The sequence below is a fragment of the Solimonas variicoloris DSM 15731 genome (assembly GCF_000382285.1).
Classification (GTDB): Bacteria; Pseudomonadota; Gammaproteobacteria; order Nevskiales; family Nevskiaceae; genus Solimonas; species Solimonas variicoloris.
Genome location: NZ_KB907931.1, coordinates 113,521 through 170,436, shown reverse-complemented (window position 1 = coordinate 170,436; position 56,916 = coordinate 113,521). Strand labels below are relative to the sequence as shown.

The 56,916-nt window shown below is 70.0% G+C and carries 50 protein-coding genes and 1 tRNA gene (2 of these 51 cut by a window edge); 25 read left to right on the top strand and 26 right to left on the bottom strand.

All coding sequences use genetic code 11. The annotated features are described in order from the left end of the window. The 9 genes from H149_RS0110630 to H149_RS0110590 form a co-directional block, all read right to left on the bottom strand. Positions 1 to 363, bottom strand: partial view of a sensor histidine kinase gene (locus H149_RS0110630; protein ID WP_026353077.1) — the start only. It extends 942 nt beyond the left edge of the window; 363 of the gene's 1,305 nt are visible here — the first part of the coding sequence; its start codon is at positions 361 to 363; its stop codon lies off the left edge, out of view. 42 nt (positions 364 to 405) lie between these two features. Next, on the bottom strand, positions 406 to 1,746 hold the full coding sequence (locus H149_RS0110625; protein ID WP_020649736.1) for a sigma-54-dependent transcriptional regulator: 1,341 nt from the start codon (positions 1,744 to 1,746) through the stop codon (positions 406 to 408). 190 nt (positions 1,747 to 1,936) lie between these two features. Beyond that, the gene (locus tag H149_RS0110620) at positions 1,937 to 3,157 is read right to left on the bottom strand and encodes an ABC transporter permease (protein ID WP_020649735.1); all 1,221 of its coding nucleotides are present in this window, start codon (positions 3,155 to 3,157) and stop codon (positions 1,937 to 1,939) included. 10 nt (positions 3,158 to 3,167) lie between these two features. Continuing rightward, the gene (locus H149_RS0110615; protein WP_020649734.1) at positions 3,168 to 4,469 is read right to left on the bottom strand and encodes an ABC transporter permease; all 1,302 of its coding nucleotides are present in this window, start codon (positions 4,467 to 4,469) and stop codon (positions 3,168 to 3,170) included. 11 nt (positions 4,470 to 4,480) lie between these two features. Continuing rightward, on the bottom strand, positions 4,481 to 5,191 hold the full coding sequence (locus H149_RS0110610) for an ABC transporter ATP-binding protein (RefSeq protein ID WP_020649733.1): 711 nt from the start codon (positions 5,189 to 5,191) through the stop codon (positions 4,481 to 4,483). 28 nt (positions 5,192 to 5,219) lie between these two features. Then, entirely contained in the window at positions 5,220 to 6,491 is a 1,272-nt protein-coding gene (locus H149_RS0110605) for an efflux RND transporter periplasmic adaptor subunit (protein ID WP_026353076.1), read from the bottom strand. A gap of 179 nt (positions 6,492 to 6,670) precedes the next feature. After that, positions 6,671 to 8,014, bottom strand: coding sequence for a TolC family outer membrane protein (locus tag H149_RS0110600; protein WP_020649731.1), 1,344 nt, complete (start codon positions 8,012 to 8,014; stop codon positions 6,671 to 6,673). 426 nt (positions 8,015 to 8,440) lie between these two features. Then, complete coding sequence (locus H149_RS0110595; protein ID WP_245540501.1) at positions 8,441 to 10,459, bottom strand: alpha/beta hydrolase family protein; 2,019 nt, start codon at positions 10,457 to 10,459, stop codon at positions 8,441 to 8,443. A 132-nt stretch (positions 10,460 to 10,591) separates the two neighbouring features. After that, positions 10,592 to 11,425, bottom strand: a complete 834-nt coding sequence (locus H149_RS0110590; protein ID WP_020649729.1) for a transporter substrate-binding domain-containing protein — start codon at positions 11,423 to 11,425, stop codon at positions 10,592 to 10,594. Between the two features lie 72 nt (positions 11,426 to 11,497). Between H149_RS0110590 and H149_RS0110585 the strand changes: the two genes are divergently transcribed. The 12 genes from H149_RS0110585 to H149_RS20610 all read left to right on the top strand — a co-directional run bounded on the left by H149_RS0110585 (position 11,498) and on the right by H149_RS20610 (position 27,543). Continuing rightward, complete coding sequence (locus tag H149_RS0110585; protein ID WP_020649728.1) at positions 11,498 to 12,706, top strand: hydrolase; 1,209 nt, start codon at positions 11,498 to 11,500, stop codon at positions 12,704 to 12,706. Further along, positions 12,703 to 13,728 carry an arginine N-succinyltransferase gene (gene astA, locus H149_RS0110580; RefSeq protein WP_245540500.1) on the top strand — a complete coding sequence of 342 codons (1,026 nt, stop codon included), beginning with the start codon at positions 12,703 to 12,705 and terminating at the stop codon, positions 13,726 to 13,728. The genes H149_RS0110585 and astA overlap by 4 nt, the downstream gene beginning before the upstream one ends. Before the next feature lie 18 nt (positions 13,729 to 13,746). After that, positions 13,747 to 15,216 (top strand): succinylglutamate-semialdehyde dehydrogenase, encoded by a 1,470-nt coding sequence (gene astD / locus H149_RS0110575; RefSeq protein WP_020649726.1) that lies wholly within the window; start codon positions 13,747 to 13,749, stop codon positions 15,214 to 15,216. Between the two features lie 48 nt (positions 15,217 to 15,264). Next, on the top strand, positions 15,265 to 16,098 hold the full coding sequence (locus H149_RS0110570; protein ID WP_039748686.1) for a DNA ligase: 834 nt from the start codon (positions 15,265 to 15,267) through the stop codon (positions 16,096 to 16,098). 136 nt (positions 16,099 to 16,234) lie between these two features. After that, positions 16,235 to 16,885, top strand: a complete 651-nt coding sequence (locus H149_RS0110565) for a response regulator transcription factor (RefSeq protein WP_020649724.1) — start codon at positions 16,235 to 16,237, stop codon at positions 16,883 to 16,885. A gap of 39 nt (positions 16,886 to 16,924) precedes the next feature. Further along, a complete protein-coding gene (locus H149_RS0110560) occupies positions 16,925 to 19,315 on the top strand; it encodes a serine/threonine-protein kinase (protein WP_020649723.1) in 2,391 nt (796 codons plus the stop codon). Position 19,316: 1 nt separating this feature from the next. After that, positions 19,317 to 20,018, top strand: a complete 702-nt coding sequence (locus H149_RS0110555; RefSeq protein WP_020649722.1) for a sensor histidine kinase — start codon at positions 19,317 to 19,319, stop codon at positions 20,016 to 20,018. Positions 20,019 to 20,098: 80 nt separating this feature from the next. Further along, entirely contained in the window at positions 20,099 to 21,472 is a 1,374-nt protein-coding gene (gene astB, locus H149_RS0110550; protein ID WP_020649721.1) for an N-succinylarginine dihydrolase, read from the top strand. Between the two features lie 46 nt (positions 21,473 to 21,518). Continuing rightward, positions 21,519 to 21,983, top strand: coding sequence for a GNAT family N-acetyltransferase (locus H149_RS0110545; protein ID WP_020649720.1), 465 nt, complete (start codon positions 21,519 to 21,521; stop codon positions 21,981 to 21,983). Positions 21,984 to 22,051: 68 nt separating this feature from the next. Continuing rightward, positions 22,052 to 23,731 (top strand): ExeA family protein, encoded by a 1,680-nt coding sequence (locus H149_RS0110540; protein ID WP_020649719.1) that lies wholly within the window; start codon positions 22,052 to 22,054, stop codon positions 23,729 to 23,731. Next, entirely contained in the window at positions 23,728 to 24,483 is a 756-nt protein-coding gene (locus tag H149_RS22170; RefSeq protein WP_020649718.1) for a general secretion pathway protein GspB, read from the top strand. The genes H149_RS0110540 and H149_RS22170 overlap by 4 nt, the downstream gene beginning before the upstream one ends. Positions 24,484 to 24,693: 210 nt before the next feature. Then, entirely contained in the window at positions 24,694 to 27,543 is a 2,850-nt protein-coding gene (locus tag H149_RS20610) for an Ig-like domain-containing protein (RefSeq protein ID WP_020649717.1), read from the top strand. Positions 27,544 to 27,680: 137 nt separating this feature from the next. Here the strand turns inward: H149_RS20610 and H149_RS0110520 are convergent, their stop codons facing one another. Then, positions 27,681 to 28,910: an aspartate aminotransferase family protein gene (locus H149_RS0110520; protein ID WP_020649716.1), complete on the bottom strand. Its 1,230-nt coding sequence runs from the start codon at positions 28,908 to 28,910 to the stop codon at positions 27,681 to 27,683. Positions 28,911 to 29,147: 237 nt separating this feature from the next. Between H149_RS0110520 and H149_RS0110515 the strand changes: the two genes are divergently transcribed. Next, positions 29,148 to 29,840, top strand: a complete 693-nt coding sequence (locus H149_RS0110515) for an SDR family oxidoreductase (RefSeq protein ID WP_020649715.1) — start codon at positions 29,148 to 29,150, stop codon at positions 29,838 to 29,840. An 83-nt stretch (positions 29,841 to 29,923) separates the two neighbouring features. Here the strand turns inward: H149_RS0110515 and H149_RS0110510 are convergent, their stop codons facing one another. Both H149_RS0110510 and H149_RS0110505 read right to left on the bottom strand, forming a co-directional pair. Continuing rightward, positions 29,924 to 31,135 carry a hypothetical protein gene (locus H149_RS0110510; RefSeq protein WP_245540499.1) on the bottom strand — a complete coding sequence of 404 codons (1,212 nt, stop codon included), beginning with the start codon at positions 31,133 to 31,135 and terminating at the stop codon, positions 29,924 to 29,926. A 150-nt stretch (positions 31,136 to 31,285) separates the two neighbouring features. Further along, positions 31,286 to 32,524, bottom strand: a complete 1,239-nt coding sequence (locus tag H149_RS0110505; protein ID WP_020649713.1) for an NAD(P)/FAD-dependent oxidoreductase — start codon at positions 32,522 to 32,524, stop codon at positions 31,286 to 31,288. Between the two features lie 262 nt (positions 32,525 to 32,786). On the opposite strand from H149_RS0110505, the gene H149_RS22165 reads away from it, so the two are divergent. After that, on the top strand, positions 32,787 to 33,566 hold the full coding sequence (locus H149_RS22165) for an energy transducer TonB (RefSeq protein WP_020649712.1): 780 nt from the start codon (positions 32,787 to 32,789) through the stop codon (positions 33,564 to 33,566). A gap of 20 nt (positions 33,567 to 33,586) precedes the next feature. Here H149_RS22165 and H149_RS0110495 read toward each other — a convergent pair whose 3' ends face one another. From H149_RS0110495 to H149_RS0110470, 6 genes are all read right to left on the bottom strand, one after another. Next, positions 33,587 to 34,402: a crotonase/enoyl-CoA hydratase family protein gene (locus tag H149_RS0110495; protein ID WP_020649711.1), complete on the bottom strand. Its 816-nt coding sequence runs from the start codon at positions 34,400 to 34,402 to the stop codon at positions 33,587 to 33,589. A 142-nt stretch (positions 34,403 to 34,544) separates the two neighbouring features. Then, positions 34,545 to 35,750, bottom strand: a complete 1,206-nt coding sequence (locus H149_RS0110490) for an acyl-CoA dehydrogenase family protein (RefSeq protein ID WP_020649710.1) — start codon at positions 35,748 to 35,750, stop codon at positions 34,545 to 34,547. Between the two features lie 10 nt (positions 35,751 to 35,760). Then, positions 35,761 to 37,059: an acyl-CoA dehydrogenase family protein gene (locus H149_RS0110485; protein ID WP_026353071.1), complete on the bottom strand. Its 1,299-nt coding sequence runs from the start codon at positions 37,057 to 37,059 to the stop codon at positions 35,761 to 35,763. 92 nt (positions 37,060 to 37,151) lie between these two features. Further along, positions 37,152 to 37,631: an SRPBCC family protein gene (locus H149_RS0110480; RefSeq protein ID WP_020649708.1), complete on the bottom strand. Its 480-nt coding sequence runs from the start codon at positions 37,629 to 37,631 to the stop codon at positions 37,152 to 37,154. A gap of 163 nt (positions 37,632 to 37,794) precedes the next feature. Further along, complete coding sequence (locus H149_RS0110475; protein ID WP_020649707.1) at positions 37,795 to 39,594, bottom strand: long-chain-acyl-CoA synthetase; 1,800 nt, start codon at positions 39,592 to 39,594, stop codon at positions 37,795 to 37,797. A gap of 82 nt (positions 39,595 to 39,676) precedes the next feature. Then, positions 39,677 to 41,449 carry a bifunctional lysophospholipid acyltransferase family protein/GNAT family N-acetyltransferase gene (locus tag H149_RS0110470; protein WP_020649706.1) on the bottom strand — a complete coding sequence of 591 codons (1,773 nt, stop codon included), beginning with the start codon at positions 41,447 to 41,449 and terminating at the stop codon, positions 39,677 to 39,679. Positions 41,450 to 41,611: 162 nt separating this feature from the next. On the opposite strand from H149_RS0110470, the gene H149_RS22740 reads away from it, so the two are divergent. The 6 genes from H149_RS22740 (at position 41,612) to H149_RS0110440 (ending at position 45,731) form a co-directional block, all read left to right on the top strand. After that, on the top strand, positions 41,612 to 42,484 hold the full coding sequence (locus tag H149_RS22740) for an AraC family transcriptional regulator (RefSeq protein WP_169518338.1): 873 nt from the start codon (positions 41,612 to 41,614) through the stop codon (positions 42,482 to 42,484). 147 nt (positions 42,485 to 42,631) lie between these two features. Continuing rightward, the gene (locus tag H149_RS20600; RefSeq protein ID WP_020649704.1) at positions 42,632 to 43,084 is read left to right on the top strand and encodes a hypothetical protein; all 453 of its coding nucleotides are present in this window, start codon (positions 42,632 to 42,634) and stop codon (positions 43,082 to 43,084) included. After that, positions 43,059 to 43,577, top strand: coding sequence for a hypothetical protein (locus H149_RS0110455; RefSeq protein ID WP_020649703.1), 519 nt, complete (start codon positions 43,059 to 43,061; stop codon positions 43,575 to 43,577). The genes H149_RS20600 and H149_RS0110455 overlap by 26 nt, the downstream gene beginning before the upstream one ends. Further along, positions 43,574 to 44,668, top strand: a complete 1,095-nt coding sequence (locus H149_RS0110450) for a hypothetical protein (protein ID WP_020649702.1) — start codon at positions 43,574 to 43,576, stop codon at positions 44,666 to 44,668. Before H149_RS0110455 ends, H149_RS0110450 begins: the two co-directional genes overlap by 4 nt. A gap of 105 nt (positions 44,669 to 44,773) precedes the next feature. After that, positions 44,774 to 45,232, top strand: a complete 459-nt coding sequence (locus H149_RS0110445) for a YHS domain-containing (seleno)protein (protein ID WP_020649701.1) — start codon at positions 44,774 to 44,776, stop codon at positions 45,230 to 45,232. Between the two features lie 13 nt (positions 45,233 to 45,245). Next, on the top strand, positions 45,246 to 45,731 hold the full coding sequence (locus tag H149_RS0110440) for a hypothetical protein (protein WP_020649700.1): 486 nt from the start codon (positions 45,246 to 45,248) through the stop codon (positions 45,729 to 45,731). Between the two features lie 328 nt (positions 45,732 to 46,059). Here H149_RS0110440 and H149_RS0110435 read toward each other — a convergent pair. The 6 genes from H149_RS0110435 to H149_RS0110410 form a co-directional block, all read right to left on the bottom strand. After that, positions 46,060 to 46,133: transfer RNA gene (locus tag H149_RS0110435), tRNA-Gln, on the bottom strand. 75 nt (positions 46,134 to 46,208) lie between these two features. Then, the gene (gene rpsI, locus H149_RS0110430; protein ID WP_020649699.1) at positions 46,209 to 46,607 is read right to left on the bottom strand and encodes a 30S ribosomal protein S9; all 399 of its coding nucleotides are present in this window, start codon (positions 46,605 to 46,607) and stop codon (positions 46,209 to 46,211) included. A 14-nt stretch (positions 46,608 to 46,621) separates the two neighbouring features. Continuing rightward, positions 46,622 to 47,050, bottom strand: a complete 429-nt coding sequence (gene rplM / locus H149_RS0110425; RefSeq protein ID WP_020649698.1) for a 50S ribosomal protein L13 — start codon at positions 47,048 to 47,050, stop codon at positions 46,622 to 46,624. Positions 47,051 to 47,250: 200 nt separating this feature from the next. Beyond that, complete coding sequence (locus H149_RS0110420) at positions 47,251 to 48,312, bottom strand: PilT/PilU family type 4a pilus ATPase (protein WP_020649697.1); 1,062 nt, start codon at positions 48,310 to 48,312, stop codon at positions 47,251 to 47,253. A 48-nt stretch (positions 48,313 to 48,360) separates the two neighbouring features. Beyond that, on the bottom strand, positions 48,361 to 49,527 hold the full coding sequence (locus H149_RS0110415; protein WP_020649696.1) for a PilT/PilU family type 4a pilus ATPase: 1,167 nt from the start codon (positions 49,525 to 49,527) through the stop codon (positions 48,361 to 48,363). A 22-nt stretch (positions 49,528 to 49,549) separates the two neighbouring features. After that, entirely contained in the window at positions 49,550 to 50,593 is a 1,044-nt protein-coding gene (locus H149_RS0110410; protein ID WP_020649695.1) for a type IV pilus twitching motility protein PilT, read from the bottom strand. Positions 50,594 to 50,725: 132 nt separating this feature from the next. On the opposite strand from H149_RS0110410, the gene H149_RS0110405 reads away from it, so the two are divergent. Further along, a complete protein-coding gene (locus tag H149_RS0110405) occupies positions 50,726 to 51,439 on the top strand; it encodes a YggS family pyridoxal phosphate-dependent enzyme (protein ID WP_020649694.1) in 714 nt (237 codons plus the stop codon). An 86-nt stretch (positions 51,440 to 51,525) separates the two neighbouring features. After that, positions 51,526 to 52,191: a ribose-5-phosphate isomerase RpiA gene (gene rpiA, locus H149_RS0110400; protein WP_026353069.1), complete on the top strand. Its 666-nt coding sequence runs from the start codon at positions 51,526 to 51,528 to the stop codon at positions 52,189 to 52,191. A 143-nt stretch (positions 52,192 to 52,334) separates the two neighbouring features. Here the strand turns inward: rpiA and H149_RS23175 are convergent, their stop codons facing one another. Continuing rightward, the gene (locus H149_RS23175) at positions 52,335 to 52,496 is read right to left on the bottom strand and encodes a hypothetical protein (protein WP_020649692.1); all 162 of its coding nucleotides are present in this window, start codon (positions 52,494 to 52,496) and stop codon (positions 52,335 to 52,337) included. Between the two features lie 3 nt (positions 52,497 to 52,499). Beyond that, complete coding sequence (locus tag H149_RS20595; RefSeq protein WP_051101840.1) at positions 52,500 to 53,924, bottom strand: DEAD/DEAH box helicase; 1,425 nt, start codon at positions 53,922 to 53,924, stop codon at positions 52,500 to 52,502. Between the two features lie 279 nt (positions 53,925 to 54,203). Here H149_RS20595 and H149_RS0110385 point away from each other — a divergent pair, with 279 nt between their 5' ends. The 3 genes in view from H149_RS0110385 to H149_RS0110375 are tightly spaced (at most 54 nt apart) and all read left to right on the top strand, a layout consistent with a single transcriptional unit that may run on beyond the window. Continuing rightward, a complete protein-coding gene (locus tag H149_RS0110385) occupies positions 54,204 to 54,689 on the top strand; it encodes a DUF4399 domain-containing protein (RefSeq protein WP_020649690.1) in 486 nt (161 codons plus the stop codon). A 54-nt stretch (positions 54,690 to 54,743) separates the two neighbouring features. Then, positions 54,744 to 55,514, top strand: a complete 771-nt coding sequence (locus H149_RS0110380; protein ID WP_020649689.1) for an SDR family NAD(P)-dependent oxidoreductase — start codon at positions 54,744 to 54,746, stop codon at positions 55,512 to 55,514. A gap of 34 nt (positions 55,515 to 55,548) precedes the next feature. Then, a protein-coding gene (locus H149_RS0110375; protein ID WP_020649688.1) for an RNA polymerase factor sigma-54 crosses the window boundary here: on the top strand, positions 55,549 to 56,916 show its 5' portion. It continues 120 nt past the right edge of the window; 1,368 of the gene's 1,488 nt are visible here — the first part of the coding sequence; it begins with the start codon at positions 55,549 to 55,551; its stop codon lies beyond the right edge, outside the window.

The window sequence follows — 56,916 nt, the reverse complement described above, 5'->3', positions numbered from 1 at the left end:
ATCGAGCAGCAGCTCGCGCTGCGCGAGGTTCTGGCGCTGCTCGCGCAGCGTCTGGCCGAGTTCATTGTGCAGGCGCGCGAGCGGACCGAGCACGTCGTCGTCGGCGCCGGCGATCGAAAAGCTGAAGTCGCCGTCGCGGAAGCTGGCGACCGCGCCCTCCAGCGCCCGCAGCAGCTGGCGCAGCGGCTGCAGCACACGCGGCGCGGCGAAGATCGCGGCGAGCAGGCCGGCCGCCGTCGCCGCAAGCGCCGCCAGGGTGACGGAAGCGCCGACCGACAGGACCGCGATCGCGGCGCCGGCCGCGGCGGCGGCAACCAGCAGCAAGGCAACAGCAAAGCGGGCTTCGAGCGAGGGTCGGCGCATGGCAAGGCGGCGTGGAACTGCCGCGCAGCGTAGCAGCGTCGTTCAGCCGACGGCAGTTTCGAAGCCGTAGCGCTCCATGCGCCGGTACAGCGCCTGCCGCGACAGGCCGAGCGCCTGCGCGGTACGGCTGATGTTGCCGCCGGAGGCCTTGAGCGCGGCGGCGATCGCGTCGCGATCCGGCTCGTCGCCGCCGCGTGCCGGCGCCTTGCGCTGCGGCAGGCTGAGGTCGGCGGCACGGATCACGCCGCCGCGGCACAGCAGGCGCGCGCGCTCGACGGCATTGCGCAGCTCGCGCACGTTGCCGGGCCACGCATAATCGAGCAGCGCGTCGCGCGCCTCGTCGGCGAACTGCGCCTGGCCGTCGAGGAAGAATTCGGCGAGCGGGACGATGTCGTCCGGCCGCTCCGCCAGCGGCGGCAGCGCGATCTCGATCAGATTGAGCCGGTAGTAGAGATCCTGGCGGAAGCCGCCGTCGGCGATCATCTTCGGCAGCTCGGCATTGGTCGCGCTGAGCACGCGCACCTTGACCTGGCGCGTGCGCGAGGAACCGAGCCGCTCGAACTGGCCGGTCTCCAGCACGCGCAGCAGCTTGATCTGGCCCGACAGCGGCAGGTTGCCGATCTCGTCGAGGAACAGCGTGCCGCCGTTGGCGCTCTCGAAACGTCCTTCGCGGGCGCGATTGGCGCCGGTATAGGCACCGGCCTCGGCGCCGAACAGCTCGGCCTCGATCAGCTCGCTCGGCAGGGCGCCGCAATTGATGGCGATGAACGGCCCGTCCTTGACCGCCGAGTTGGCATGCACGATCTGCGCGATGCGTTCCTTGCCGGCGCCGTTGGGGCCGGTGATCAGCACCGGCACGTCGGCGCGCGCGACTTGGCAGGCCAGTTCGACGACACGCTCCATCGCCTCGGAACCGTAGACCAGCCCGCGCAAATCGTAGCGCCGCGCCAGTTCCTCGCGACGGCGGCGACGCTCGCGGCGCAGATGCGACATCGCCCGGCTCGCCTCCGACAGCTCGAGCAGGTTCTCGACCGTCGTCAGCAGCTTGTGATCGTCCCAGGGTTTGGCGAGATAGTCGGCGGCGCCGGCCTTGACCAGCTCGACCGCCGTCTCCAGATGGGTCCAGGCCGTCAGCAGCATCACCGGCAGATCCGGATAGCGCTCGCGGATCGCACGGAACAGCGCCACGCCTTCCTCGCCGGAGGTGGTGTCGGCGCGGAAATTCATGTCGGCGATGACCAGGTCGATGCGCTCGGCGAGCAGCATCGCCAGGCCTTCCTCGGGCGTCGCCGCCGTGCGCGTGCGGATGTCGCGCAGCGACAGCAGCAGCCCGAGCGCCTCGCGCACGCCGGCATTGTCGTCAATGATCAGGACGGTGGACATGTCAGCTCTTCGGCGCATGCGTCATAGACGCGGCGCCCACGCGGAAGGTTGGAATCGAGCAATCCTGCCCGGCGCGCCGGGCGGCGGGGGCGATCATAGCCTGTGCCGCGCGCGCCCTGCCCCAGCGCCGAAAAAAGAGCGCGCCGACGAGCGGCGCGCAATCCTGGGAGTGAACCGTCGAGGCCGCGCTTCAGGCCGGCCGCGTCGCCGTCGCCGGCGGCACTGACGCGGCGCGCAAGGCCGGGGCCAGCACCGCGATCTGCCCGAGCAGCCAGAGCGCGACCGCGCCGACCGGCAGGTAGTAGAGCGGCAGGCGCGGCAGTTCGTAGTGATGCATCAGCCAGCCGCTGATGCCGAATGCCGCCGCCATGCCAACCGCGATGCCGACCGTGACGATCAGGAAGTTCTCGGTCTGGAAGTAGCGCAGGATCTGCCCGCGTGTCGCCCCGAGCGCACGGCGGATGCCGATCTGGCGGCGCCGGCGCTGCACCCAGAAGCTGGCCAGACCGACGATGCCGAGCGCCGTGACCACCAGCAGCGAGACGACGACGGCGATCAGCAGGCCGGCCATCACGCGGTCCTGCTTGAAATTCTCGTCGCGCAGTTCGTCGAAGCCCTTGGTGTCCAGGACGATCCGGTTCGGCATCGCTTCGGCCAGTTTCTTCTTGGCGGCGGCGATCACGGCGTCGCGATCCTGCGGGCGCGTGCGCAGCACATACTGCGCGCCGTAGCCGGCGCCCATGCGCACCGGGAACACCAGGCTGCAGTCGGCCGTCGCATCGTCGAAGATCGACGGCCGCACGAGGTGCTCGAGCACGCCGATCACGCGCACCGGGACATCGCCGAAAGCGAATTCGCGGCCCAACGGATTTTCGTTGCCGAACAGCTTCTGACCCAGCTGGCGCGTGATGATGACGATCTTCGGCTGCTCGCCGTCGGGCGCCCCGAGCAGGGTCGCAAAGTCGCCGAACTCGCTTTCCTCGAACCAGCGTCCGGCGACCAGCTTGGCGCCGAGCGTCGACAGCATCGCGGCATCGCCGTAATAGATCGTGGCATTGACGATGGTGTTCTTGTCTTCCGGCTTCAGGCGCAGGCCCGAGTTCCACGACGAGCGTCCGAACGGCACCTGGTTGATCAGCGTGGCGCCTTGCACGCCGGGGATCTCGCGCAGCGACTGCAGCGCGGCCCGCGCGCGCGCATCGACATCCGGATCCTCGGCGACGCTCGTGGTCTGGATCCGCACCAGCTCGTTCTCCGGCACCCCGCTCGGAATGCTGCTGCGTTCGAGGCGATGGATGATCAGGAACAGGGCGTTGCAAATGATGGCGCAGCACAGCGCGATCTCGATCGCGATCAGGGCGGCGGCGGTCTTCTGCCGCTTGAGCGCGGCGATGATGGGCATGAAGTCCATGGCGGATTCCTCAATCGCTTTTCAGTTGCAGGGCGGGCGCGACCTGGCACGCACGCCAGGCGGGCAGCAGGCCGGAGACCAGGCTCGTCAGCAGCGCCAGCGCGAGCGTCGCCAGCAGCATCGGCAGATCGATATGCGCCAGGCTGGCATAGTCGCCGGGCTGCTGGCGGACCGCCCACAGGCCGAGCAGGGCCAGCAACAGCCCGAGCCCCGCACCGGCCACGCCCACCGCGCCGGCCTCGACGAGGAACTGCGCGAAGACCTCGCGCCGCGATGCACCGATCGCGCGGCGCACGGCGACCTCGCCCGAGCGCCGCAGGAACTTGGCCAGCATCAGGCCAACCGTGTTCACCAGGCAGACCACGAGGAAGCCGAGCGCCAGCCAGACCTGAAGGCGCACGTCGGACGGCACGACCTTCTGGTAGTCGAGCCATTCCATCACGCTGCGCAGCTTGACGCTGTTGGGCCGCGGGAAGCGTCCCAGCGCGCGCTGCTCGTTGACGTAGTTGTTGAGAAAGGTCATGTAGGCGGCGCGCTTTTCGGGCGTGCCCAGCTCGACCCAGAGCTGCATGTAGACGCAGTCCGGCGAATGTTCCGGATCGGCGCCACCGCCGCTGCCCCAGCAGTTCATCGTGCCGTTGCGGCCGAGCTTGAGGTCCAGCCCGACGTCGAGCGGCACGAAGACGTCCTCGACTTCGGCGTAGTTGCCGGTCACCAGATCGTAGAAGTGCGGCGTCGGCCGCCAGTGGTCGACGACGCCGACGATCTGGAAATCGTTGCCGCGGATCCGCAGCGTGCGGCCGACGCTGTTGGCGCCGCCATAGAGCTTGTCGTTGAGGCTGCGGGTAATGACGGCGACGCGCGCGCGCCGCTCGTCGTCCTCGGCGGTCCAGCCGCGTCCGTACAGCATCGGCACGTCGAATATCGGAAAGAAGTCGGCGGTCGTGAAGCGCGCCTCGGTCCGGAACGGGTCGAGCGCGCTGCCTTCCGGCTGGATCACCGCATTGCCGCCCGTCAGCAGGACCTGACGATCGGCCTTGCCCGCCTTCAGCAGGTTCATGCCGTCGACGTAACCGATCAGGTCCGGCGGCTCCTCACCCTCGTGCCAGTCGTCGATGTCGGCGGGATCGATCTGCGGATGGAACAGCACGGCGCTCTTCTGCGGGATCGGATCGCCCGACAGCACGCGCAGCACCGTCAGCGTGGTGATGCTGGCGCCGATGCCGAGTCCGATCGCGATCACCATCAGCGCGGTCAGCGCCGGATTCTTCCGGAGGCTGCGGCCGGCCAGCCATGCGTAGTAGCGGAACATGCGCGGCTCCTTCAGGCGCTGATGCGCGAGACGTTCATGTGCAGCTTCGGGTCTTCGCCGAGATCGACGACCTGGCCGTCGATCACGTGCACGTTGCGCTGCGCGCGCGCGGCGAGTTCCGGATCGTGGGTGACCATGACGATGGTCGCGCCGTCGCGATGGATATCCTCGAGCAGCTGCATCACGGCACGCGCCATCTGCGTGTCGAGATTGCCGGTCGGCTCGTCGGCGAGCAGCAGCTTGGGGCTGCCGGCCAGCGCGCGGGCGATCGCCACGCGCTGTTGCTGGCCGCCCGACAGCTCGGCCGGATAGTGGCGCATGCGCGCCGACAAGCCGACGCGCTCGAGCGCCTCGGTGATGCGCTTCTTGCGTTCGGCCGACGACATCTTGCGATAGCGCAGCGGCACGTCGACGTTGTCGTAGATGTTGAGATCGGGGATCAGATTGAAGGCCTGGAAGATGAAGCCGATCTTCTGGTTGCGGATATGCGAACGCGCGTCGTCGCCGAGCGCGCCGACGTCCTGCCCGTCCAGTTCGTAGGTGCCGCCGGTCGGCGTTTCGAGCAGGCCGGCGATGTTGAGGAAGGTCGTCTTGCCGGAGCCGGACGGGCCGGTGACGGCGACGAACTCGCCCTCGCGGACGTGAATCGAGAAATCGCGCAGGGCGTAGGTTTCGACGACTTCCGTGCGGAAGGCCTTCGACAGATGCGTCATCTTCAGCATGGGAAATTCCTTTCTTCGAGCAGTGGATTCAGCGACTGAGGGCGACGCGCTCGGCGTCGTTGAAGCTATCGGTTCCGGACACGACGATCTGCTCGCCGGGCTGCAGACCTTCGAGAATCTCGACCTTGTCGACCGAGGCGGTGCCGACGCGGATCGCGCGCCGCTCGGCCATGTCGCCGTTGACGACGTAGGCGACACGGCCGTTGCCGATCTCGACGAAGGGACCGCGCGCCACCATGACCACGTTCTTGCGCTCGTCGAGCACCACGCGCACCGACAGGCGCTGGCTCTGGCGCAGACCCTGCGGCGCATCGCCGACGAAGCGCACGCGGGCGACGACTTCGCCGTTGACGACTTCCGGCGCGACGGCACCGACCTCGCCGTTCCAGGTATTGCCGTTGCCGCGGATCGTCGCCGGCATGCCGACGGCGAGGTCGCGCGCGAAGCTTTCCGGCACCTTGACCTCGACTTCGAGCGCGGTCAGATCGACGACCGTCAGCAGCGCCGCGTCCTTGGCGACCGTCGAACGGTCGGTGACCATTAGCTGGCCGACCTGGCCGGCGACCGGCGAGCGCAGCGTCAGCAGGTCGACCTGGCGCTGCAGTTCGTCGACGAGCAGCTGCTGGCGATCGCGCGCGAGGCGCTTGGCGTCGGTGTCGAAGCGACGGCCCTCCTGCTGCAAGGCGTAGTCAGTCTCGGCGCGCTTGAGTGCGATCTCGGCCTTCTGCAGCGCCGCCTGCGTGCGCAGCACCTCGATCTCCGGCGTGACGCCCAGTTCGAAGGCCTTCTTCGTGCGTTCCTGCTCGGTGTAGGCGGTCTGGCGATCGATGCGCGCCTGTTCGAGGGTCTGCTCGGCGACGATACCCTGCTGCCTGGCATCGAGCTGGGCGCGCGCGTAATCGACCTGCATGGCCTGCAGATTGGCGCGCTCCTGCGCAAGCTTGCTGGTCAGTTCCGGGCTGTCGACGCTGCCGATCACCTCGTCCTTGGCGACCTGGCGGCCGGCCTGCACGGTGAAGCGCACGCTGCCGGGCGCCGGGGCGTAGAGCGTCGGGCTGACGGCGGCGACGACGCGTCCCTCGGCGGCGATGTCGCGCGTGAAATCGCCGCGCTCGACCGTGGCGACCGCCAGGCGCGCGCGGCTGACCGAGGCATGCGCCGACAGCGAGCGCAGCGTCGTCGGCAGCAGCCAGATCAGCAGCAGCACGGCCACCGCGGCCGCGGCCAGCGCCTTGCGGTGCCGCTTCCACCACGGCGCGCGCGTCACCACACGGTCCTGCGCACTGGTATCGCGAATCATCATGTCCTGCCTTCCCCTACCGCGCGTTGCGGTTCCAGGGCGGTCGGCGCAAGCGCCGTACCAGCCCGTCGTTGATCGTTAAGTCATTGCTGCAAAACAAATTCGTTCGTCGCCGGCACGCTGCGGACAGTGTCCGCGGACGCCGCCGCCGGACACTGCGGACAAGCGCGCGGCGGCGCTCACGGCGACCAGTCCGCCGGCAGTTCGACACGTCGGCCGTCGTCGGCGAGCACGGCGTCGACCGCCGCCAGATCGCCCTCGCCGAGGCGGCCGGCCTGCGCCTTCAGGCGCAGCGTGTTGTTCAGATAGTCGTAGCGCGACTGGTAGTAGGTGCGCAGCGCCGAGTAGTAATGCGTCTGCGCGTTGAGCAGGTCGAACTCGGTGCGGGTGCCGGCTTCGACGCCGTTCTGGCTGGCCTCGACCGCCGTGCGGTTGGCCTGCACCGCGAGCTGGCCGGAGCGGATGTTGCGGATGCCGACCAGCACGCCGCGGAACGCCGCCAGCGTGTCGCGCTCGGCCAGTCGCACGCGGCCGTCGTAGTCGGCGCTGGCGCCGCGCCAGCGCGCCGCGGCTTCGCGCCGCTGCGACAGCGTCTGACCGCCGGAGAAGATCGGCCATTCCGCGTAGACGCCGATGCTGTCGATGCGCTGGTCGCCGCCGAGCACATCGGGAATCTGGGTCTTGCCGATCGAGCCCTGCAGCGACACCGTCGGCCACCAGCGGCCGTCGACCACCGACACGCCGCGCGCCGCCACCTCCTGCTTCAGCTGCGCCGCCTGCACGGCGTAGTTGCCCTGCCGCGCCGCGGCCAGCCACTCGTCGGCGCTGGCCGGCTGCGGCGAAGCCAGCGGGATCTCCTCGCGCAGCGGCACGATCGGCGTCGGCTCGCGGGTGATCTGCAGCAGCGCGCGCTGCGCGTCGAGCAGCGCCAGCTCCGAATCGCTGACCGCCTGCGCGGTCAACGAATAGAACGACTGCGCCTCGTCGACGCCGATGCGCGCGCCCAGGCCGGTCTGCAGACGCTTCTGCGCCTGATCGACGAGCGCCGCGTAGGCGGCGCGCTCCGAGCGGTTGGCGTCGAGGTTGTCGGCCGCGGCGAGCACGCCGAAATAGGCCTCGGCGACCCGCAGGATCAATGCCTGGTGCGCGTCACGGTACTCGGCCTCGGCCTGGGCGACCGCCAGGCTGCTCTGGCGCAGCTTCTGGAACGATTCCACGCTCCACAGCGTCTGCTTGAGGTCGAGCCCGTACGTGGTCCGCGTCGCCGAGAAACGCGACTCCTCGCTCGCCTGCGGATCGGTCGGATCGCTCACCGCTGCATTGCCGCCGTCGAGCCGGTAGCGCTCGCGCGCCGTGCCGGCGCTCGCCGTCACCGACGGCAGCAGCAGCGACCAGGCCTGCGGCCGTGCCTCGACCGCCGCATTGCGCACCTCGAGCGCCGCCTGCAGCACCGCGTCGTGCTGCTGCGCGGCGCGATAGGCCTCGATCAGGCTGTTCGCCTGCGCCGGGCCCGCCGCCGCCATCACCACCGCCAAACACCCCGCCGCCACTCGCATCGTCGCTCCCCGTACCGGTTTTGCGGATCGACAACGCAGCCCTCGTGCCAGCCCTGCGGAGATGGCTATCCTTTTGACTTAAATGAGAAAGTTAAAATAACGCGAGTGGCATGCGGTGTCCGCGTACGGCCTGGCGGACAGCAGCGGACAGTCCGGCAGGCGACCGCGGCAGCGTTCGAGTGTCCGCATCCATTGGCTTGCGGATATGCGCAGCGGCTTGCCGGCTCCGCGGGCGGCCAGCGGGAAAGTCCGACCCCGGCAAGGCCGGATGACGGCCGCCGCGCGCCGGCCGAGCCCTGCGCTGCGGCGCCGTTCATCACTGCGCCGCCGACCTTCCCTGCACGCGGGAGAAAGCCCCGTCGCGCACCCGCCACGAGGCGGGCCGCGCCCGGCCTATCGCGTGCCAGCCTCCGGCAGCAGCGAGGCGCTCTCGCTCGCCGGCGCACTCAGGCTGCGGGCGATGAAGTCGAGCATTCTGGTGTAGAACTCCTCGCGGTGCGCTTCGCTGTAGAAGCCATGCCCTTCACCGGCGTAGGTGAGCGACTCGAATGGATAGTTCCGCGCCTTCAAGGCATCGCGCATCGCCTTGAACTGTGAAAAAGGGACACGGCGATCCTGCTCGCCGTGCACCAGCATGACCGCCGCGCGCAAACGATCGAGATGCGAAATCGGTGACTGCTCCTTGAGTTCCGCTTCGTCGGCGCCAACGAAGAAGTTCAGATAGTCGCGCCCTATCCGGGTATTTGCGGTGTCCGATTCCTTGCGCTGGATCAGCAAGTCATAAGCACCGGCGTAGCCGATCGCACACCGGTACAGCTCCGGATATCGAACCGCACTCATCATGGCAGCATAACCACCAAAGCTGCCCCCGTAGATGCAGATCCGCCTTGCATCGGCTACGCCCTTGCCGATGACATAACGCGTACCCGCCGCGATGTCGCCAATCATCGCGGAACCCCACTTGCCCTTGCCCGCCTCGAGATAAGCCTTTCCGTATCCCCCGGAACCCCGGAAATTCACTTGCAGCACGGCGTAACCGCGACTCGCGAACATCTGCGCTTCGTCATCGTAAAACCAGTGGTCTTGCGGCCCGAACGGACCGCCGTGAGGCAGCACCACCATCGGCAACTGTTGTGGCTTCTGGCCACGAGGCAAAGTCAGATAGCCGTAGATCGTCATCCCGTCGGCCGCGGAAAAACTGATCGGCTGCCGCTCGGCCATTTGCTCGGCATCGATCCATGACTCTTTCGCGAGAAGGAATTCGGCCTTCTTGGCTTGGCGGTCGAAGAGATAGAACGTCCCCGGGTTGCGATCGCTGGATGCCGAAATGATGGCCTTGCTGCCGTCGCGCGACCAGGAAACGATGTGCGTGTACTGACCGGGAAAACTCCTTTCCAACGCGCGAAGCAGGCGGCTGTCAGGATGCTGCTCGGCGAGCGACATCGACTCGATCTTTCCGGGCTCGAATGAAACCCGTATCGGGATCAGGCCGTCATGCGAGTAATCGACATCATAAATTTCCGCAGTCGGATTGCAGGCAAGCCGCTCGCGCACCTTGGAATTGAACCGGAAGGAGACCAGGCAGCTGCCTGATTCCATGTAGACGGTCTGGGCGGCGCCATCGAGCGCCAGTACTTTGGCCCCGCCGCCCACGCCATCCTCGCCATCGAGTTGCTTCCAGCGCGGCTCCTCCGGCGACCGGAAGTACGTGTCCACGGCATAGGCTTGCCGATACTCTCCGGCCGCAAAGCGGACGAACCCGGACTCATCGGTTGCAAACTGCGTAAATCCGCGTCCGGGTGCCGAGACGACCGGCGTCGTCATGCCGTTTCTGACATTGATCTTGTAGACCGTCTCGGCATTGATCTGACCGGCCGAGTCCTGCCAGGGATAGACGGCGATCAGCGCATAGTTGGGTTCGTCGAGCAACGGATCGATCAATCGCGCCGAAGCGTACTCCGCCTTCCCGCCCCGAATTCTCGTGCCGGTCGACATCTCGCCCCGATAGCCGAACAGATACTTGGACGGAGAGCCGTCCACATCAAGGGCCATGAGCTCTCCGGTCAGATACGGGATTTCCAGAGAGCCGTAATTCTCGGCAATCGAATAGACCACGCGCTCGTCGCTGACCCAATCAAACGAGTTCACGTGCTGATACTCGGCGCCGCCGGCCGACGCGACAATCTTCAGATCGGACAGCCGCAGGATCGCCAGCACGGTCCGGCTTTCAATGCGTGAAGTGACCGCCAGGTAATCGCCCTTGGGCGAAAGCTTGAGCTGCTCGTAATCCGGGAATCGCGCGAAATCCTTGACCGGCGGCAAGGCCTTGGCCTCTTCCGCCATCACCGGCAACGCCGTGCCTGCACAAAAAATGGCGACAGCAAAAAATCCAGCACCCTTTCCGATCCCCATTCCCCCCCCCCACGCACACTTCAGTAGACGCCAACTGCGGCGCGGATCAGCGCTCTGCGCGCAAGCTCGCGGAGATTCTGCCTGCCCGACTCCGCGACAACCGCGCGCCCCGTCTCACTCGCCGCCGCCCGCTCAACCGCCCCCGACGTTCTGCAGCCACGCCGTGCCCTCGAACCACTTCTGATACAGCGCGTCGTAGCTGCCGTCGGCCTTGATGACGCGCAGGAAATTGTTCAGCCAGTTGAGGAAGTCGGGATCGCCCTTGCGCACGGCCCAGCCGATCGGCTCCTGGGTGAAGGTCTCGCGCAGGATGCCGACGTCGTTCGGGTAGCGGGCGTAGAAGACGGCGTTGTACGGCAGATCGTAGACGAAGGCATCGGCGCGGCCGTTGCGCACTTCGAGCGTCGCCTCGGCCTCGGTCTCGAAGGCCTTGATCTTGGCCTTGGTGAAGTATTTGCGTCCGGCGATGTCGCCGGTCGTGCCGAGCTTGGTGGCGATCGTGTATTGCGCATCGTCGAGCTGATCGTACTTGGTGATCTTGCCGATCAGGCCCTTGCGGATGATGACGGTCTGGCCGATGACGACGTACGGGTCGGCGAAGTTGACCTGCAGGTTGCGCTCCGGCGTGACGGTCATGCCGGACATCAGCAGGTCGAACTTGTCGGTCAGCAGCGCCGGAATGATGCCGTCCCACTGCGTGTTGACGAGCGTCAGCTTGACGCCCATGTAGCGCGCCATCAGGCGGGCGAGGTCGACGTCGAAGCCGATGATGTTGCCCTTCCGGTCCCGCATCTCGAACGGCACGTAGCCGGCCTCGAGACCGACGCGCAGTTCGCCGCGCTTGAGGATCTGGTTCAGCGTCGATTTCTCCCACAGCGCCTGGTCGGCGCTCCAGGCGTGGCCGGCAGCGCACAGGCCGATGAGCGCACAGAGCGCGGCAAGCGATTTTGCGAACCAGAACTTCACCGGAGTTTTCCTCATGCGCGAGGCGCGCGACGTCCCTAAGAATGGACTCATTACAGCAGACGGGTTCGCGCCGTGCGAGAGGATTACTCACCGCATCTGCAATGGACCGCCGCGCAGGCGCCGCTCCTGCGCGACGAGCTGCTGCGCCTGGCGAACCAGAATTCCGGCAGCTTCAACCCGCGCGGCGTGCGCGCGGTCGCCGAAATGCTGGCGCCACGCTTCTCCGCCCTCGGCGCGAGCGCGCAGTGGTTCGAGCTGCCGCCATATCAGTCGACGGCCGACGACGGCACGCAGCGCGAGCGCGCGGTCGGCCCGGCGCTGCGCCTGCGCCTGCGCCCGGAGGCGCCGCTACAGGTTTTCCTCGGCGGCCACCTCGACACCGTCTACGGCGCCGAGCATCCGTTCCAGACCGCGCGCTTCGTCGACGACGACACCGTGCACGGGCCCGGCGTCGCCGACCTCAAGGGCGGGCTGCTGGCGATGTGGCTGGCGCTGGCGACGCTGGAGCGCACGCCGTGGCGCGAGCGCGTCGGCTGGGAAGTGCTGCTGAACCCGGACGAGGAGATCGGCTCGACCGGCTCGGCGCCGCTGCTCGCTGAAGCCGCGCAGCGCCACCGCTTCGGGCTCATCTACGAACCCTCGTTCCCTGACGGCTCGCTGGCATCGAGCCGCAAGGGCAGCGGCAACTTCGAGATCCTCGTGCACGGCCGCGCCGCGCACGCCGGACGCAACCCGCAGGACGGCCGCAACGCGATCGCCGCCGCGGCGCGCGTCATCGACGCCATCAACGGCCTGCAACGTGAGGGCGTCACGATCAATCCTGCTTATGTCCGCGGCGGCGGCCCGCTCAACGTGATTCCCGACTTCTGCCTGTTCAAATTCAACGTGCGCACGCAGCAGGCCGGCGACGAGCCCTGGCTGCAGGGCGAGCTCGACCGCATCTTCCGCGCGCACGGCGGCGACGGCATCGTCTTCGAGCTGCGCGGCGGCTTCACACGTCCGCCCAAGCCGCTGGCCGCGGCCCAGGAGCGCCTGATGGACTGGGTGCTCGACTGCGGCCGCGCGCTGGAGCTGCCGCTCGCATTCAAGCCGACCGGCGGCTGCTGCGACGGCAACAACCTGGCCGCGCACGGCCTGCCGAATCTCGACAATCTCGGCGTGGTCGGCCGCGATATCCACTCGGACCGCGAAACCATGCGCTACTCGAGCCTCGGCGAGCGCGCGCAGCTGTCGGCGCTGCTGCTGATGCGCGTCGCCAGCGGCGAATGGAGCTGGACGTGAGCGCCGCAGCCGCCGCCTGCGTGCGCCCGATCGCGCCCGGCGATCTCGACGCGCTGCTCGATCTGGCGCGCGGCGCCGGCACCGGCTTCACCTCGCTGCCGCCGGTGCGCGACGTGCTGCAGCACAAGATCGAGCGCTCGCTGGCCTCGTTCGCCGCCGCGGTCGACGCGCCCGGCCACGAGCGCTACATGTTCGTGCTCGACAGCGGCGACGGCACGATCGCCGGCTGCTGCGCGATCGAAGCGGCCTGCGGCCTGGACGAGCCGTTCTACAACTACCACGTCGGCCTCACCGTGCAGGCGAGCCCGGCGCTGAACGTCTACAAGCGCCTGCCGACGCTGTATCTGTCGAACGACCTGACCGGCAGCACGGTGCTGTGCTCGCTCTACCTGCGCCGCGACGCGCGCCACAGCCGGCACGGCACGCTGCTGTCGAAATCCCGCTTCCTGTTCATGGCCGCGTTTCCGCAGCGCTTCGCCGACAAGGTGATCGCCGAGATGCGTGGCGTCTCCGACGCGGCCGGGCGTTCGCCGTTCTGGGAAGGTCTCGGCCGGCACTTCTTCAGCATCGAGTACGGCGACGCCGAGCACGTCGTCGGCCAGGGCAACAAGGCGGTGATCGCCGAGCTGATGCCCAAGCATCCGATCTACACCGTGCTGCTGCCGCCGGAAGCGCAGGGCGTGCTCGGCCAGGTGCATCCGGAAACCGCGCCGGCGCTGCGCTTCCTCGAACAGGAGCGCTTCCGCTACCAGGGCTACATCGACATCTTCGACGGTGGCCCGGCGGTCGAGGCGCCGCTGCAGGCGATCCGTTCGGTGCGGCGTTCGCACCAGGCCACGGTCGTCGCCGGCGCGCCGCCGCACGACGGCCTGCCGCATCTGGTCGCCAACGAACGGCTCGACGGCTTCCGCTGCGCGCTCGCCGAACTCGCGCCCGGCACCGATGCCGCGGCCTTGCCGGAAACCGTCGCCGCGGCGCTCGGCGTCGCGCCGGGCGCACGCGTGCGTGTCTGCCCGCTCTGAAACCTGGCCGGAGTCTCGATGGAAACGACGGGTGAACTGCTGATCGACGGACGCTGGCGCACCGGCCGTGGCCTGCCGCTGCAGAGCCGCGACCCGGCCTGCGGCGATCTGCTGTGGAACGGCCGTGCCGCCAATCACGAGGACGTGCAGGCGGCTTACGTCGCCGCGCGCGCTGCCTTCGCCGGCTGGTCCGACACGCCGCAGGCCGAGCGCGAGGCGATCGCACGCGCTTATGCGCGCCAGCTCGAAGAGGCGCGCGAGGAACTGGCGGCGCTGATCGCGCGCGAGGTGGGCAAACCGCTGTGGGAGGCCCGCACCGAAGTCGCGGCGATGATCGGCAAGGTCGACATCTCGATCCGCGCCTACGCGCAGCGCACCGGCGTCGTCGAAGCCCGGGCCGAGATCGGCGGCCACACGCTGCGCCACAAGCCGCATGGCGTGGTCGCCGTGTTCGGCCCCTACAACTTTCCGGGCCATCTGCCGAACGGCCACATCGTGCCGGCGTTGCTCGCCGGCAATTGCGTCGTGTTCAAGCCCAGCGAGCAGACGCCGGCGGTCGGCGAGGCAATGCTGCGCTGCTGGCAGGCCGCCGGCCTGCCGGCCGGCGTGCTGAATCTGCTGCAGGGCGAGCGCGAAACCGGCGAGGCGATCGCCGCGCACCGCGAGCTCGACGGTCTGTTCTTCACCGGCAGCTCGCGCACCGGCGCGCTGCTGCACCGGCAGTTCGCCGGCGCCACCGGCAAGATCCTCGCGCTCGAAATGGGTGGCAACAATCCGCTGATCGTGCGGCCGGTCGAAGCGCTCGATGCGGCCGTCCACGACGTCGTGCAGTCGGCATTCATCACCAGCGGCCAGCGCTGCACCTGCACGCGGCGCCTGATCGTGCCGGACGACGCCTGGGGCGCGCGCTTCACGGCGCGCCTCGCCGACGTCGCCGGGCAGCTCGCCGTCGGCGCGTGGAACGACGAGCCGCAGCCGTTCATGGGCCCGCTGATCACGCCGCGCGCGGCGACGCAATTGCTCGACGCACAGGACAACATGGTCGCGCGCGGCGCGCAGCCGCTGCTGGCGATGCGCCGCCTCGAACGCGGCGTCGCCTTCGTTACGCCAGGGCTGCTAGACACCACCGGCGTCGAGATCGACGACGAGGAGCTCTTCGGCCCGCTGCTGCAGGTGATTCGCGTCGCGTCGCTCGAGGCCGCGATCGAGGTCGCCAACGCCACACGCTACGGGCTGTCGGCCGGTTTCATCGGCGACGACGAGGCCGAATACCGTCGCTACTGGCGCCGCTCGCGCGCCGGCATCGTCAACTGGAACCGGCCGACCACCGGCGCCTCGGGCGCCTTCCCGTTCGGCGGCATCGGCGCCAGTGGCAACCACCGGCCGAGCGCGTTCTACGCCGCCGACTACTGCGCCTATCCGGTCGCCAGCTCCGAAGCCGCACACCCGGAGCTGCCCGCCAAACTCGTACCCGGTCTCAGTCTGTAGCCCCGCACCGGCCTAGGCTGGCCGCAGTCATCGCGCCGGAGAACGACGATGCTGCGGAGCCTGCTATTGTGCCTGGCACTGTGGGCGCCGGTGGCGTTCGCCGCCGAAGCGCCGGCGCTGCTGCTCGCCAAGGTCTATCACGACGGCGATCCGATCGAGCTGCCGGCGTACTGGGTCAGCGAAAAACTCGACGGCGTGCGCGCGTACTGGGACGGCGCGCGGCTGTGGACGCGCGGCGGCCAGCCGATCGTCGCGCCGCCCGGCTATACCGCGGGCTGGCCGCAGCAGCCGCTCGACGGCGAGCTGTGGGCCGGGCGCGGCCGCTTCGAAGCCGTCTCCGCCGCGGTGCGCCGTTACCAGCCCGAGGCCCGGGACTGGCAGCCGATCCGCCTGATGGTCTTCGATCTGCCGGCCCACCCGGGCGACTTCGACGCGCGCCTGCAGGCGCTGCGCCGCCTGCTCGCCGCGCCGCCGCCGACGCTGCGCGCCGTCGAGCAGTTCCGCGTCGCCAGCCCGGCCGCGCTGCGCGCGCGGCTGGATGCGATCGTCGCCGCCGGCGGCGAAGGCCTGATGCTCCATCGCGGCGATTCGCGCTACGCCGCCGGGCGCAGCGGCGACCTGCTCAAGTACAAGCCCTACGACGACGCCGAGGCGACGGTGGTCGGCTACGTGCCGGGCAAGGGCCGGTACGCGGGCCTGGTCGGCGCGCTCGAAGTCGAAAGCGACGACGGCCGCCGCTTCCGGCTCGGCAGCGGCCTGCGCGACGCCGAGCGCCGCCGGCCGCCGCCGCTGGGCAGCCGCGTCACCTACGCCTACAACGGCCTCACCGAGCAGGGCCTGCCGCGCTTCGCGCGCTTCCTGCGCGTGCGTGACGCACCCTGAGTCCCGGCGCCGCGCCGGCGCATCCCCCGTTCCGGGGGAGTGTCCAGAGAATGTCTTGACGCTGCCGGGGGCTCGCCGCAGGCTTGCCGCGGGAGATTTGAAGGTCCGGCGCACGGACCGGCAATGCTGGGGGCACATGAAGCAGGGGCTCGTGGTCGAAGATCAGCCAGCGCTGACGCGCTGGCTCGGCACAACGCTGGAAGAAGCCTTTCCGGGCATCGCGGTCGAGACGAGCCGCACGCTGGCCGAAGCGCGCGCGGCGATCGAGACGCTCAGCCCGGCGATCGCCCTGATCGACCTCGGCCTGCCGGACGGCGACGGCATCGACCTCATCCGCGAGATCAGCGCCCGCCATCCCGGCTGTCACTGCGTCGTCGCGACCATCTACGCCGACGACCAGCACCTGTTCCCGGCGCTGCGCGCCGGCGCCGGCGGCTACCTGCTGAAGGACCAGTCGCGCGAGCGGACCATCCACTCGCTGCGCGGCATCGCCGCCGGCGAGCCGCCGCTGTCGGCCTCGATCGCCCGCCGCCTGCTGCGCGTGTTCGGCAGCGACGGCAGTGCCCGCGCCGCGAACCACGCCGCCCGGCTGACGCCGCGCGAGCGCGAGACGCTGACGCTGCTCGCCAAGGGTTTCAAGATCGCCGACGTCGCGCAGACGCTCGGCGTCACGCACAACACCGCGCATGAATTCGTCAAGAACGTCTACCGCAAGCTGCGCATCGGCAGCCGCGCCGAAGCGACGATGGAAGCGGCCCGGCTCGGCCTGGTCAATCCGCATCTGTAGCCGCCAGAGCCGCGCGCCCACGAACGCTCCGGCGCCGCGATGAAGGCCCCGGACTCCCTGCCCGAACAGCTCGGCGCCTACCGCATCCGGCGCCTGCTCGGCGAGGGCGGCAGCGGCCGCGTGTATCTGGCCGAGCAGGACGCGCCGCGGCGCCTGATCGCGCTCAAGGTGCTGCGCAGCGCGGCACTGGCGCAGGAGGCGCAGCAGCGTTTTCGCCGCGAGGCTGACCTGCTCGCGCAGCTCGAGCACCCCGCCATCGCCCGCGTCTACGCCGCCGGCGTGCTCGATACCGACACCGGTCCGCTGCCGTATCTGGCGATGGAATACGTGCAGGGCACCGAACTGCTCGTGCACGCCGAAGCCTCGGCCCTCGACGTCGGCGGGCGCCTGCGCCTGCTGGCCGCGATCTGCGAAGCCGTGCACTACGCGCACGGCCGCGGCATCGTGCACCGCGACCTCAAGCCGGCCAACATCGTCGTCGACGCGCAGGGCCGTCCGCACATCCTCGATTTCGGTGTCGCCCACGTCGCCGGCGACGGCTTCGCAACGATGACGATGGCCGGCCAGGTGCTCGGCACCGTGCCGTACATGAGCCCGGAGCAGCTCGCCGGCCGCGCGGCGCCCGGCGATCCGCGCAGCGACATCTATGCGCTCGGCGTGATCGCCTACCAGCTGCTGGCCGGCCGCCTGCCGTATCCGGGGCTGTCGAACTCGACCGTGATGGAGGCGATCGCCGTGCTGCGCACCGGGCGCGTCGCGCGCCTGTCGCGCATCGCGCCGGAGACGCCGGGCGACGTCGAAACCATCGTCATGAAGGCGATGGCCCAGGAAGCCGATCAGCGCTACGACAACGCCGCGGCGCTCGCCGCCGATCTCGAACGCTTCCTCGCGCACCGCCCGATCGCCGCGCGGCCGCCGACCGCGACCTATCTGCTCGGCCTGTTCGTGCGCCGCCACCGGGCGCTGTCGGCAGCGCTCGCTGCGGCGAGCCTCGCCCTCGTCGGCGGCGCCTCGGTCGCCACCTATTACGCCATCTCGGAAGCGCGCGCCCACGCCGAGGCCGAAGCGCGCGCCGCCGAGCTCGCGGCGGTCAACCGCTTCCTCAACGACATGCTGGTCTCGGCCGATCCGGCGCACGCGCGCGGCCGCGCGCTGACCGTCGCCGAAGCGCTCGACGCCGCCCGTCGCCAGCTCGTCCGGGACCGCCGCCTGGCGCCACGCGCCGGCGCGGCGCTGGCGGCCACACTGGCCGATACCTACGCGGCGCTCGGCGACGTCGACACCGCGCGCGCGATCGCGCGCGACGCGCTCACGCGCCTCGTGCCGCAGCTCGGCGCCGACAGCGACGCGGCGCGCCGTCTGCAGCTCGCCGAGATCAACGGCCTGCAGCTCGGCGGCGAGCTGCAGGCCGCCGACGAACGCCTGCAAGCCTTCGTCGCGGCGCCGCCGCAGCCCGGCGAAGATCCGCGCCTGCGCCTGACGGCCCGCCTGCAGCGCACCACCGTGCTGCTCTACCTCGGTCGCCACGGCGAGTCGCTGCAGCTGCTCGCCCAGCTCATCGCCGACGCACAGCGCCAGCTCGGCGCCGACGATCCGCTCACGCTCGAAATCGACCAGGGCTATACCTCGGCGCTTTTCAACAGCGGCCGCTACGACGAGGCGCTGCAGCGCTTCGTCGCGCTGATCGCGCGCGAGACGGCGGCCCTCGGCTTCGACCATCCGACGACCTTGCTGACGCGCATGGACTACGCCGAGCGCCTGCGCCAGCTGGGTCGCTACGCTCAGGCCGAGCCGGCGATCCGCGCGGTCATCGACGATCGCCGCCGCGTGTCCGGCGAAAATCATTACTGGACGCTGATCGCCGAATACGTGCTTTGCAACATTCTCGACCAGAGCGAACGCGCCGCCGCCGCCGACGGACTGATCGACGAAGTCGTCGCCGGACTGCGCGCGTCGCTCGGCGATCGCGATGCCGACACCCTCAACGCGATGTACGTACGGGCCAACGTCTCGCGCAGCCTCGGCCGCTACGCCGAGGCCGAGCGCCGGTATCGCGAGGTGATCGCGTTGCGCCGTCGCGCCGACGCCGGCGCGCACGCCGAATCGCTGTTTCCGGTCAACGGCCTGGCCTTGACGCTGATCGAGACCGGACACACCCGCGAGGCCATCGCGCTGCTGCGCGATGCGCTGCCGCGCGCCGACGGCCGCAGCGAGCACAATCTCCTGTACGGCCGCCTGCTCGGCAGCTACGGCTACGCGCTGCTGCGTGACGGCCAGTGGCCGGCGGCGCGCGAGACACTGCAGCAGGCGCTGCGCATCGTCGGTCCGCCGGTGCTGAGCGACGACCACCCCACGGTGCGCACGCTGCGCGGACACCTTGCCGAAGCCGAACGGCAGCAGACGGCCGGCCGCGGCCACGCTTCGCCCTGACATGATCGAACGCCTGTTGACCATCAGCCTGCTCGCCGCCCTGGCGGCGGCCCTCTTCGTCTGCTGGCGCCAGCGGCGACACGCCGATGCGCTCGCCCGCCAGCTCGCCCAGGCCAATCGCACCGCCGCCGCCGAAGAGCAGAAACGCCTGCTCGCCGACCTGCACGACGATATCGGCGCCAAGCTGACGACGCTGGTGCACGCCCTCGACGATCCGCAGCAGGCCGACCTCGTGCGCTCGGTCGTGCAGGATTTTCGCGACATCGTCTCGCGCACGCAGCAGGACCCGTGCTCGCTGCTCGAAGCGCTCGGCCAGATGCGCGAGGAGACCGAGCAGCGTCTCGACGCGGTCGGCAGCCGGCTCGACTGGCAGCAGGCCGCCGACCTCCCCGATCCACCGCTCGACGAAGCGCAGGTGCTGCACCTGTTCCGCATCGTCCGCGAGGCCATCACCAACGCCCTGCGCCACGGCAGCGCCACGCACATCCGCGTCCGCGTGCGCGCCTTCGGCGAGCGCCTGCTGCTCGATCTCACCGACGACGGCCCCGGCCTGCGGCCGCAGACGCCGCCGGGGCTCGGCCGCGGCACCAGCAGCATGCGCGACCGTGCCCGCCAGCTGAGCGGCACGATCGACTGGGAACCCGGCACGCTCGGCGGCACCAAGGTCATTCTCGAATTCCCGCTGCCGCCGGCGCCGCGCTGAGGCGCGACTGGGGAGAATCCCGCCACGACCGCGTCGCGGCCCGCTGCGTAGAATCCGGCCTTCAGCCATCGGGGCGCCGCATGAAGCTCACGCCGCAGAGAAACGGGGACGCACCGGCAAGCGCCGTCGAGGCGAACTTCGACGGTCTGGTCGGGCCGACGCACAACTACGCGGGCCTGGCCTTCGGCAACGTCGCCTCGGCCAACAACGCCGAGCAGCCGTCGAACCCGCGCGCCGCGGCCCAGCAGGGGCTCGCCAAGATGCGCGCGCTCGCCGCGCTCGGCCTCGCCCAGGGCCTGCTGCCGCCGCACGAGCGTCCGCACCTGCCGACGCTGCGCCGCCTCGGCTTCAGCGGCCGCGACGCCGAGGTGCTGGCGCAGGCGCGGCGCCGCGCGCCCGGCCTGCTGGCGGCGGCGAGTTCGGCGTCGGCGATGTGGACCGCCAACGCCGCGACGGTGTCGCCGAGCGCCGACTGCGGCGACGGCCGCGTGCACTTCACGCCGGCCAACCTCTGCACGCACCTGCATCGTTCGATCGAGGCGCCGACCAGCGCGCGCCTGCTGCAGGCGGTGTTCGCCGATCCGCGCCACTTCGTGCATCACGAACCGCTGCCGGCCACGCCGGCGTTCGGCGACGAGGGCGCCGCCAACCACACGCGCCTGTGCGCCGACTACGGCGAGCCGGGCCTCGAACTGTTCGTCTACGGCCGCGGCGACGAACGCGAGCCGGCGCCGTCGCGCTATCCGGCGCGGCAGACGCGCCTCGCCGGCGAGGCGCTGGCGCGCCTGCACGGCCTGCGCGACGAGCGCACGCTGCACGCCCAGCAGAATCCGGCGGTGATCGACCAGGGCGTGTTCCACAACGACGTGATCGCGGTCGGCAACCGCGAGCTGCTGCTGTATCACGAGCAGGCCTTCGCCGACGCCGCCACCGTGCGCGGCTGGATCTGCACGCATCTGCGCGGCGCGCGGCGGCCGGTCTTCGTCGAAGTGCCGGAGCGCGAGGTGTCGGTCGCCGAGGCGGTCGGCTCCTATCTGTTCAATTCGCAGCTGGTGTGCACGCCGGACGGCGCGATGCGCCTGATCGCCGCCGAGGAGAGCCGCGAACAGCCGCGCGTCTGGCGGGCGATCGAGCGCATCGTCGCCGATCCGGGCAATCCGATCGCCGCCGTCGAGGTCTTCGACCTGCGCCAGTCGATGCGCAACGGCGGCGGGCCGGCCTGCCTGCGCTTGCGCGTGGTGCTGACGGCGGCCGAGCGCGAGGCCGTCAATCCGCTGTGCTGGATCGACGACCCCCGCGCGACCCAGCTCGCGCACTGGATCGATCGCCATTACCGCGACCGTCTGAGCCTCGACGATCTCGCCGATCCGCAGCTGCTGGTCGAATCGCGCACCGCGCTCGACGAACTGACGGTACTGCTCGGGCTCGGCAGCGTGTACGATTTCCAGCGCTGACGGCGCCGCACGCCGCGGCATCTCCCGTTTCCCGCCGATCCTCCCGATGCGACTCGACCTCGACTGGCGCTGGCATGCCTGGCGCGACCTGGATATCGACACGCTCTACGAATGCCTGCGCCTGCGCGTCGACATCTTCGTCGTCGAGCAGAAATGCCCCTATCCGGAACTCGACGGCCTCGACCCGCACTGCGAGCACCTCACCGTGCGCGAACCGGGCGGCGCGCTGCTCGGCTACCTGCGCCTGCTGCCGCCGGGCCTCAAGGTCGACGAGCCGGCGCTCGGCCGGCTGGTGGTCGCCGCCGCCGCGCGCGGCCAGGGCCTGGCGCGGGCGATGGTGAGCGAAGGCATCCGCGCCTGCCACGCGCGCTATCCGCAGCAGGACATCTATATCTCGGGCCAGCAGCATCTCGAAGACTTCTACGCCTCGCTCGGCTTCAAGGTGAGCTCGCAACCCTATCTGGACGACGGCATCTGGCACGTCGACATGCTGAAGGTCTGGGAGCGTTAGGCGCCCGTCACACCGGGCGTTCTATACTCGGCCTTCACTCCAGACGCGAAACGCCGGCCCCAGCGCGCATGTACATCGAGTTTTTCCAGCTCCGGGAAATGCCGTTCTCGATCACCCCGGACCCGGCCTATCTGTACATGTCGCCGCGCCATCAGGAGGCGCTCGGCCATCTGCTGTACGGCACCGGCCAGTACGGCGGCTTCGTGCAGCTGACCGGCGAGGTCGGCACCGGCAAGACGACGATCGTGCGCACCCTGCTCGAGCAGAAACTCGACAAGGTCGACGTCGCCTTCGTGCACAACCCGCGTCTCAACGAGCAGGAGTTCGTGCAGGCGATCTGCGACGAACTCGGGGTGCGCTACGCGCGCGACCCGCTGACGCTGAAGACCTTGCTCGACGCGCTCAACGAACACCTGCTGCGCGCGCACGCCGAAGGCCGGCGCACGGTGCTGATCATCGACGAGGCGCAGAACCTGCAGCCGGAGGTACTCGAGCAGGTCCGCCTGCTGACCAATCTCGAGACGGCCAAGGAAAAGCTGCTGCGCATCATGCTGATCGGCCAGCCCGAGCTGTCGGCGCTGCTGGCACGGCCGGACCTGCGCCAGCTGGCCAGCCGCATCACTGCGCGCTTCCATCTGACGCCGCTCGGCGCGCGCGAGACCGCCGAGTACATCGAGCATCGCCTCAAGGTGGCCGGCAGCCACGGCGAGATCTTCACGCCGCCGGCGCTGGATGAGATCCATCGTTTCACCAAGGGCGTGCCGCGCCTGATCAACATCGTCTGTGATCGCGCGCTGCTCGGCGCCTATGCGCAGAACGCGCGGCGCATCACCCCGGAGATCGTGCGCAAGGCGGCCCGTGAGGCAATCGGCCAGCTGCCGGACGAGTTCGACCCGCATGCCCGGCGCCGCTGGCGCTGGATCGAGTTCGGCTGGGCGGCGGCGCTGCTGCTGAGCCTGGCGCTGCTCGCCTGGAGCCTGACGCGCCACCATGACGCCGCCACCGCGCCGGTCGCCAAGGCGGCGTCGCTGACTGCCGCGGCGCCCGCGACCAGCGAAAGCCCCGCGCCGGCCCCGGCCGCCAGCACCGCGGCGCCGCCCGCCGCCTCGGTCGCCGCCGATCCGGCCGCCGACTTCGCGATGCTCGAGCAGACCGCCGAACCGCTCGGCGCGGTGATGAGCCGGCTGATCCGGCTGTGGGACAGCAAAATCATCGTGCCGCGCGGCGAGAACGTCTGCGCCGCGCTCAAGCGCGAGCGCCTCGAATGCTATCGCGGCCATGGCAGCTGGGCCGATCTGACGCAGATGAACCGGCCGACGATCCTGACGCTCGAGCTGCCGGGCAGCGGCGCGCAGAACTTTCTGCTGACGGCGCTCGACGCGCAGAGCGCCAGCTTCGCGACCGCCTACGGGCCGGTGCGCGTGCCGCTGGCTTCGCTCGACGGCGTCTGGAACGGCGAGTTCCTGCTGCTGTGGCGGCGCGGGACCGCCGAGACTTATGTCGGCCCGCAGACCCGCGGGGCGTCGGTCGCGTACCTGTGGCGACGCCTCGCCGCGCTCGACGGCGTGACGCCGCCGACGCCGCTGCCGACGCGCTTCGGGCCGCAGCTCGGCGATGCCCTGACGCAGTTCCAGAAGTCGCGCGGACTGGTCGCCGACGGCGTCGCCGGCATCCGCACCCTGATCGCCCTCGGCGACGATATCCCGCAGACGCCAACCCTCGCCGCGACCGCGGACGGTACGCCATGAGCTACATCCTCGAAGCGCTGCGCCGCGCCGAACGCGAGCGCCAGATGGGCAAGGCCCCGTCGGTGGAAGCGCTGACGCAGGGCGGCGGCGGCGGCACCGCGGCCGGCGTGCCGGGGCGGATCTGGCTGCTCGCCGGCAGCACCGCCGCGATCGCCGCCGCGGCACTGGCGCTGCTGCTGTGGCCGGCGCCACAGCCGGCGCCGCCCGCTCCCGGCCCCGTCGCCGCCATGCCGGCACCAGCGGCCGTGAGCACCACGCCCGAAACCGCCCCGGCCGCGCCGCCGGACACGCCGCCGCTGCCGGCCGCGATCGAGGACGACGCGGCGCTCGCCAGTCTCGACGACGTTTCCACGCCCGAGCCGCAGCCGCCCGCGACCGCCGTCGAGGCGGCGCCGTTGCAGCCGCAGGACGTGGCGCGCCCACCGGCGCCGGAGACGGTGCCTGCACCGACGCCCATACCTGCCGGCACCACCGTCGTGTCGGGCACGGCGCCGGCATCGGCAACGATCCTGGTGCCAGCCGGCGCCACCGTGCTGCGCGAGATGCCCGACGCCTATCGGGCGCAGTTCCCGGTCGCCGCGCTCGACGTGCATGTCTACGACGCCGATCCGGCCCGGCGCTGGGTGATGATCGCCGGTAAACGCTACCGCGAGGGCGACACGGTCGCCGGCGGCCCGCTGATCGAACGCATCGTCGACAATGGCGTGGTGTTCGATTACGGCGGCGCCCGGGTGCTGATGCCGGTGCGCTAGCGGCGGGCGCCGCCGCGCCCCGGTCCCGCCGGAGGGACGGTTTCGCCGGCCTCTTTCGAGGTGCGGCGCACACTGCCGTGCGCCGACGCGGCATTTTCCGACACCGTTGCGATCGCAATTGTCCTTAACATCGCGCATGCGGTCGAGGGAACGGCCGCGTGCGCCGGCCTGCGGGGCTTGTCCGGCGCTCGTCATTGCACGGAGCGATTCATGAAAGGACTGCGTATTGCGTTCGGCGCGCTGCTGGCGCTGCTTCTGGCTGCCTGCGGCGACGGCAGCGTCAAGAGCCCGGACTTCGAGCCGGTGCTGAAGTCGATCGAGATTTCGATCGTCAACGGCGACACCGTACTGGGCGCCGGGGAAACGGCACAACTCAAGGCGGTCGGCACGTTCAGCGCGCCGCCCGGAGAAAACGACACGCAGCGCCAGCTGACCGACCTCAACTGGTCGAGCACCGACAGCGCGGTGATCAGCGTCAACGCGAGCGGTCTGGCCAGCGGCGGCACCAAGGCCGGCGTCATCAGCATCAAGGCTGCGCGCGATGGCGTCGAGTCCAACGAACTGAGCTTCACCGGTCTCGGCGCGGCCCTGCGTGAAATCGTCGTCACGCCGGCGTCGCGGACGATCTCGCCGAGCGGCCAGCAGGAGTTCGAGGCGCTCGGCCGCTACTACGGCAGCGACGCACTGCAGCCGATCAACGGCACGGTCAACTGGACGTCCAGCACCGAGAGCGTCGCCACCGTGGCGCCGAAGACCGGCGCCAAGACGCTGGCCAAGCCGGCGACCGAGCTCGGCGACACGACCATCACCGCCACGGTCGGTTCCCTGTCCGGCTCGGCCTCGCTGACCGTCGCCAATCTGACCTTGCTGTCGCTGGCGGTCGAGCCGGCGACGCAGTCGATCCCGCTCGGCGACGCCTACCAGTTCACCGCCAAAGCCACGTTCGGCATCGACAGCCCGGACGGCGGCGGCAGCCCGATCACCGAAACCGTCGATGCCACCTGGAGCATCGACGACGCCACGGTCGCCGACCTCGACACCGCACGGGGCTCCGGCCACGGCCTGAAGCGCGGCACGGCCACCGTCACCGCCTCCTACACCGATCCGGAAAACGGCAACAACACGCAGACGGCGCAGGCCACGCTGACCGTCACCGATCCGGTGCTGCGCGCGCTGCAGATCACGCCGCAGAACCCGTCGATCCCGGCCGGCGCGACGCAGGTCTTCGTCGCCAAGGGCGTCTACAGCGATACCGCCGGCGCCGCCATCGACCTGCGCGACGGCGACACCGTCAGCTGGACTTCGGCCAATACCGCGATCGCGACGCTGGCGCCCGCCCAGGGCGCGTCGACGACCGCGACCGGCAAGGCCGTCGGCAGCTCGACCATCCAGGCCAGCAGCGGCACGCTCGCCGCCAGCACGACGCTGACCGTCACCGACGCCGTCGTGCAGTCGCTGCTGCGCATCGATCCCGGCTCGGCGGTGATCCCCAAGGGTCGCACCACGGAGTTCCATGTCATCGGCAAGTTCAGCGACGCCTCCGAAGCGCCGGTCGACGACGCGTCGGTGAACTGGACCACCGTCAACACCGCGATCGCGACCGTCGACGCCAGCGGCGTCACCACCGGCGTGTCGATGGGTTCGACCAAGGTCAGCGCCGCGCTCAAGAGCGGCGGCGGCAGCGTCAGCGCCGATCTGACCGTCACCGACGACGTCTGCACGACGCCGCTGCACGCGGCCGACGGCGCCACCACCACCATCGGCTCGGTCGGTCTGTGCCTGCTGTGCGGCGTCACCGACAAGGACAACGTGATCGACAGCGATCTCGCCAACTACGCGACGATCAACGTCCCGGTCGGCCTGCTCGACGCCGGCCAGAGCCTCACGGTCCAGGCGGTCAGCGCGCCGCCGCTGTACACCGTGCCGTTCACGGCCGGCTCCAAGCCGGGCTTCGTCATCTCGCGCCCGACCGGCTCGCTGCTGCTCGCCGAAGTCGCCTCGCAGATCGAGGTCAGCACCCTGCTCGGCGGCAACCAGCAGGAGTCGAGCAGCTCGGCCGTGCCGCTGCGCCTTGACCTGCTCGGCATCCCGCTGACTGGCGGCCAGGAGCAGGGGCTGGTGACGATCACCACCTCGCTGCCGTTCGACGCGGTGCGCATCAAGCTCAAGTCCGGCCTCGCCAGCGCGCTGACCAACGTGCGCGTGTCGTCGGCCTGCGCGACGACGAATCCGCCGCCGCCGCCGTCGCCGCTGGTGCGCATCGAGCGCCTGGAGCCGGCGACGCCGAGCGTGCAAGCCGGCGCGGCGACGACGTTCACCGCCATTGGCCTGTACGAGGACGGCGTCGAGCGCCCGGTGCAGAACGCCGATCTCGACTGGAGCAGTTCGGCGACCACCGTGGCGACGGTCATCGCCAACGGCCTGGCGACCGGCGTGTCCTCGGGCACGACGACGATCACCGCCCGCCTCAAGAACGGCGTCGACGACGCCGTCAGCGGCAATCTGCGTCAGGCGAGCACGACGCTGACGGTCACCGACGCGGTCTGCACCTCGCCGTACACCGCGGCGGCCGGCGCAACGCTCGAAGCCGACACCACCGGCCTGTGCCTGCTGTGCTCGCTGACCAATGCCGGCAACGTCATCGACGGTATCGCCGCGACCTACGCCACCTCGTACGTACCGGTCGGCCTGCTCGGCGCGACGCAGTCGGTCACCGTCAAGGGCACGGTCACGACCCCCGGCGTCGGCGGCCAGGCGACCGGCTTCGTCGTCGGCCGACCGGCCGGCAAGCTGCTGCTCGCCGAGCTGTTCTCGCAGCTCAAGGTCGAGACGCTGCTCGCGGGCGAAGTCCAGCAGAGCAGCAGCGCGACCGTGCCGCTGCGCCTCGACCTGCTCGGCCTCGAACTGACCGGCAACAACGAGACGGCGCTCGCCAGCATCCAGGCGGTGCGCCCGTACGACGCGATCCGGCTGACGTTCAACTCCGGCCTCGCCAGCGCGCTGAGCAGCCTGCAGCTGTACTCGGCCTGCGTGGTCGCGCAGCCGCCGCCGGCGCCCTGAGCCGCACCCCGGCGACACCCGAAGGGCGGCCTCAAGGGCCGCCCTTTTTTGTTGCGGCCGGCGCCCGCAAAGGCCGGCCCTCGTCGGGCGAACGAAAAAGGCGGCCCGAAGGCCGCCTTTTTCACATCGCGCGAGATCTAAGCGTTGACGGCCGCCGGCACTGCAGCGAGTTTCTGCACGGCGCGTTCGAGCCGCGCCAGACCTTCGGCGACGTCGGCCTCGGTGATGTTCAGCGCCGGAGCGAAACGCAGCACGTCGGGGCCGGCGACCAGCAGCCAGACGCCTTCGGCGAGCGCCGCGTTGACGATCTCCTTGGCGCGCCCCTTCCAGGCCTCGCTGACCGGCGCGCCGACCAGCAGGCCCTGGCCTCGCGGCGTACCGAACAGACCGTAGCGGCGGCCGAGCTGGTCGAGGCCGTCGCGCAGCTGCTGCGCGCGCGCCACGACATTGCGCTGCAGCTCCGGCTTGGTGATCTCGTCGAGCACCGCGCCGGCGACCGCGCAGGCCAGCGGGTTGCCGCCGTAAGTCGAGCCGTGCGTGCCGAACGGCAGCGCCTTGGCGACGTCCGCGGTCGTCAGCATCGCCCCGATCGGGAAGCCGCCGCCGAGACCCTTGGCCGTGGTCAGCACGTCCGGCGTCACGCCGCACTGCTGATAGGCGTACAGCGAGCCGGTGCGGCCGTTGCCGGTCTGCACCTCGTCGAACACCAGCAGCGCCTGGTGCTTGTCGCACAGCGCGCGCGCCGCGCGCAGGAACTCCGGCGAGGCCGGTATCAGCCCGCCCTCGCCCTGGATCGGCTCGACGACGATCGCGCAGACCGTGTCGTTCATCGCCGCTTCGAGCGCGGCGACGTCGTTGTACGGCAGGTGGCGGATGCCGCCCGGCAGCGGCTCGAAGCCCTGCGTGTACTTGGCCTGGCCGCCGACGCAGACCGTGAACAGCGTGCGGCCGTGGAAGGCGTTGAAGAACGAGATGATGGTGTTCTTGTGCGCGCCGTAACGGGTGTTGCCCCAGCGCCGCACCAGCTTGAACGCCGCCTCGTTGGCCTCGGCGCCGGAATTGCAAAAGAACACGCGCTCGGCGAAGGTCAGCTCGGTCAGCCGCCGCGCCAGCTTCAGCGCCGGCTCGTTGGTCATCACGTTCGACAGATGCCAGAGCTTGTGCGCCTGCGCGTCGAGGGCCTCGATCATCGCCGGGTGCGCGTGGCCGAGCACCGTCACCGCGATGCCGCCGGCGAAGTCGACGTACTCTCGCCCCTGCTGGTCCCACCAGCGCGAACCCTGACCGCGCACCGGAATGATGTCGGCGGGCTGGTAGTTCGGAACCATGACCTCGTCGAAGGTCTGGCGCGTGACGGACGTGGACATCTCGACCTCAGCGTCTGTGACGATGACGCAACCGTAGATGGAACGAAAAAATCCCGCGCGGCGGCGGGATCGATCGGGCCGGCCATTGGCGGCCGGGCCGCGTGATTATAGCAAGCGGGCGGCGGCGCGCAGCCCGGTGCCGGCCTGCTGCCTTTGGCGGAGGCGGGCCACGGCGGCGCGCCGCTACAGTCAGGACGATATCGGTCGCGCGCGCCGCGGCGACCCGGGAGCCGCATCGTGGAACTACAGGGCAAAACCGTCGCCGTCACCGGCGGCTTCGGCAGTCTCGGCCGCGCCGTCATCGCCGCAGCGCGCGCCGCCGGCGCGCAGACCATCGCCATCGACCGCGCCGCGGTGCCGGCCGAACCGTCGCCGGCGCTCGCCGGCAGCCGCCTGTACGGCGGCGTCGATCTCGCCGCGCCCGGCGCCGCCGAGGCTCTGTTCGCGGAGATCGGCCGCGGCGGCGGCCTCGACGCGCTGGTCAACGTCGCCGGCGGCTTTCGCTGGGAGACACTCGAAGCCGGCAACCTCGAAACCTGGGACTTCCTCTACGGACTCAATCTGCGCACGGCGGTCGCCGCCAGCCGCGCGGCGCTGCCGCTGCTGCTCGCGCGCGGCGGCGGCATCGTCAACGTCGCCGCCGGCGCGGCACTGAAGGCCGGCGCCGGCCTCGGCGCCTACGCCGCCTCGAAGGCCGGCGTCGCGCGGCTGACCGAGGCGCTGGCGGAAGAACTGAAGGACCGCGGCGTCACCGTCAACGCGGTGCTGCCGAGCATCATCGACACGCCGCCGAACCGGCACGACATGCCGGATGCCGACTTCGGCCGCTGGGTGCGTCCGGAACAGCTCGCCGACGTCATCGTTTTCCTGCTGTCGGCGCGTGCCGCGGCGATCACCGGCGCCCTGATCCCGGTGTCCGGACGCGTCTAGAAATACGTGCCGCAACGAAAAAGGGCGCACCGCGACGGTGCGCCCTCGGGCCCGCTGCCCACGCCGCCGCAGGCGGCGCCGGCTTACTTGCGGGCAGTCAGCGAGTAGAGGCGCGCGAGGTCGGCGGAGCCGTCCTTGCCCTGCACCGTCTTCAGCGTCTTCAGCGCGTCGTCGGTCTTGCCGCCGAGCAGCTGGGCGTAGCCGAGATGCAGCTTGGCCTCGTCCGGCTTCTTCAGCGCGTCCTTCTTGATGCCCTGCTGGATCAGAGCGATGCCGGCGGCGTACTCGCCGTAGCCGACGCGGTTGAGGCCGGCCTTGATCAGCGCCTCGCCGTCGGCTTCGGTGGCAGCCTGCTTCTCGGCCTCGGCCAGCGCCGGCTTGTTCTCGGCGATCTTCTTGGCGACCAGATCCTTCAGGCGCTTGTGGCGCTCGGCGTCGCTGCCGGCACCGAGCACCTTCTTGTCATAGCCGAGCTTGACGTACTGATCGGCCTCGCCCGGAAAGCCGGCCTGCAGCGCCAGCTGGGCGGCTTCCATGAAATCGCTCCCTTTCTCGAGCGTGCCGGTCATCTTCTTGACGCGGTACAGATCGAGCGTCAGACGATCGGAGAAGCCCGGCTTGTTCGAGGTGCGGATGATGACGTCGAGCCAGTAGTCGCGCTTCGGGTAGTAGGTGACCAGCTTTTCGAGCGCGGCGGTATAGGCCGCCTGGTTGTTCTGCTTGAGGCCCAGCTGGGCGAGCAGCTGCAGCTGCGTCTCGGTCGGCTTCTGGCCGGCCTTCTCGAGCGCGCCGATCTGCGCGTTCAGCTCGCGCTGCGCGCCGGCGAGATCGCCGGCCTGGTAGAGGACCTGCGGCAGCAGGCCCAGCGTCTGCGCGCTGTTGCCGCCGGCGCTGCGGTACTTCTGGATGTACTCGGCGGCCTTGCCGTAGTTGCGGCCGGCATAGGCCAGCTTGGCGACCACGTCGTAGGTCTGCGTCTTTTCGCCGGCCGGCATCTGCGGCGAAGCGAGCACGGTCTCGTAGGCCTTGATCGCGGTATTGGTGTCGCCGGCGCCGGTCGCGGCGGCGGCGCGCATGCGCTCGACGATGTAGCTCTCGTACGGCGTCAGGCTGCCGACCTTGGCGGCGGCATCGACCTGCTGCAGCGCGTCCTTGTACTTCTTGCCCTGGATCAGGGTCTGGGCCTTCTGCAGCGGCTCACCGACCTCGGGGCGCAGCGTGTCGGCGGCATGAACGGTTTGCGCGCCGAGCAGCAGCGCGGCGGCCATCATCAGGGAAGCTAGGGGTGTGCGCATGATAGGTCTGTTTGCTTCGGGTTCACGGGAACGCCGGTCGTGCCGGCGCTCTTATGGGTGTATCGCTCTCCGCATCTTCGCCGATCGGGAACGGACGTGCACGCCGGACGCGATCGCGCGCGGCCAGCCGGCTCGTTCTGCTAGCACTCATCATGCCGCCAGCAGGGATTTGAGGATGAAGGCTTCGTCAGCCAGCTGCGCGGGATCGACGCGCACCCGGTCGGCGACCAGCTTCTTGGCGACCATGAAATCCTGCGGCCGGTTCACCGCGTCGGCCGAGATCACCACGCCGTCCTTCAGGTAGAACGCCGCGAACGACTCGCCGTCGAGGCTACCGCGCACGACGAGGCGGTCGTAGCCCTGCGACAGGCCGACCATCTGCAGCTTGAGCTCGTACTGATCCGACCAGAACCACGGCACGGCGTTGTACGGCACCGCCTTGCCGACGATCGCGGCGGCGGCGACGCGGCCCTGCTCGATGGCGTTCGGCACCGATTCGAGCCGCATGCGGCGGTCGAAGAACAGGTTCTCGTGGTTGCTGCAGTCGCCGAGCGCGTAGACGTCCGGATCGGCAGTGCGCGCATAGCAGTCGACGACGATGCCGTTGTCGATCGCCAGGCCCGCCGCCTCGGCCAGCTCGGTATTCGGGATCAGGCCGATGCCGGCGATGACCAGGTCGGCTGCCAGCCGCGTGCCGTCGGTCAGCACCACCGCCTCGACGCGACCGCTGCCCTCGAAGCCGTGCACGCCGACGCCGGTGTGCAGCTTGACGCCGCGGCCGCGATGCAGACGTTCGTAGAACGCCGAGATCTCCGGCGCGGTGACGCGCGCCAGCACGCGCGGCGCGGCCTCGACGACGGTGACGTCCAGGCCCTTCTTGATGCCGACCGCCGCCGCTTCGAGTCCGATGTAGCCGCCGCCGATGATGAGCAGCCGGCGGCCGGCGCCGAATTGCGCCTTCAGGGCTTCGATATCGGCGATGGTGCGCACGTAATGCACGTTGTCGTGCTCGGCGCCGGGCAGCGACAGGCGCCGCGGCCGGCCGCCGGTGGCGAGCGCCAGCTTGCCGTATTCGATCACGCTGCCGTCGAACAGGCGCACGCGATGCGCGGCGCGGTCGATCGCCTCGACGCCGATGCCGACCCGGCAGTCGATCTGGTTCTTCTCGTAGACCGCCTGCGTCTTGATGAACAGCGATTCGAGCGTCGCCTCGCCGGCGAGGAAGGTCTTCGACAGCGGCGGGCGGCGATACGGCAGATAGGGCTCGTCGCCGATCAGCACGATGCTGCCGGCAAAGCCCTGCTGACGCAGCGATGAAGCGAGCTCGCTGCCGGCCTGGCCGGCGCCGACGATCACCACGTCGGCCTTGGAAATCTGGGAATCCGTCATGTTCTCACGCAGCGTTGGATGGAAGTCCCGGGGCCCGGCCGCGCCCCCGCGGACGCAAGCCGCCTGCGGGGCAGCGGCTCTGCCATCGGGTCCGCTATTGTCGCGGCTGAGCCGCGACATGCAAGTGCACGCCTGCGCCGCCCGGCCGCTTTCGCACGGTCCCTGCCCGAGATGACGAAGCCGGACGCCCACACCGCCTGGCGTCGCCGCCGCGCTCGCGGCCGGTCCGGGCGTCCGGGTCCGGCCGGATCCGGCGTGGCGCTTGCATGACGAAAGCGGCGCGCCAGGGACGGCGCGCAGGAGTCCGATCATCGCTGCCTCGACGCCGGAGCGCTCGTCCGCGCTGACGCTGTCCGTGCTGCTGCACGCCGCCGTGCTGCTGGCACTGCTGCTGCCGCCGCGTCAGCCGCCGCGTCCGGCGGCGGCGCGCCCGGGCCTGACCGTCGTGCAGCTGCCGGCCGCCGTTGCCCAGCACGCGTCGGTGCCGACGCCGGCGGCCGCGCCGACCCAAGCACCCTCGCCAGCGGCCGCACACCCGACCACCGCGCGCCAGCCCGCCGCCCGCCGCGCGGCGACGACGGCCGCCGCGGCGCCGGCTTTAGCGGCGGCGACTGTTCGGCCGGCACCGACGCCATCACCAATCAAGAATTCAGCCCCGAACGACGCAACAGCAGGCGCCATGGCCGAAGCCGCCGCGCAAGCCGCGGCCGCACCGCCGCCGGATGCCGAAACGGACGTGCCGCCGCCGCTCGACTATCTGCGCCGCATCGCGCGGCTCATCGATCTGAGCCAGCGCTATCCGTGGACCGCCCGCCAGTACGGCTACGAGGGCGACGCCATCGTGCGCATGCATCTGGCGCGCGACGGCCGCGTGCTGTCGGCGACGCTGCTGCGCAGCAGCGGCCACGCCGTGCTCGATGCCGAGGCGCTCGACGTGGTGCGCCGCATCGGCCGCTTCCCGCCATTTCCAGGCCACTACCGGCCGGCGATCGGCGAGTTCGACATCGACCAGCCGATCGGCTTCCGCCACTACCGCAACTGAGCCCGGCGTGCGACGGCCGCTCAGCGTTCGAGGCGGCGCGTGCCGAACGGCTGCTCGGCCTTCTTGAGGTTGCGGGCGACGGCGACGCGCTGATTGGCCTTGCCGATGATGCGGCGCTGATAGCCGCGCTCGAGCGCCAGCGCGCGGTGCTCGCCGGCCGCCCAGGCGCGCTGCAGCAGAAACTTGGCGGCGGCCAGCGCGTCCGGCGAGCGCGCCGCGAATTCGGCGGCCAGCGCGCGCGCCGCCACCAGCGGCTCGTCGGCCAGGTGCGTGACCAGGCCCAGCGCCTTGGCCTCGGCGCCGCTGAAGATGCGCGCGCTGAAGGTCAGTTCCTTGGCGACGTCGATCGGCACAAGCTCGCGCAGCAGCACGCTGCCGCCCATGTCCGGCACCAGTCCCCACTTGGCTTCCATGATCGACAGCTGCGCATCGGCGCGCGCGATGCGCAGGTCCGCCCCGAGCGCCAGCTGCATGCCGGCGCCGAAGCAGTTGCCGTGCACGGCGGCGATCACCGGAAACGGCATCTGCCGCCAGCCAAGGCTGAAGCGCTGGAAGGCGTTCATGAACGGCCACCACAGCTTGGCGTAGAGCTTCGCCATCAGCGCGGGTTTGGCCGCGACCGACTTGAAGTCGAGGCCGGCGCAGAACGACGCGCCGTCGCCGCAGAGAATCGCCGCGCGCACCTCGCGGCGCCGGCGCAGCGCGCGCTGCGCGGCGAGCATGGCCTTGAGCATCGGAAAGTCCATGCCGTTGTGACGCTCGGCGCGGATCAGCGTGACGACGGCGATGCCGCCGTCGATCTCGAGGCGCACGCGGGCGCCGAACTCCTGCTGCATGGCAAAGACTCCGAAAGCTCCGGGAATGGCGGCGAAGCGTAGCCGGCGGCGGCGCTTCGCGCGACCGGCCGACGGCTGCACGTGCACTGCTGCGGACGCGGCGGCGCGCGACGGCCGTCGCGCCTACGCGAAGAACGGCGCCCTATTTCAGCTCGGCAGAGGTCTTGCCGAGCAGACGGCGCGCGATGATCAGCAGCTGGATCTGCTGCGTACCCTCGAAGATGTCGAGAATCTTGGCGTCGCGCGCCCATTTCTCGAGCAGCTCGCCCTCACCATAGCCGGCGCTGCCGCACAGCTCGACGCACTTGAGCGCGATGTCGACGCAGGCGCGGCCGGCCTTGGCCTTGGCCTGGCTGGCCTGCAGCGAGTTCGGCTTGCGGTTGTCGGCCATCCACGCCGCCTGCAGCGTCAGCAGGCGCGCCGCTTCGTAATCGGCTTCGAGCCTCAGCAGCTCGGCGGCCGCGGCCGGCTGCGCATGCGCCGGCCGGTCGTAGTCGATCTCGACGCCGACCGCCTTGAGCAGGCGCTGCGTCTCCTCGATGCAGGCGCGCGCCAGTCCGACCGCCATCGCCGCGACCAGCGGCCGCGTGTTGTCGAAGGTCTGCATGACGCCGGCAAAGCCCTTCTCGACGTTGATCGCCGGATCGCCGAGCAGATTCGCCGCCGGCACCCGGCAGTCGCGCAGCGCGAACTGCGCGGTATCCGAGGCGCGAATGCCGAGCTTGTGCTCGAGGCGCACGAGCTCGAAGCCCGGCGTGCCTTTCTCGACGACGAAGGACTTGATCGCGGCGCGGCCGGCGCTGCGATCCAGCGTCGCCCAGACCACGACCAGCTCGGCGCGCGCGCCGGCGGTGACGAAGATCTTGTCGCCGTTGAGCACGTAGTGGTCGCCGTCGAGGCGCGCCGTGGTGCGGATCGCCGCGGAATCGGAACCGCAGTGCGGCTCGGTGATCGCCATCGCCGCCCAGCGGCCGGCGAAGCGCTGCAGCTGTTCCTCGCTCGCCACCGAGGCGATCGCCGCGTTGCCGAGCCCCTGGCGCGGCATCGACAGCAGAAAGCCGACGTCGCCCCAGCACAGTTCCATGGTGCCGAGCGCGGTCGACAGATTGGTGCCGTTGCGGTTGCCCTCGCCGTGCGCGCTCTCGCGGCGCACGCCGGCCGCGCCGGCGCCGCCGACGCCGCTGGCGTTCATGCCGTCGAGCAGGGCGCCGAGCATGTCGAGTTCCTTCGGGTATTCGTGCTCGGCGCGATCGTAGCGGCGCGAGTTCGGCCGGAAGATCTCGGCGGCGACCTGATGCGCCTGCTCGACCAGCGCGCGGAACTTGCTCGGCGTTTCGAGATGGATCATGGCCGCCTCCTCAGACCAGCACTGCGCCTTCGACGAAGCCGGCCGCGCGCAGATCGCGGTACCAGCGCTCGACCGGATGCTCCTTGACGAAGCCGTGGCCGCCGAGCAGCTGCACGGCGTCCGAGCCGATGCGCGCGCCCTTGTCGGCCGCGAGCCGTCGCGCCAGCGCCGCTTCGCGCGCGAACGGATCGCCGCGATCGGCGCGGCTGGCGGCGCGCCAGGTGGTCAGGCGCAGGCCTTCGAGCTCGATGCTGATGTCGGCGACCGCGAACGCGACCGCCTGGCGATGGCTGATCGGCTCGCCGAACGCGCTGCGTTCGTTGACGTACGGGATCACGTAGTCGAGCGCCGCCTGCGCGGTGCCGGTCGCCAGCGCGCTCCAGGCGATGCGCGACAGGGCGATGCATTCGCGATAGACCTCGGCCGCGGCACCGCCGAGCAGGGCCGCCGCCGGCACGCGCACGTCGCCCAGGTGCAGGCGCGCGGTCGCCGCGGCGCGCAGGCCCATCGCCGGCTCGGCTTCGACCGTCAGGCCGGCGCTCGACGATTCGACGATGAACAGCGCCGGTCCGGCGCCGTCGAGTTGCGCGGCAACGACGAACAGCTCGGCCTGCGCCGCGCGCGGCACCAGCGACTTCACGCCGCTGAGGATGAAGTCGGTGCCGTCGCGTCGCGCCGTCGTGCGCAGTGCGAACGGATCGAACAGGGGCTGGGCTTCCTGCACGGCGAGCGCCGCGACCGGCGCATGCTCGCCGGCGAAGTCCGGCAGGTAGCGCGCCTGCTGCGCCGCGTCGCCCCACAGCACCAGCGCCTGGCTGACCGCCGCCGGCGCCAGGCAGGCGAAGGCCAGACCCAGGTCGCCGTGCGCGAGCGCTTCGGCGACCAGCACGTTGCTCACCGCCGCGCGCTCGCCGCCGACGCCGCCGAGCGCTTCAGGAATGCCCAGCGCCGCCAGGCCCAGCTCGTCGGCGCCGCGCAGCAGCGACGGCGGCGCCTGGCATTCGGCATCGGCCGTCGCCGCCGCCGTCCGCAGCTCGCGGTCGGCGAACTGGCGCGCCGCCGCCTGCAGCAGCAGCTGTTCCTCGCTCGGCGTCAGGTCGAACAGGCCACTGCCGCCGGCGCCGCGCGACGGCCGCAGCGGCCGGCCCAGCGACTGCGCGGCCTTGAAGGTGCGCGTGGCCGCGGCGGCACCGCGAAAGCCGACGCGCGCGCCGTGATAGAGCGCCCGTTCGGCCGGCCTGCGCAGCTGCAGACGGTCCAGCAGCGGCGAGCCGGCGATGCGGTTGATCGCGCGCAGGCCCAGCCCCATGACGCGTTGCACGACGCCCATCTCGCCTCCCCCTCGTTCGTTCTGTTGCGGCGTCGCGTCCGGCGCGGCGCTCGGTACAGCGTCAAACTGCCCTAACGCGTCGTCTCCTCGAGCAGCGCGTCGCGGGTCGATTCAAGGAAGATGTCGACCAGGCGCGTGAACTTGCCCTGGATGAACGGCGGCGCGAGCAGGCGGTACATCAGCGGCACCGGCACATCGCGCAGCTTGCCCTTCACATCGAACACCAGCTTGGTCTTCGTGCCCTGATCGAGCAGCGCGAAGCGGCCTTCGATCGTCGCGTTGCCGTAATCCGGCAGCGGCTTCCAGCTCATCTCGCCGCGCTTGGCGTTGACGGTGTAGTGCGCCGCATAGCTGACTTCATGGGCGATGTTCGCGGCCTTAGAGCCGATCGTCGACATCTCCCACAGATAGGCGTTGGTGCCGACCTTCGTCAGCTTCTTGAGCTTCGGAAAGCGGCGGATGGTTCCCTCCAGATCGTCGAGCAGCGGCACCACCCTGGCGTACGGCGCGTCGACTTCGACGCTGCGCTCGATCTTGATATCGACATTCATGTTGTACCCGGCATCGTTTTTTTAACGTGCGGCGAGCATCGCATCGCATCCGCGCGCCTAGCCTTGGCTCGGCGGCTGTGCGCATCGGCGCTTGGGTCAATGCGGTTGCGACACCGACGCCGGGCGCTGCGGCAGGCCGTCCGAACGGACGAGTCCGGCGCGCTCAGAAGCGCAGCGCGCCGCGGCGGATCTCGGCGTAGGCGGCGGCGTCGAACGGCTCGTAGCCGCGCGCGCGGTCGCGCAGCACGTACAGCGGCTCGTCGATCTGCGCCGGATCGTAGCCCTGCTGCTTGAGCTCGACCTTGCGGAACTTGAAGGTCGCGGTGGTCTCCTGCGCGCGGCGCAGGCGCACGAACAGCGGCACGGCGTAGGCCGGCAAGCGCTCGCTCAGATGGCGGGCCAGCGCCGCGCCGTCGAACGCGGTGTCGAGCGTCAGCGCCGCCATGCCGGCGCGGCCGTCGCAGTCCGGCAGCTGCACGCCGTAGACGACCGCTTCGGTCACGCCGGGAAAGTGGTTGAGCGCGCCTTCGACCTCGGTGGTGGCGACGTTCTCGCCTTTCCAGCGAAAGGTATCGCCGACGCGATCGACGAACTGGATATGGCCCCAGCCCTGGCCGCGGACGAGATCGCCGCTGTTGAACCAGCAGTCGCCGCGCTTGAAGACGTCGCGCAGCAGCTTGGCTTCGCTGGCCTTCTTGTCGGTGTAGCCGTCGAACGGCGCGCGCTCGGTGATTTCGGTGATGAGCAGGCCGACGCCGCCCTTGGCGACGCGGACGAGATGGCCGTCGGCGCCGCGCCGCGGCAGTTCGTGCGCGGCGTCGAACTCGACGATCGCGAACGGCATCGGACAGAAGCCGGCGGTGCGCGCCAGACCGAAGCCGTTGACGAAGGCGAGATTGGCCTCGGACGCGCCGTAGAACTCGCAGATGCGGCCGATGCCGAAGCGCTGCTGGAAGCGGTCCCACAGCTCGGCGCGCAGACCGTTGCCGATCACCAGCCGCACGCGGTGCTCGCGGTCATCGGGCCGCGCCGGCTGGTTCAGCAGATAGCGGCACAGCTCGCCGATGTAGCAGAACGCGGTCGCGTCGTAGCGGCGGATTTCGTCCCAGAAGCGCGAGGCGCTGAACTTGCGGCCGAGCGCCAGCGTCGCGCCCGCCGACAGCACTGCGCTCCACGACACCGTCAGGGCATTGTTGTGGTAGAGCGGCAGCGGGCAGTAGAGGACGTCGTCGCGGTGCATGCGCACGGCCAGCTGGCCGACGCCGGCGAGGCTGCGCATCCAGCGATAGTGCGTCATCCGCGAGGCCTTCGGCAGGCCGGTGGTGCCCGAGGTGAAGATGTAGAAGCAGGGCTCGCGCAGGCGGATCTGCGCGGTCTGCGGCGGATTGTCGGCCGGCGCGAGCGCAGCCTCGCCGCGCAGAGGGCGGTAGCCGGCCGGCGGCTCGCCTTCGCCGTCCCACCAGAACGGCAGCGCGCTGCCGGCCTGCGGATGGTGCGCGGTGCTTTCCAGCGCCGCGCGGCATTCCTCGCCGACCACGATCGCGCGCGCGTCGACCAGACCGATGCTGTGCGCGAGCACTTCGCCGCGCTGCTGCGGATTGAGCATCGCCGCGATCGCGCCGAGCTTGACCACGGCCAGCGCGCAGGCCAGCGCCTCGGCGCGATTCTCGAACAGCAGCGCCACGGCCTGGCCGCGCGTGACGCCGCGCGCCGCGAGCGTATGCGCGATGCGGTTGGCCCAGGCGTTGAGCTCGGCGTAGGTCCACGCGCGGTCCTCGAAGCGCAGCGCGATCTGCGCCGGCGTCGACGCCGCCAGCTGTTCGTAGCGCAGGCCGATCGACAGCGGCGTGTCCGGCTTGAAGCGGATCAGGTTCCACAGGCCGCGCTGGGTGATCGCGAAATCGGGCAGCGTCGATGCCACGCCGCGCAGCAGGTCGCGCAGCCGCACGCGATCGTCACTCATGGAACTCCTCCTTGTCGTGCGCGCACTTTCGGCAAGGCGCCGGCGGCCGGCAAGCGCCGGCGCGCCAGCGCCCGCTGTCGAGTCAGTGCCCGTCGCCGGCGCTGGCCGCGCCCGCGGTCTCGCCGCGCCCGACGCCGAGGAAGTGTTCGAGCGTGCGCGCCGGAATGCCGTCGACGCGCACGAACACCAGGCCGTCGAGCGTGCCGCCGAAGCTGTCGTCGACGTTGAAGCCGGCAAAGCGGCCGTTCAGTTCGAGATAGTGGCGCAGCAGCACCGGCAGGCCCGGGCCGCGTTCGACCCGCGCGATCACGCGCGACAGCAGTTTCGGATCGGCGAGCGCCGAGACCACGTTGCGCGGCGCCGCCGCCTGCGGCCGCTCGGGCAGCGGATGCAGCGGCTCGATCAGGCCGGCGAGCGCGGCATCGGCGTGATGCACGCTCAGCGTCTCGGCGATCAGGCGCCGCGCGGCGAGGCTGTAGCTCGGACTGATGCTGACCGGGCCGTACAGATAGCGGATCTCCGGCCGCCGCGCGAGCACCGCGGCGATGCCGCCCCAGAGCAGGCGCAGCGGCTGGAAACTGCGCTGCCAGGCCGGCGCGACGAACGAGCGGCCGAGCTCGATCGCCGCGCCGGTCTGCGCGAACAGCCGCGCGTCGTAGCGGAACAGCGTGCGCGTATAGAGGCCCTGCACGCCATGGCGCGGCACGATCGCGTCGGTGAAACCGAAGCGATAGGCGCCGACAATCTCGCGCCGCTGCGGATGCCAGAGGAACAGGTGCTCGTAGAGCGGATCGTAACGGTCGAGGTCGCGGGCCCGGCCGCTGCCCTCCTGCAGCGCGCGGAAGCTCTCCTCGCGCAGCCGGCCGATCTCGTCGAGCAGCCGCGGCAGGCGCGGCGCCGGCGCCAGATACAGCTCGAACTCGCCGGTCTGCAGCAGGCGGCAGTCGGCGAGCCCGGCGACTTCGGCGGCCAGCGCGCTCGCGTCGGCGCGCGGCGCCAGCGGCTGCAGCGCGCGCGGCGCCGGCTCGCTGCCGCGCTCGACGCCGAGCGTGTAGGTCAGCAGGCGCAGGTAATCGGTCTGCGCCTCGTCCGGGATGCGCGCCAGCTCGCGCGGCTCGACCAGCTCGCCGAGGCGCAGGCCGAGCGTGCGGCCGCGCAACGCCAGAAGGTCGCGCGCCAGCAGCGCCGTGCGCAGGCGCGTGTTGACGACCCCGGCGGCCAGCGAACGCAGACGCGGCCGGCCTTCGACGAACAGCGGCAGCACGCGCGCGCCGCTGCGGCGCGCCAGCAGCGCCACGGTCGGCGACCACGGCGGATCGCCGATCTGGCGCGCCCGCCAGTCGATGCGACTGACCTCGCCGGCCGGAAACACGATCAGCACGCCGCCGTCCTTGAGATGGCGCAGCGCGCTGCGCAGGGCGGCGCCGTTGACGCCGCTGCGGAAGACGTCGACCGGCACGACCAGCGGCGCCAGCTCCGGCAGCGTCTGCAGCAGCGTGTTGGCGAGCAGGCGCACGTCGGCGCGCCGCCGCAGGAACAGGTCGGCGAGCGCCAGGCCTTCGGCGGCTCCGTACGGATGATTGGCGACGACCAGCAGCGGGCCGCTGGCCGGAATGTCGTCGGGCGTGCCGGCGCCGAGGCGGTAGTCGATGCCGACCGCGCCGAGCGCGTAGCGCACGAACTCGTGCGGGGCCAGCGGCGCCGGTCGCGCCCGGTAATAGCCTTCGAGGGTGCGCAGACCGGTGACGGCGTCGAACAGCGAGGCGGCCCAGGCCAGTCCCGGTGCACGCGGCAGGCCGATCGTGACCGGCGGCGGGGCGGAATGCTTGCCGCCCGGCGTGGGTGCAGTGTCCATGCGTCACCTCTTCGTTCTTGTCGGCGTGACGGTCGGAATGCGCCGTCCCGGGGCATTCGACGCACCATTATATGGCCGAGTTCCCGGCTGCCCGCCGGATCGCGGCCGGCATACACTGCGGCCCGAGGAGATGCCGATGCCGCACGTCGAACCATGCAGCCCGTGAGCGAAACCTCGCGCGACGCGGTCCTGAGCGCCGTGCTCGGCGCCCAGCAGGTGCATGTCAGCATCGTCGCGGTCGCCGACTACTGCGGCCGCTGGTTCGAGAACGAGCCGCAGACGCCGCAGGGCAGCTTTCACCTGATCGATCGCGGCGCCTGCTGGGTCGAGAGCCCGAAGCTGCCGGCGCCGCTCGCGCTCGGCGCCGGCGATCTGATCGTCTTTCCGCGCGGCGGCGTCCACACGCTGCGCGACCGCGGCGACGGCGGCGGCGACGCGCCGGCACCGTTCAGCACGCTGATCTGCGGCGAGTTCCGCTTCGCCAACGGGCAGCGCAGCCCGTTGCTGCGCGCGCTGCCCGAGGTCTTCGTGGTGCGCGCCGCCGACGGCGGCCCGGCGTTCCGCGAGCTTGCGCAGATTCTCTCGGCGGCGGCGCAGCGCCGCCTGCCGGGCCAGCAGGCCTTGCTCGACAAGCTCGCCGACAGTCTGTTCGTGATGGCGGTGTGCGTGCACGCCGCGCAGGCCCGGGAGCGCAGCGGCCTGCTCGCGGCGCTCGCCGATCCGCGCCTCGGCAAGGCGCTGGCGGCGATCCACCTGCAGCCGGGCGCGCCGTGGCGCGTCGACTCGCTGGCACGCATCGCCGGCATGTCGCGCACCGCGTTCGCCGTGGCGTTCACGCAGTGCCTCGGCCTCAGCCCGTTCCAGTATCTGACCGAATGCCGGATCGGCGAGGCACGCCGCCTGCTGAGCGATCGCCGCCTGTCGGTGGCGGCGATCGCCGAGCAGCTCGGCTACCAGAGCGAGGCCGCATTCCGGCGCACGTTCAAGCGCGTCGCCGGCATCGGCCCCGGCGAGCTGCGCCGGAACGCGGCGTGACGCGCGGCCGAACGATCGGCAATGACGTCCGATGCCGCCGGCCCTATCGTCATGTCGAGACCGCGCGTAGCGTATTCAGCGGACAGCCATCCATGATTGCCAGCATCGGCGCATTCCCATGACGATCCGTTCCGGAGCCGAGTCTTCATGTTCGACCACCTGCGGCGCCTGATGGACAGCGCCTTCGGCGCCGTGCTGGGCGGCGCCGCCTACGGCAGCTGGGCCACCTACGCCAACTGGAGCGCCGGCAGCAGTCATGCGCTGCGTATCGGCGCCACCCACTTCGCGATGAGCACCGGGCTGACGCTGATCGGCGTGGCGATCATGAATCGCCTGTTCCGGTTCGCCGGCGATCCGCGCGGCGGTGCGGCGCTGGCGTTCTGCGGTTCGATGGGCTGCACCTACGCGCTGCTGATCGGCGTACACAGCCTGATCGGCACGCCGCACATCCTGCTGACGCTGGCGCCGGGCTTCCTGCCGACCCTGTCGTTCTGCGCCGCCTACCCGCTGCTGCTGCTGCGCCAGACGCGCCGCGCGCCGCAGCCGGCCGGCCTTCCGCTCGCCGAGGACGCCGATGAAGCCGCGCCCCTCGTTCGCTGAGATCCTCGCCTTCAATGTCGCCATCGTCGGCCAGGGCCGCGCGCTCGCGCAGCATTACGTCGGGCGCGTCGAGGCCTATGCCGCGCATGTCGGCCCCCATCTTCGGCACGTGATCGAGCATTACGAGGCGCTGCTCGCGCGCGCCCCCGACGAGCTCGTCGACTACGACCATCGCCCGCGCGACCGGCGCGTCGAGCGCATGCCCGACCTCGCCGTTCGCCGCTTCGACGGCATCACCGGCACGCTCGCCGCACTCGAAGGGCGCGAGCCCGGCGAGCCTGTGTCGGTCGGCTTCACGATCGGCGTCGACGGCGCCGATTTCTGCGTCAGCGGCTCGACGCTGGCGCGCGAGCTGCTGTTCGTCGCCAGTCACGCCGTGCATCACTACGCGATCCTGCGGCCGCTCGCCGAAGCCGCCGGCATCGCGCTGCCGGCGCCGTTCGGCAAGGCGCCGGAAACCGTGCGCCACGAACGCCTGCAGTGGGCGCCATGAATCAAGCCGTCGATCTCGCGGCGCGCCGCTACCGAGCGCCGCTCGGCGAACGCCTGGCGATCCGCTGGCAGCGGCTGCTGCGCTGGGAGTTCTGGCCGGCCTGGCTGTTCTACCTGCCGGTGATCGCCTGGATCCTCGTGCTCGGCCTGCGCTACCGCCGGCCGACGGTGTTCACCGCCGCCAACCCGGCTTTCGAGTCCGGCGGTGTGGTCGGCGAGAGCAAGGCCGTGGCCCTCGCCGCCCTGCTGCAGAACGCACCGGATCTGGTCGCCGCCTTCGAGCTGCTGCCGTTCGAACTGCCGCTCGGTGTGCGCATCGCGCGCGCCCAGGCCTTCGTCGGCGACGCCTATCCGGTCGTGCTCAAGCCCGATATCGGCTCGCGCGGCCGCGGTGTCGCCGTGATCCGCGACGAGGCGGCGCTGATCGGCTATCTGCAGCACGCGCCCGGCGACGTGCTCGTGCAGCGCTACGTCGGCGGCGAGGAATACGGGCTGTTCGTCTATCGCGCCCCGGACGACGGCCGGCCGGTGCTGTACTCGATCACGCACAAATGCTTTCCGCGCGTGCTCGGCGACGGGCAGCGCACGCTCGTCGAGCTGATCGCCGCCGATCCGCGCGCGCGCCTGATCGCGCCGCTGCTGTGGGAGCGCTTCGCCGCGCGTCTGCAGGAAGTGCCGGCGCGCGGCGCTTCGGTGCCGCTGGTCGAGATCGGCGCGCACTGCCGCGGCGCGCTGTTCCTCGATGCGTCCGATCTGGCCACGCCCGAACTGCTCGCCGCGGTCGGGCGCGTGTTCGACGCGATCCCGGGCTTCTGCTTCGGCCGCCTCGATTTGCGCTGTCCGTCGGCAGCGGCCCTGCGCGCCGGCACGGCGCTGCGCATCCTCGAAGTCAACGGCGTCACCGCCGAGGCCGCGCATATCTACCATCCGGACACGCCGCTGCATCGCGGCTACGCCTCGATGTTCCGGCAATGGCGGCTGGCCTTCGCGATCGGCGCCGCCAACGCCACGCGCGGCGCGCCGGTGACCGGGCCGTTCGAACTGCTGCGCCGTTTCCGCGCCGACCTGCGGCGTGGCCAAGCCTGGTTCTGAGGCGCACCGCCCCCCTGAACGATCGCGCATGAACGGCGGCGGCGCGCACGCAGGCAGCGCGCCGGCGGCGGCCTACGATGGCGCCATCCTCAACCGGAGCGCGCCATGTCCAGATCCTTCGTCGCCCGCGCCGCCGCGCTGCTGCTGGCCGGCGCCGCGCTCGCCGCGCACGCGGCGCCGCTGATCAATCAGTCGCGGTTCAGCCATCTCGCGGTCGACGGCTACGACGTTGTCGCCTACCAGACCGAACAGCGCGCGGTCGAAGGCAAGGCCGAGTTCCAGACGCGCTGGCACGACGCCCACTGGCGCTTCGCGAGCGCCGCGCACCTGGCCGCGTTCAAGGCCGATCCCGAACGCTACGCGCCGCAGTACGGCGGCTACTGCGCGTACGCGGTCGGCGCCAAGAACGAGCTGGTCGACATCGACCCCGAGGCGTTCACGGTGGTCGACGGCAAGCTCTACCTGAACTACTCGCCGAAAATCCGCGCGCAGTGGGACGCCGACCGCGCCCGCTACATCGAGGCTGCCGACCGCAACTGGCCGGCGCTCAGCCAGCGCCACTGAAGCGGAGCGCGCCATGGACCTGCTCAAGCGTCACGGCCATCTGTTGCCGGCCCTCTACATCGCCTTCGTCTTCGTGCAGTCGCTGTTCTTCAAGTTCACGGACGCGCCGGAGACGGTCTACATCTTCCAGGCCAAGCTCGACCCGTGGGCGGCGAGCCTCGGCTTCCCCGGCCTGTTCGCGCCGGGCGGACTGTTCAGCGCGCATGTGATCGGCAGCGCCGAACTCGGCGCCTCGCTGCTGCTGCTCGCCGGCAGCTTCGTGCCGGCCTGGCGTCGCCTGCAGGCGCTCGGCGCGGTGCTGGCGCTGGCGATCATCAGCGGCGCAATCTTCTTCCACCTGTGCACACCGCTCGGCGTAGAGGTCGTCAACGGCGACGGCAGCAGCGACGGCGGCGAACTGTTCGCGCTGGCCTGCGGTGTTTGGATCAGCGCGGCGATTCTGATCGTCCTGCGCCGCGAGCTGCTGCCTGGATGGCCGCGACGGCGCCCGGCGACCTGAACCGCCGCCCGTCCGCCACGCTTCGGGCGCATCGCACGTCGACGAACAAGCCGTGCAGCCACGGCCGCGCGCCCGGCCGCTCGGCGGCGCGCCGAAGTCGGGAGGTCGAGGCGTCCTGATGCAAAGACAGCACCCTCGCCGACGGCTGCGGCGTGGCCGGATCGGCGCGGCAACCGCGGTCCCGATCCGTCCGCGCCCGACCTGCCCGTCCGGCAAGCCGCCAGCGGACCGGAATCGCCGCAGCGGCCGCACGACCGCGCAGGCCATCGCATCGACGGGCAGCGCCCACAAAAAAAGCCCGCTTGCGCGGGCTTTTCTCTACCTCGGATGGCTGGGGGACTAGGACTCGAACCTAGATAAACAGAGTCAGAATCTGTTGTCCTGCCATTAGACGATCCCCCATCCGAAAGCGGAAATCGCAGGGCGGCGAGTATACACACGCCGCCCCGAATTCCAAGCGGTCTCCGGCGAACCGGATTAACGCTTGGAGTACTGCGTGCCGCGGCGGGCCTTGTGCAGACCGACCTTCTTGCGCTCGACCTCACGGGCGTCGCGCGTGACGAGACCCGCAGCGCGCAGCGGCTTGCGGAACTCTTCGTCGTACTGGATCAGCGCGCGCGTGATGCCGTGACGGATCGCGCCGGCCTGGCCGTTCGGGCCGCCACCGGCGACCGTCACCTTGAGGTCGAAGCGGCCGACCGACTCGGTCACTTCGAGCGGCTGGCGGACCAGCATGCGCGAGGTCTCGCGGCCGAAGTAGGCTTCGACGGTCTTGCCGTTGATGCTGATGTCGCCGGAACCCGGCTTGAGGAACACGCGCGCCGCTGCCGTCTTGCGGCGACCCGTGCCGTACTTGTAATCGATGTTCTTGGCCATGGTGCTGGACCCGATCAGATGTTGAGGACCTTGGGCTGCTGCGCGGTGTGCGGATGTTCCGCGCCGGCATAGACCTTCAGCTTGCGGAACTGCGCGTAGCCCAGCGGGCCGCCCGGCAGCATGCCTTTCACGGCCTTTTCGATCGCACGCTCGGGGTGGCTCTGCAGCATCTTCTCGAGGGTGGTCGACTTGATGCCGCCCGGATACTCCGAGTGGCTGTAGTAGACCTTGTCCTTGAGCTTGTTGCCGGTCGCCTTCACCTTCTCGGCGTTGACGATGACGATGTAGTCGCCGGTGTCAACGTGCGGGGTGTATTCCGGCTTGTGCTTGCCGCGCAGGCGGCGAGCCACTTCGGTGGCCAAACGGCCGAGCGTTTTGTCCGTCGCGTCAATCACGTACCAGTCGCGCTTGACGGTCTCGGACTTCGCGAAGATGGTCTTCATCGGTCCAATCCTATCGGTAGTTATAGTTCGGTTCAGGCCGGCGTCCAGCGAGTCGCTGGAGCTTTCCTGAACCTCGAAAAGCGGGCGATTCTAGCGAGCGGGGGAAGTGGGCGCAAGGGCGAGGCGGATGAGCGCCGCCGCCGCCGGTGCGGCAGGCGCCCCGCAATCGCGCCCCGGCCCAGCCGGGCATGGCCGGGCGCTCACCCGAAATTGATCTTCGCTTCTAGGTTGGTCCGCGAATCGGCGTTGGTCAGCGCCTCGTCGAGCGAGATGGTGCCCTGCCGGTACAGGTTCAGCAGCGACTGGTCGAAGGTCTGCATGCCCTTGTCCGAGGACTGGTCCATCGCGCCGCGGATCTCGTCGATGCGCTTGTGCAGGATCAGTTCCTGGATGAACGGCGTGTTGACCATCACCTCCATCGCCGCGCAGCGCCGGCCATCGTTCTGCCGGACCAGGCGCTGTGAGACGATCGCGCGCAGCGTCAGCGACAAGTCCATGTACAGCTGTTCGCGCAGATCGTCGGGATAGAGATTGACGATGCGCTGCAGCGCCTGATAGGCGTTGTTGGCGTGCAGCGTGGAAATCGCCAGGTGACCGGTATTGGCGAGCTGGATGCAGGCGTCCATGGTCTCGCGGGTGCGCACCTCGCCGACGAGGATGACGTCCGGCGCCTCGCGCAGCGAGCTCTTCAGCGCGCGCTCGTAGCTGACCGTGTCCTGCCCGACCTCGCGCTGGTTGATGATGCTGCGCTGGTTCGGGTGGATGAACTCGATCGGGTCCTCGATCGTCAGGATGTGTCCGCTCTGCGTCTGGTTGCGGTGATTGATCATCGCCGCCAGCGTCGTCGATTTGCCCGATCCGGTGGCGCCGACCATCAGGATCAGGCCGCGCTTCTGCGCGATCAGCTCCTTGAGCACCGGCGGCATGCCGGGAATTTCGTCGAGTCTGGGCACCTGCGAGCGCACGTAGCGCATCACCATGCCGAGCGAGCCGCGCTGGTGGAAGATGTTGACGCGGAAGCGGCCGAGGCCGCCGGCCTCGGTCGCGATATCGATCTCCAGGTTCTGGTCCAGGTAGTGCTGCTGCTCGGGCGTCAGGATGCTGTCGATCAGTTCGCGGATGAATTCGCGGGTCAGCGCCGTCTTGCCGATCGGATACAGCTCGCCTTCGACCTTGATCTGCGCCGGCGCATTGGCAGTGAAGAACAGGTCGGAACCGTTCTTTTCGACGCACAGCTTCAAGTACGGCAGGATTTTCAGCATCCCCTTCCCCGTGGATGACCTGGTTGCGGCGGCGTCGGGCGCCGCTTCCTAGCGGCGCATCACCGTGGCGCCGTCGTCTTCGAGCATGCGCATGCGCTTGACGCCTTCGTCCTCGAGCAGATTGGCGCGCGCGCGGGTCGATTCGAGCTTGACGCGCAGGCGCAACTCGTTCTGCGAGTCGGCGTTGCGGACCGCTTCTTCGTAGCTGATGACGCCGGCCTCGAACAGATTGAACAGGTACTGATCGAAGGTGATCATGCCCTGCTCGTTGGAGCGCGCCATCACTTCCTTGATGCCGGCGACCTCGCCCTTGAAGATCATGTCGGAGATCAGCGGCGAGTTGATCATGATTTCGATCGCCGCGGCGCGGCCGCCGCCGTCCTTGCGCACGAGCCGCTGCGAGATGATGGCCCTGAGGTTCAGCGACAGGTCCATCAGCAGCTGCTCGCGCTTCTCCTCGGGGAAGAAGTTGATGACACGGTCGAGCGCCTGGTTCGCCGAGTTGGCGTGCAGCGTGGCGAGCACGAGATGGCCGGTTTCGGCGAAGTTCACCGCGTATTCCATGCCCTCGCGGGTGCGGATTTCGCCGATCAGGATGACGTCCGGCGCCTGGCGCAGGGTGTTCTTCAGCGCCGCCTCCCACGAGAAGGTATCGGTGCCGACCTCACGCTGCGTGATCATGCAGCCGATGTGCGGATGCACGTATTCGATCGGATCCTCGATCGTGACGATATGACCACGCGAGTTCTGGTTGCGATAGCCGACCATCGCCGCCAGCGAGGTCGACTTGCCCGAGCCGGTCGCGCCGACCATCAGCACCAGGCCGCGCTTCTCCATGACGATCTTCTGCATCTGCAGCGGCAAGCCGAGCTGCTCGAAAGTCGGAATCTCGGTGTTGATCGTGCGCAGCACGCCGCCGACGCGGCCCTGCTGCACGAAGGCGTTGACGCGGAAACGGCCGATGCCCGGCGGCGAGATCGCGAAATTGCACTCGTTGCTGGCCTCGAACTCCTTGATTTGCCGGTCGTTCATCAAGGCGCGCATGATCATCGCCGAGGCTTCGGGCGGCAGCGGCTTGTCGGTGACCGGCGTCATGTGGCCGTCGAGCTTGATCGCCGGCGGAAAGCCAGCCGAGATGAAGAGGTCCGAAGCCCCCTTCTGCTTCATCATCGTCAGCAGCTGCTGAACGAGCTTGATTGCCTGTTCGCGGTCCATCGTGTCTCCCCCGTCCCGCGTCTTAGTTCAGCGAGAAGCTGCGCGGGTCGGCCGACTTCAGGCGCGCTTCCTCGATCGTCGTCATGCCCTTCTTGACCAGTTCCTTGAGGCACTGGTCGAGCGTCTGCATGCCTTCCTTGCCGCCGGTCTGGATCGCCGAGTACATCTGCGCGATCTTGTTCTCGCGGATCAGGTTCCGGATCGCCGGTGTACCGATCATGATCTCGTGCGCGGCGACGCGGCCGCCACCCTTCTTCTTCAGCAGTGTCTGCGAAATCACCGCGCGCAGCGACTCGGACAGCATCGCACGCACCATGTCCTTTTCGGCGGCGGGAAACACATCGACGACGCGGTCGATGGTCTTGGCGGCCGACGAGGTGTGCAGCGTGCCGAACACGAGATGGCCGGTCTCGGCGGCGGTCAGCGCCAGTCGGATCGTCTCCAGATCGCGCATTTCGCCGACCAGGATCACGTCCGGGTCCTCGCGCAGCGCCGAGCGCAAGGCCTCGTTGAAGCCCAGCGTGTCGCGATGCACTTCGCGCTGGTTGATCAGGCACTTCTTCGACTGGTGCACGAACTCGATCGGGTCCTCGACGGTGAGGATGTGCCCGTACTCGTTCTCGTTGACGTGGTTGACCATCGCCGCCAGCGTCGTCGATTTGCCGGAGCCGGTCGGCCCGGTGACCAGAACGATGCCGCGCGGATACTCGGCGATGTCCTTGAAGATCGCCGGGCAGCGCAGATCCTCGAGCGTCTGGATCTTCGACGGAATGGTGCGGAACACCGCGCCGGCGCCGCGCGAGGTGTTGAAGGCGTTGACGCGAAAGCGCGCCAGGCCCGGAATCTCGAACGAGAAGTCGGTCTCCAGGAACTCGTCCCAGGCCTTGCGCTGCTTGTCGTTCATGATGTCGTAGACCATGTCATGAACGTCCTTGTGCGCCAGCGCCGGCAGGTTGATGCGCTTGACGTCGCCGTCGACGCGGATCATCGGCTCGACGCCGGCCGAGAGATGGAGATCGGACGCGCCCTGTTTGACGCTGAACGTCAGCAACTGCGCGATATCCATTTAAGCACGCCCCCGAGGCAAAACCGCTGTCAGCTGTTGTCTAATGTCGCCCCGTCCAGGCGACCCTGCCCGGCAACGCTCGATGGCGATACAAGGCCGACGACGTTATCGGCAATCCCGACCGCAATCAACATGGCCGACATCGAATCCAACCTCGCCGCCGTACGCGCCCGCATCGCCGCAGCCTGCCGCGCCGCCGGCCGCGCCGCGGATACCGTGCAGCTGCTGGCCGTCAGCAAGACGTTCGGCGCCAACGCGGTGCGCGCCGCGCACGCCGCCGGCCAGTCTGCCTTCGGCGAGAACTATGTGCAGGAGGCGCTCGACAAGCGGGCGCAATTGTCCGACCTGGCGCTGGTCTGGCACTACATCGGCCCGATTCAGTCGAACAAGACGCGGGCGATCGCCGAGTCCTTCGACTGGGTGCACGGCATCGACCGCGAGAAGATCGCGCTGCGCCTGTCCGAGCAGCGCCCGCCGTCGCTGCCGCCGCTGCAGGTCTGCGTGCAGGTCAACATCTCCGGCGAGGCGAGCAAATCCGGCTGCGCGCCGGCCGATGCGCCAGCGCTGTGCCGCGCCGTGGCGGCGCTGCCGCGGCTGCGCCTGCGCGGCCTGATGGCGATTCCGGCGCCAGCCGCCGACGGCAGCGATCCGCACGCGCCGTTCCGCGCGCTGCACGCGCTCTACGCATCGCTGCAACGCGAGGGGCTCGAACTCGATACACTTTCGGCCGGCATGTCGGACGATCTCGAGGCGGCGATCGCCGAAGGCTCGACGCTGGTCCGCATCGGCACCGCGATCTTCGGATCGCGGCCGCGCGCGCAAGCCGAAGCGCCGCGTCCGCATTGATGGCGGCCGGCCGCAGCCGCCGGTCGGCCGCGCCGCGCCGCGCTGACGATGGCGGCGCCCTCTTTCACGTCACGAACCGGTACATCATGAATCCGCAAGATCTCGCCAAGCGCCAGGCCGCCGAAGCCGCCCTCGCCTACGTCGAACCCGGCGAAGTGCTCGGCGTCGGCACCGGTTCGACCGTCAACCTCTTCATCGACCTGCTCGCCGAGAAGAAACTCGCGCAGGACGTCAAGGGCGCGGTGTCGTCGTCGAACGCCAGCACCGAGCGCCTGAAGAAGATCGGCATTCCGGTGCTCGACCTCAACAAGACCGGCACGCTGTCGATCTACGTCGACGGCGCCGACGAGGCCAACCGGCACCTGCAGCTGATCAAGGGCGGCGGCGCGGCGCTGACGCGCGAGAAGATCGTCGCCGCGGCGAGCCGCAAGTTCGTCTGCATCGTCGATCAGTCCAAGCAGGTCGACGTGCTCGGCAAGTTCCCGCTGCCGATCGAAGTGATCCCGATGGCGCAGTCCTACGTCGGCCGCGAGCTGGTCCGCTTCGGCAGGCCGGTGCTGCGCGAAGGCGTCGTCACCGACAACGGCAACGTCATCATCGACCTGCACGGTCTGAGCATCGTCGATCCGGTCAAGCTCGAAACCGAGATCAACCTGATCACCGGCGTGGTCTGCGTCGGCCTGTTCGCCCGCCGCCCGGCCGACGTGCTGATCGTCGGCACCCCGGACGGGGCCAGGACCCTCAAGCCCTGAAGTCCAGGCCCGGGTCCGGTTCGGGATTCCGGTTCGGGATTCCGGGCCCGGATCCGCTCCGGCCGCACCACGCAAAAGGCCGCGCAGAGCGCGGCCTTCTTTTTTGCGGCAGCCCGATCGGGCACCCGCCTCAGGCGAAGCCTTCAGTGGACCTTGCGCGACTTGCCGGCGCGATGCTCGGCCGATTTCTGTGCGCGTCCGCCGCTGCCGTACGCACCGCCGCCGAAGCGCGACGGCGGGCCGTAGCTCTTCTGCGGCTGCTCGCGCCTGGGCTTGCCCGCCTTCTTGCCGTCGTCCTTGCTCATGGATTACGCGTTGCCTCCGTTGCGTCCGCCACCGCCCTGGCCCCGGCCGCGGCCGCCACGACCGCGGCGCCGGCCGCTGCCCGGCTGCTGGCCGTGCCCCTGCCCGTGCCCCTGACCGGCACCGTGACCCTGACGCCCCTGCGGCTGCGCCGACGAACCCTGGCGCGGCTGGCCGCCCTGGCCCTTGCCCTGCCCGCCGCCCGCGTGGCGGCCGCCGCCGCGCTGCGGCCGCGGCGGACGCGGCGCTTCCGGCTCGACCGGTTCCGACGATACCGTGCCGCGCTCGAAGCCGTCGACCTCGAAGCCCGGCAGCTGCTTGCGCAGCAGCTTCTCGATGCCGCGCAGATCGTCGCGCTCGTCCGGACTGACCAGCGAGAACGCCTCGCCGACGTTGCCGGCGCGGCCGGTGCGGCCGATGCGGTGCACGTAGTCCTCGGGCACGTTCGGCAGTTCATAGTTGACGACGTGCGGCAGCTGGTCGATGTCCAGACCGCGCGCGGCGATGTCGGTGGCGACCAGGATGCGCACCACGCCGGACTTGAACTCGGCGAGCGCCTTGGTGCGCGCGTTCTGGCTCTTGTTGCCATGCAGCGCGGCGGCGTTGATGCCGGCCTTGATCAGCTTCTCGACGAGGCGGTTGGCGCCGTGCTTGGTGCGCGTGAAGACCAGCGTCTGCTGCCAGTCGTAGCCCTTGGCCAGATGGATCAGGAGCTCGGTCTTGCGCGCCTTGTCGACGAAGATGATGCGCTGCTCGACGGTCTCGACCGCCGAGTTGCGCGGCGCGATGTCGATCGTCACCGGCGCGTTGAGCAGGCCCTCGGCCAGCTTGCGGATGTCCGGCGAGAAGGTCGCCGAGAACAACAGGTTCTGGCGCTGTTTCGGCAGCAGGGCGATGACGCGGCGGATGTCGTGGATGAAGCCCATGTCGAGCATGCGGTCGGCTTCGTCGAGGATCAGCGTCTGGACCTGCGACAGGTCGATGGTCTTCTGGCTGACGTGGTCGAGCAGGCGGCCCGGCGTGGCGACGACGATCTCGGCGCCGCCGGCGAGCTGCTCGATCTGCGGGTTGATGCCGACGCCGCCGAAGATCAGCACGGTGCGGATGCCCGGCAGGTGGCGGCCGTAGGTGCGCACGCTGTCCTGCACCTGGGCGGCGAGTTCGCGCGTCGGCACCAGCACCAGCGCCAGCACCTGCTTGCGGCTGGCGCGCTTGCCGGCCTTCTGCAGGCGGTTCAGCAGCGGCAGCGTGAAGGCGGCGGTCTTGCCGGTGCCGGTCTGGGCCGCGGCGAGCAGATCGTGCCCGGCAATGACCTGCGGGATGGCGCGGGCCTGGATCGGCGTCGGCTGGGCATAGCCCTCGTCGGCGACGGCGCGCACCAGTTCGGGCGCGAGGCCCAGCTCCGCAAAGGAAGAAGGTTCGGATGACATGAAAAAACTCCTGAACGCCTGCTGCGCGGATCGCTCCACGGACCGGTTCAGGTCGTATTGCTGTTCGGGAAGAAAGCGCCGGCGGTCGCACCGCCAGCGGCGCCTGGAGCGGAAAATCGTCGGCCGATCAAGGCCTTCGTCCGAGCGCGTCAACCGGTGGACGCCTCACAAGCGGCGCGCAGTATAGCGGCGCGCCGGCGTTTCACCTAATCTTGGCCTCAGGCGATACGCAAATCGCGTGCCGCTCCGGACATGCTTTATTCGAACAGGACACATTTCATGAAGAAGATGCTTGCCCTCGCCGTTCTGGCCTCCCTCGCCGCGCTTCCCGCCCATGCCGACAGCTGGAAGGACCTCAAGAACGCCGCCAAGCAGCAGGCCTCCGACAAGGCCGCCGAGGAGCTCGGCCTGGCCACGCCGGCGCCGGCCAACGCCAAGGTCTACTTCGTCAATCTCAAGGATGGCGATACCGTCAGCAGCCCGGTGAAGGTGCTGTTCGGCCTGTCCGGCGCCGGCGTCGCACCGGCCGGCGTGAACAAGGAAAACACCGGCCACCACCACCTGCTGATCGACAGCCCGGAGGTCGACTTCACCAAGCCGCTGCCGGCCAGCGACCAGGTCAAGCACTTCGGCGGCGGCCAGACCGAGACCAGCCTCGAGCTCAAGCCGGGCAAGCACACGCTGCAGCTGGTGTTCGCCGACTGGAAGCACCAGCCGTTCAATCCCTCGGTGCAGTCCGAGAAGATCACGATCACCGTCAAGTAAGCCCTTAAACAGTGCGGCGGCCGCCCCGCCGCCGCACCTTCGGTACGCTCCCCCATGCAGATTTCCGATTGCTGTTTCCTCGTCGCCGGCGGCGCGTCCGGCCTCGGCGCGGCCACCGTGCGCCGGCTTCATGAAGCCGGCGGGCGCGTCGTCATCGCCGACCTCAATGCCGCGACCGGCGAGGCGCTCGCCGCCGAACTCGGCCCGCGCGCGCGCTTCGCGCGCTGCGACGTCAGCGCCGAAGCCGATGCCGCCGCCGCGGTCACCGCCGCCGTCGAGGCCTTCGGCGCGCTGCACGGCCTAGTCAACTGCGCCGGCATCGCCACCGGCGAGAAGGTGATCGGCCGCGACGGCAGCGCCGCGCCGCTGGCCGGCTTCGCCCGCGTCGTCAACATCAACCTCGTCGGCAGCTTCAACATGCTGCGCGTCGCCGCCGCGCAGATGGCCCGCCAGGCGCCGAACGCCGACGGCGAGCGCGGCGTGCTGATCAACACCGCGTCGGTCGCCGCCTTCGACGGCCAGATCGGCCAGCCGGCCTACGCGGCGTCCAAGGCCGGCGTCGTCGGCATGACGCTGCCGCTCGCCCGCGAACTGGCGCGCTACGGCATCCGCTGCATGACGATCGCGCCGGGCATCTTCGAGACGCCGATGATGGCGGGCCTGCCGCCCGAAGTGCAGGAATCGCTCGGCAAGACCGTGCCGTTCCCGCCGCGCCTCGGCCGCCCCGACGAATACGCCCGCCTCGTGCAGAGCATCGTCGAGAACCCGATGCTCAACGGCGAGTGCATCCGCCTCGACGGCGCGCTGCGCATGGCGGCGAAGTGAAGGATCCGTCCCCCGCTTCACACGGACGCCAGGCATGAAGTCCACGCTGGGCCTGCGCTTCGGGCAGTCGCTGACGATGACCCCGGCGCTGCAGCAGGCGATCCGCCTGCTGCAGCTGTCCAGCCTCGATCTGCAGCAGGAGATCGAACAGGCGCTCGAATCCAACATCCTGCTCGAACGCGAGGACGGTGCCGAGCCGCTCGAAGCCGAAGTCACCGCCACGAGCAGCGAAACCGCCGGCGAGAGCGAGGCCGCGGCCGAACCGGCCGGCGATCCGAAGAGTCTCGAACTCGGCAGCGAGAACGCCGAGATTCCCGCCGAGATGCCGGTCGACGCCGACTGGGGCGACGTCTACGACGAGAGCTCGGCCGGCAGCGGCAAGAGCAGCGGCGACGACGACGAGCTGCGCGACTTCCTCGAAGCCAATCTGCACAGCAGCAAGAGCCTGCACGAGCACCTGATCGAGCAGGCGCGCACGGCGCCGTTCACGACCCGCGAGGCCGAGCTCGCCGAGCATTTGATCGACTCGATCAACGAGGACGGCTACCTCGACGACTGGCCGGAACTGGCGGCGCGCCTGCAGGCCGACTTCGGCGCCACGCCGGAGGAACTGGAGACGGTGCTGCAGAAGATCCAGGACTTCGAGCCGACCGGCGTCGCCGCCCGCGACCTCGGCGAGTGCCTGCGCCTGCAGCTGGAGCTGATGCCGGCGCGCACGCCCGGCATCAACACCGCGCTCAAGCTGATCGGCGAGCAGCTGAACCTGCTCGCCCGCCGCGACCCGGCGGCGCTGGCGCGAGCCACCGGCCTGCCGCTGGCCGAGATCGAACCGGCGCTGGCACTGATCAAGACCCTGCAGCCGCATCCGGGCCGGCCGTTCCAGGCACACGAGCCCGATTACGTCACGCCTGACGTCTTCGTCAGCAAGAAGAACGGCCGCTGGATCGTCAGCCTGAACCCGGAGCACACGCCGCGCCTGCGCCTCAACAACCAGTACCAGAGCATGATCCGCCGCGCCGACAGCTCGCGCGATCAGGTGGTCCTGAAGCAGCACCTGCAGGAGGCGCGGTACTTTCTGAACAGTCTGGAGGCGCGCAATGAAACTCTGTTGCGGGTCGCACAGTCGATAGTTGAAGAGCAGCGCGCTTTCTTGGATTATGGACCCGAGGCGATGCGACCGATGGTGCTGCGCGACATCGCCGAACAGCTGGGCATACATGAATCGACCGTTTCGAGAGCCACAGCGAACAAATACATGCTCACGCCGCGTGGGCTGTACGAACTCAAGTTTTTCTTTTCCAGCCACGTGCAGACGACCGGCGGCGGCGTCGCTTCGGCCACGGCCATCCAGGCCATGATCAAGCGCATGATCTCCGCCGAGGACACGTCGCGTCCGCTTTCC

Bases quoted from the DNA above. Each gene is read 5' to 3' on its own strand.
- H149_RS0110625 (WP_020649736.1), bottom strand. From the start codon at position 1,746: ATGTCCACCGTCCTGATCATTGACGACAATGCCGGCGTGCGCGAGGCG.
- H149_RS0110620 (WP_020649735.1), bottom strand. From the start codon at position 3,157: ATGGACTTCATGCCCATCATCGCCGCGCTCAAGCGGCAGAAGACCGCC.
- H149_RS0110615 (WP_020649734.1), bottom strand. From the start codon at position 4,469: ATGTTCCGCTACTACGCATGGCTGGCCGGCCGCAGCCTCCGGAAGAAT.
- H149_RS0110610 (WP_020649733.1), bottom strand. From the start codon at position 5,191: ATGCTGAAGATGACGCATCTGTCGAAGGCCTTCCGCACGGAAGTCGTC.
- H149_RS0110605 (WP_026353076.1), bottom strand. From the start codon at position 6,491: ATGATTCGCGATACCAGTGCGCAGGACCGTGTGGTGACGCGCGCGCCG.
- H149_RS0110600 (WP_020649731.1), bottom strand. From the start codon at position 8,014: ATGGCGGCGGCGGGCCCGGCGCAGGCGAACAGCCTGATCGAGGCCTAT.
- H149_RS0110595 (WP_245540501.1), bottom strand. From the start codon at position 10,459: ATGGGGATCGGAAAGGGTGCTGGATTTTTTGCTGTCGCCATTTTTTGT.
- astD (WP_020649726.1), top strand. From the start codon at position 13,747: ATGGAAACGACGGGTGAACTGCTGATCGACGGACGCTGGCGCACCGGC.
- H149_RS0110570 (WP_039748686.1), top strand. From the start codon at position 15,265: ATGCTGCGGAGCCTGCTATTGTGCCTGGCACTGTGGGCGCCGGTGGCG.
- H149_RS0110565 (WP_020649724.1), top strand. From the start codon at position 16,235: ATGAAGCAGGGGCTCGTGGTCGAAGATCAGCCAGCGCTGACGCGCTGG.
- H149_RS0110560 (WP_020649723.1), top strand. From the start codon at position 16,925: ATGAAGGCCCCGGACTCCCTGCCCGAACAGCTCGGCGCCTACCGCATC.
- H149_RS0110555 (WP_020649722.1), top strand. From the start codon at position 19,317: ATGATCGAACGCCTGTTGACCATCAGCCTGCTCGCCGCCCTGGCGGCG.
- astB (WP_020649721.1), top strand. From the start codon at position 20,099: ATGAAGCTCACGCCGCAGAGAAACGGGGACGCACCGGCAAGCGCCGTC.
- H149_RS0110545 (WP_020649720.1), top strand. From the start codon at position 21,519: ATGCGACTCGACCTCGACTGGCGCTGGCATGCCTGGCGCGACCTGGAT.
- H149_RS0110540 (WP_020649719.1), top strand. From the start codon at position 22,052: ATGTACATCGAGTTTTTCCAGCTCCGGGAAATGCCGTTCTCGATCACC.
- H149_RS22170 (WP_020649718.1), top strand. From the start codon at position 23,728: ATGAGCTACATCCTCGAAGCGCTGCGCCGCGCCGAACGCGAGCGCCAG.
- H149_RS20610 (WP_020649717.1), top strand. From the start codon at position 24,694: ATGAAAGGACTGCGTATTGCGTTCGGCGCGCTGCTGGCGCTGCTTCTG.
- H149_RS0110520 (WP_020649716.1), bottom strand. From the start codon at position 28,910: ATGTCCACGTCCGTCACGCGCCAGACCTTCGACGAGGTCATGGTTCCG.
- H149_RS0110510 (WP_245540499.1), bottom strand. From the start codon at position 31,135: ATGCGCACACCCCTAGCTTCCCTGATGATGGCCGCCGCGCTGCTGCTC.
- H149_RS0110505 (WP_020649713.1), bottom strand. From the start codon at position 32,524: ATGACGGATTCCCAGATTTCCAAGGCCGACGTGGTGATCGTCGGCGCC.
- H149_RS0110495 (WP_020649711.1), bottom strand. From the start codon at position 34,402: ATGCAGCAGGAGTTCGGCGCCCGCGTGCGCCTCGAGATCGACGGCGGC.
- H149_RS0110490 (WP_020649710.1), bottom strand. From the start codon at position 35,750: ATGATCCATCTCGAAACGCCGAGCAAGTTCCGCGCGCTGGTCGAGCAG.
- H149_RS0110485 (WP_026353071.1), bottom strand. From the start codon at position 37,059: ATGGGGCTGGGCCTGCGCGCGATCAACCGCATCGCCGGCTCGCCGCTG.
- H149_RS0110480 (WP_020649708.1), bottom strand. From the start codon at position 37,631: ATGAATGTCGATATCAAGATCGAGCGCAGCGTCGAAGTCGACGCGCCG.
- H149_RS0110475 (WP_020649707.1), bottom strand. From the start codon at position 39,594: ATGAGTGACGATCGCGTGCGGCTGCGCGACCTGCTGCGCGGCGTGGCA.
- H149_RS0110470 (WP_020649706.1), bottom strand. From the start codon at position 41,449: ATGGACACTGCACCCACGCCGGGCGGCAAGCATTCCGCCCCGCCGCCG.
- H149_RS20600 (WP_020649704.1), top strand. From the start codon at position 42,632: ATGTTCGACCACCTGCGGCGCCTGATGGACAGCGCCTTCGGCGCCGTG.
- H149_RS0110455 (WP_020649703.1), top strand. From the start codon at position 43,059: ATGAAGCCGCGCCCCTCGTTCGCTGAGATCCTCGCCTTCAATGTCGCC.
- H149_RS0110450 (WP_020649702.1), top strand. From the start codon at position 43,574: ATGAATCAAGCCGTCGATCTCGCGGCGCGCCGCTACCGAGCGCCGCTC.
- H149_RS0110445 (WP_020649701.1), top strand. From the start codon at position 44,774: ATGTCCAGATCCTTCGTCGCCCGCGCCGCCGCGCTGCTGCTGGCCGGC.
- H149_RS0110440 (WP_020649700.1), top strand. From the start codon at position 45,246: ATGGACCTGCTCAAGCGTCACGGCCATCTGTTGCCGGCCCTCTACATC.
- rpsI (WP_020649699.1), bottom strand. From the start codon at position 46,607: ATGGCCAAGAACATCGATTACAAGTACGGCACGGGTCGCCGCAAGACG.
- rplM (WP_020649698.1), bottom strand. From the start codon at position 47,050: ATGAAGACCATCTTCGCGAAGTCCGAGACCGTCAAGCGCGACTGGTAC.
- H149_RS0110420 (WP_020649697.1), bottom strand. From the start codon at position 48,312: ATGCTGAAAATCCTGCCGTACTTGAAGCTGTGCGTCGAAAAGAACGGT.
- H149_RS0110415 (WP_020649696.1), bottom strand. From the start codon at position 49,527: ATGGACCGCGAACAGGCAATCAAGCTCGTTCAGCAGCTGCTGACGATG.
- H149_RS0110410 (WP_020649695.1), bottom strand. From the start codon at position 50,593: ATGGATATCGCGCAGTTGCTGACGTTCAGCGTCAAACAGGGCGCGTCC.
- H149_RS0110405 (WP_020649694.1), top strand. From the start codon at position 50,726: ATGGCCGACATCGAATCCAACCTCGCCGCCGTACGCGCCCGCATCGCC.
- rpiA (WP_026353069.1), top strand. From the start codon at position 51,526: ATGAATCCGCAAGATCTCGCCAAGCGCCAGGCCGCCGAAGCCGCCCTC.
- H149_RS23175 (WP_020649692.1), bottom strand. From the start codon at position 52,496: ATGAGCAAGGACGACGGCAAGAAGGCGGGCAAGCCCAGGCGCGAGCAG.
- H149_RS20595 (WP_051101840.1), bottom strand. From the start codon at position 53,924: ATGTCATCCGAACCTTCTTCCTTTGCGGAGCTGGGCCTCGCGCCCGAA.
- H149_RS0110385 (WP_020649690.1), top strand. From the start codon at position 54,204: ATGAAGAAGATGCTTGCCCTCGCCGTTCTGGCCTCCCTCGCCGCGCTT.
- H149_RS0110380 (WP_020649689.1), top strand. From the start codon at position 54,744: ATGCAGATTTCCGATTGCTGTTTCCTCGTCGCCGGCGGCGCGTCCGGC.